This is a genomic window from Variovorax sp. M-6, assembly GCF_052114385.1.
Taxonomy (GTDB): Bacteria; Pseudomonadota; Gammaproteobacteria; order Burkholderiales; family Burkholderiaceae_C; genus Variovorax.
Genome location: NZ_JBFREQ010000004.1, coordinates 1 through 56017, shown reverse-complemented (window position 1 = coordinate 56017; position 56017 = coordinate 1). Strand labels below are relative to the sequence as shown.

The following is a 56017-nucleotide window of genomic DNA, read 5'->3' as shown; positions in this document are numbered from 1 at the left end:
GGCACGGCGACCCGCGCCGACAAGTGGCTGGCCCAGACGCCCCAGATGTTCCGCATCGGCATGCTGCTCGACGCGCTGGAGCGCAGCGGCGATGCGGTGACCGACGAGGCCAGCGCGATCGAGGCCATCGGCCTGGCCCCGCTGCTGGTGCCGGGCAGCGCGCAGAACTTCAAGCTCACCTTTGCGGAGGACTTCGCGCTGGCGGAGTCGATCCTGCGCAGCCGCCGGAGCAAGCCATGAACGGTTCCGACATCCGCATCGGCGAAGGCTGGGACATCCACCAGCTGGTGGCCGGCCGCAAGCTGATACTCGGCGGTGTCGAGGTGCCCCACGGCACCGGTCTGCTGGGGCATTCGGACGCCGACGTGTTGCTGCACGCGATCACCGATGCGCTGCTCGGCGCCGCCGGCCTCGGCGACATCGGCCGCCATTTCCCCGACACCGATCCCCAGTTCCGCGGCGCGGATTCATCGGTGCTGCTCGCTGAGGCGGCGCGCCGGGTACGCGCCGCCGGCTGGCAGATCGGCAACGTCGACAGCACCGTCATCGCGCAGGCGCCGAAGCTGGCGCCGCACATCCCGGCGATGTGCCAGCGCATCGCCGCGGCGCTCGGCATCGTGGTCGAGCAGGTGAACGTCAAGGCCAAGACCGCCGAGAAGATGGGCCCCGTGGGCGAGGGCAGGGCGATGGAAGCGCGCGCCGTTGTCCTGCTGTTCCGCTAGCCCCCACGCTCCGCACTTCGTGTCGTCGCTGCCCCCCGAGGGGGCCGCAGGCCGCCTTGGGGCCGCCCGGCGCCGGCCAGGCTAGGCCTTGGCGGCCGCCCCCGGCGCCTGCTTGTCCTTGGCCGCCGCATCGCCCTTGACCGAGGCCGCGCGCGGCATCCGGATGTGCGCCGCCAGCCCGCGCCCCGGCGTGCTGGTGAGCGCGAAGGTGCCGCCCATGCGCTCGATGTTCTTGGTCACGATCGACAGACCCAGTCCGGCGCCGGCCGCCGAGGTGCGCGCCACGTCGCCGCGGAAGAAGGGCTTGCTCAACTGCGACAGCATCGCGGGCGCGACGCCGGCGCCGTGGTCGCGCACCTTGATCAGCACCGCATCGTTGTGCGCCTGGGCCTGGATCGTGATGTCGGCGACGCCGGTGGAAGGCGTCTTGCCGTAGCGGCGTGCGTTCTCGACCAGGTTGGAGATCACCCGCTGCAGCTCGACCTCGTCGGCCATCACCCGGAGGTCGGCCGGCACGTCGACCGTGATCTTGATGTCCTCGTGGTCCTGCACGGCGTAGGTGCAGGCGTCGATCACGTCGCGCAGCAGCACCGGCCGGAAGTCGACGTGGTCGGGTCGCGCGTAGTCGAGGAACTTGTCGATGATCGCGTCGAGCTGCGCGATGTCGGCCGCCATGTGGTCGCGTGCGTCCTCGTCGGCCACGCTCATCTCGGTCTCCAGTCGCAGCCGCGCCAGCGGCGTGCGCAGGTCGTGCGAGATGCCGGCCAGCATCACGGCGCGGTCCTGCTCGATCTTGGCGAGCTGGTCGGCCATCCGGTTGAAGCCGACATTGACCGCCCGGATCTCGTTGGTGCGGGCCCGCTCGTCGAGCCGGTGCGCCTCGTACTCGCCCTCGCGCACCTGCAGCGTGGCCTGCGACAGCTGCTTCAGCGGCCGGTTGATCAGCCGCGTGATCAGCGCCGCGCCGGCCAGCGAGAGCGCCATCGTGGTCGCCAGCCAGATCATCCAGGTGCGGCGGTCGAGGCGGCTGAAGCGCGTCGGGTCGACCAGCAGCCAGTAGGTGTCGCTCTCGATCGTGAAGCCGATCCACAGGCCCGGCTCCTCGTTGACGCGGCTGGCGACGGTGGTGCCTTCGCCGAGCCGCGCGATCAGCTCCTCGGTCACCCGTTGGTCGAGCGCTCCGCTGGTGTAGGGCATGAAACGGTCGCCGGGCTCGCGCGGCAGGATCCGCACGCCTTCCTGGTCGGCCAGGGTCTTGATCAGCGACACGCGCGTGATGGCGTCGGAGTACACCAGCGCCGCTCGCGTCAGGTTCACCAGCGAGGCGATCTGGTGGGCGGTCTGGATCGCGCGCGGCTCGTACTCCAGCGCGCGGAAGGTTTGCAGCCAGGCCACTGTGCAGCCCACCAGCAGCAGCACCAGCAGGAAGAAGGTGCGCCAGAAGAGGCTGAGCCCCAGGTGCAGCCGCTTCCTGCGACGGCGCGCGCCGATGCTGCCCAGAGGGCTCGGCAGCGTGCCCTGGGTGCTGTCCTCGAGCGGGCTGGGCTGGGTGGTCTGGGGGCCGATGCCTGCGGCCATCCGTCAGCGCTTCAGGTCGTGCCGTCCGGCACGAACACGTAGCCGACGCCCCAGACCGTCTGGATGTAGCGCGGCGCCGCGGCGTCGGATTCGACCAGCTTGCGCAGGCGCGAGATCTGCACGTCCAGGCTGCGGTCGAAGGGCTCGAATTCGCGCCCGCGCGCCAACTGCGCCAGTTTCTCGCGCGACAGCGGCTGCCGGGGGTGGCGCACCAGCGCCTTCAGCATCGCGAACTCGCCGGTGGTCAGCGAGAGTTCCTCGCCGTCCTTCTTGAGGGTGCGCGAACCGAGGTCGAAGCTGAAGGGGCCGAAGTTCACGGTCTCGTTGTCGGTCGACGGGGCGCCGGGCGCCTCCAGCGGCGGGCGCCGCCGCAGCACCGCATGCACCCGGGCCAGCAGTTCGCGCGGATTGAACGGTTTGCCGAGGTAGTCGTCGGCGCCGACTTCGAGCCCGACGATGCGGTCGACGTCCTCGCCTTTGGCGGTCAGCATGATGATGGGCGTGCGGTCGTTGGCGGCACGCAAGCGGCGGCAGACCGAGAGGCCGTCTTCGCCGGGCATCATGAGATCGAGCACGATCAGGTCGACCGTGTCGCGCAGCAGGATGCGGTTGAGAGCCTTGCCGTCTTCCGCCACGATGACCTCGAAACCTTCCTGGGTCAGGTAGCGGCGCAGCAGGTCGCGGATGCGTGCGTCGTCGTCGACGATCACGATCTTGTCTGTGCGAGCGGGAGCTTGATTCATTTTCACAACGCCGAATTTGTAACAACGCCAATTCTGAAGCCGTTAAGGGTCCATTGGCCGGCTTTGGGGTAGGTGTTGACACTAAGTTACAAAACTTGCGGACGCTAGCGGTCGGGACGTCTGCGCCTTGCAAGGCGATGGCACAGTGACCCGTCGTCACTTCTTGCCGCCATGAAATCCAACCTCCTCATGCTGTCATTGCTGCTTGCCTCCTGGGGCTTGCCGACCTGGGCCGGCCCCGCCGGAATGCTGGGCGCGGGCAACGCCCCCCGCATGGAGGCGCGAGATGGCGGCGCCGGGCGGCGCCTGTCGCCTGCCGAACTGGCCCAGCTTCGCCAGCAGGTGCGCCAGCAGTGGGCGCCGGCGCCGGAAGGCGTGCGGTCGGCAGAATCGCAGCCGGCTGAGCGCATGATGCCGGACGCGCCATCCAAGGGCGCGTCGACCACCCCGCGCAGCCAGCGGCCCTGAGCCGCGGCAGGTCGGGGCTCTTTTCTTTCATCCGAGGATTTGCTGATTTGAACAATGTCAAATGGATGGCGGCCTGTGCCGTCTTGATGGGCGCTGGTGCCGCCTGGGCCCAGGGCGTGACCCTCCCGCCGCCGCAGAACGTGCTTCAGCTGTCGGCCGATTCGACGGTCGAGGTCCAGCAGGACCTGCTGAGCATGACGCTCAACACCACCCGCGAGGCGGCGGATGCGGCCACGGTGCAGACGCAGTTGCGCACCGCGCTCGACGCTGCCTTGACCGAGGCGCGCAAGAACGCCCAGCCGGGCCAGCTCGACGTGCGCACCGGCAATTTCAATCTGGCGCCGCGCTACAGCCGCGATGGCAAGATGACCGGCTGGCGCGGCACGGCTTCGCTGGTGCTCGAGGGCCGGGACTTCCCGCGCATCACGCAGACCGCAGCCCGGATCAGCACCCTGACGATCGCCAACATCGGCTTCGGCCTGAGCCGCGAGCAGCAGGCCAAGACCCAGACCGAGGCGCAGGGCGTCGCGATCGACAACTTCAAGCAGCGCGCCGACGAACTCGCCAAGCGCTTCGGCTTCAGCGGCTACACGCTGCGTGAAGTGGCGGTCAACGCCCATCTCGGCGGCCCCGTGCAGCCGCGCATGATGTCGATGGACGCCATGGCGAAGTCGAGCGGCGACGCCCCGGTGCCGATCGAGGCCGGCAAGGCCAACGTGGTGGTCAATGTCTCGGGCTCGGTGCAGCTGAAGTAGCCCGGGGCCGCCGGGCAGGGCAGGCCTACTGGGCGGTCCAGCCGCCGTCCACCTGCCAGGCGACGCCGCGCACCTGGTCGGCCGCCGGCGAGCACAGGAACACCGCCAGCCCGGCCAATTGCTCCACGGTGGTGAACTGCAGCGAAGGCTGCTTCTCGCCCAGCAGCTCGTTCTGCGCCTGCGCCAGCGAAATGCCCTCGCGCGCCGAGCGGTCGTCGATCTGCTTCTGCACCAGCGCGGTCAACACCCATCCGGGGCAGATCGCGTTGCTGGTGACGCCGGTGGTGGCGGTCTCGAGCGCCACCGACTTGGTGAAGCCGACGATCCCGTGCTTGGCCGCGACGTAGGCCGATTTCTGCGCCGAGGCCACCAGGCCATGCGCGGAGGCGATGTTGATGATGCGGCCCCAGTTGGCTTCACGCATCGCCGGCACGGCCAGCCGCGTGGTGTGGAACGCGCTCGTGAGATTGATCGCGATCACCGCGTCCCAGCGCTCCACCGGAAAGTCCTCGACCTTCGCGACATGCTGGATGCCGGCGTTGTTCACGAGCACGTCGATGCGGCCGAAGCGGCTGGCGGCGAACTTCATCATGTCCTCGATGTCGGCGGCGCGGCTCATGTCGGCGCCGTGGTGCTCGACCTTCACGCCCAGCGCGGCGATCTCGGCCTTCGGTCCTTCCGTATCGCCGAAGCCGTTGAGCACGATGTTCGCGCCTTGGCCGGCGAGCGCTTTCGCGATGCCGAGCCCGATGCCACTGGTGGACCCCGTGACAAGCGCGGTTTTGCCTTTGAGCATGATGACTATCTCCGAATGAATTAGGATGCAACGAGCCCATTATCTTCATCGAGATTCCGCCCTTTTCATGATCGAGCCCGCCCTTTCTCACGTTCCTCGTGAAGCTCGCGGGCTCGCCGGGCGACAGTCGCTTTCCTGGTGGTCGAACCCGTGAAGCGCGAACAATCCAACCTCCACGTGCCCGCGCCGTCCGACTCGCTGGTGGTCGACTATCCGTTGTCCGCGGCGACCGCCGAGCGCACGCCAGTGATGGAGAACATGCTGGCCCGCGCCCGCGCCTTCGCCGAGCCCCTGATTGCCGATGAAACGCTGGACACCGGCGAGAACACGCTCGCGCACGCCGATGCGGTGGCGGCGATCGTTCGTGCGATGGGCGGCTCCGAGGCCATGCAGGCCGCCAGCTACCTGGTCTATTCGTGCCAGCACCTGAACCGTCCGCAGGAGGTGATCGCCAAGGTGTTCGGCGACAACTTCGCGGCGCTCGCGGTCGAGACCACCAAGCTCGTGCACGTGCAGAAGCAGGCCCGCACGGCCACCGCCAACGCCCACTTGGCCGACAGTGCCGGCACCCAGACCGAGAACGTGCGTAAGATGCTGCTGGCGTTCTCGCGCGACCTGCGCGTAGTGATGCTGAGGCTGGCTTCGCGGCTGCAGACCCTGCGATACGCAGCGGCCAGCAAGCAGCCGCTGCCCGAGAACGTGGCGCGCGAATCGCTGCAGGTGTTCGCGCCGCTGGCGAACCGGCTGGGCATCTGGCAGGTCAAGTGGGAAATCGAAGATCTGTCCTTCCGATTCCTCGAACCCGAGACCTACAAGCTGATCGCGCGCCTGCTCGACGAGAAGCGCATCGAGCGCGAAGGCTATGTCGAGCAGTTGCGTGTCCGCCTCGAGCGCGACCTGGCCGCCGAGGGCATCCAGGCCAAGGTGCAGGGGCGGCCGAAGAACATCTACAGCATCGTCAAGAAGATGCGCGGCAAGTCGCTCGACTTCGCGCAGGTGTTCGACATCATGGCGCTGCGCGTCGTGGTGGCCGATGTCAAGGACTGCTATGCGGCGCTGGCCTGGGTGCACTCGCACTTCCAGCCGATCGACGAGGAGTTCGACGACTACATCGCGCGCCCGAAGCCCAACGGCTACCAGTCGCTGCACACGGTGGTGCGCGACGTGGTCGACGGTCATGTCGGCAAGCCGATCGAGATCCAGATCCGCACCGAGCAGATGCACGACCATGCCGAGCACGGCGTGGCTGCCCACTGGGCCTACAAGGAGGCCGGCCACAAGGGTTATGCGGGTGTCTGGGCCAGCGGCGAATACGACGCCAAGATCGCGGTGCTGCGGCAGCTGCTGGCCTGGGAGCGGGACCTCTCGGGCGGCCAGCGCGGCCAGGGCCTGTTCGACGACCGCATCTACGTGCTCACGCCCGACGCCGCGATCGTCGAGCTGCCGCAGGGCGCGACCGCGGTCGACTTCGCCTACACGGTGCACACCAGCCTCGGCCATCGCTGCCGCGGCGCGCGCGTCGACGGTGCGATGGTGCCGCTCAACACGCCTCTGCAGAACGGCCAGACGGTCGAGATCATCGCTGCCAAGGAGGGTGGCCCGTCGCGCGACTGGCTGAACGCCGATCTGGGTTATCTGGCCAGCCATCGGGCGCGCGCCAAGGTGCGCGCCTGGTTCAACGCGCAGATCACGCACGAGACGGTGGCGCGCGGCCGCGAGGCGGTCGAGAAGCTGCTGCAGCGCGAAGGCAAGACCGCGCTGAAGCTCGACGACCTCGCCTCGCAGCTGGGGTTCAAGTCGGCCGACAACCTGTTCGAGGTGGTGGGCAAGGACGAGTTCTCGCTGCGCAACATCGAGATGCTGCTGCGCCCGCCGGAGCCCGCGCCGGGGCCGGACGACGGCGTCATCATCAAGAAGTCGCGCGGCAGCGAGCAGGCGGGCCGCGGCGGCGTGCTGGTGGTCGGCGTCTCGTCGCTCATGACGCAGCTCGCCAAGTGCTGCAAGCCGGCGCCGCCGGACACCATCCGCGGCTTCGTGACCAAGGGCCATGGTGTCAGCGTGCACCGCTCGGACTGCAGCAACTTCCGCACGATGGCGGCACAGAACGGCGAGCGCGTGATCGATGTGGAGTGGGGTGCGCCGAAGGGCGATGCGGGTTCCGTCTACGCCGTCGACATCGCGGTGGAGGCCGCCGACAGGCAGGGCCTGCTGCGCGACATCTCGGACGTGCTCGCGCGCGAGAAGATGAACGTGATCGGCGTGCAGACTCAATCGGTGAAGGGCACCGCATGGATGACTTTCACGATCGAGATCGCCGACGTCACGCGGCTCAAGCAGGTGCTCGGCGTGGTCGCCGCGGTGGCCGGTGTGCGTTCTGCACGACGCCGCTGAAAAGCGCCCAAATAGCCTGCTATACTTCGGCCTCTCGAATACAACCTCAGGCGCGTAGCTCAGCTGGTTAGAGCACCACCTTGACATGGTGGGGGTCGTTGGTTCGAGTCCAATCGCGCCTACCAAATTTCTCCCTCTGAAAGTGACCAGCTTTCAGGCCCTGCGGGAGATTGATGGGAGATTCCGGTCCCCAGCGGACGGAATCTTTTTCTTCCTCGACATCACGGTGTCTTGCACGCCGACGCCAACGTCTGCCGTTGGCCGCCGAGGCGGACTTCATCGGCTCGAGCCCCTTCTCGACGTCCTCCCCTGAGTTGCCTGGCCATGGCCGTCGGGCTTGCTCTGCGTCAACGGGTCGCGCCATTGCGCGTTGAATCGGCTCGCCCCTTCCATCAATCTCCACCAAGGAACTGCCATGAGCAAGATAGTCGCCATCACGATCGCCGGCCTCTTCGCTGCCGGTGCCTATGCCCAGAACCCTCCGGGCACGACGTCCCAGGAGCAGGTGATCACCAACAGCAAGCAGCAGGACAAAGCTCAGGCCAGGGTCGATGCACGGCCGCAGGGCAAGTTGAAGACGCAAGGCGGCGACACGGCGATGTCGGCCCAGAACGATGCGATCGGCACCGGCAAGGCGGCAGCAGCGGGCGAGGCGCGCGTCGATACCCGCGATGCCCGCCATCCGACGCGGAAGCCGTCCAAGCAGGGCGGCACGCCTGACATGCCGGGCGCCAAGTAGGCAGGCAACTCGAGCCCCGCCCGGGGCGCGATCTAGGAAGAGGCGCCCGTGCGCACGATGAAGTGCGCCGGACTCAGACCACGCCCTGTGCCAGCATCGCGTCCGCCACCTTGACGAAGCCGGCGACGTTGGCGCCATCGACGTAGCTGACCGTGCCGTCCTCCCGGCGGCCGTGGCGCATGCAGTCCTCGTGGATGTTGCGCATGATCGAGCGCAGCCGCGCATCGACCTCCTCGCGCGGCCAGGAAATGCGCATGGCGTTCTGGCTCATCTCCAGGCCGGAGGTCGCCACGCCGCCGGCATTGCTGGCCTTGCCGGGCGCGAAGAGGACGCCGCTGTGTTCGAACGTCTCGATGGCGGCCATCGTGGATGGCATGTTCGCGCCCTCCGCGACGCAGAGCACGCCGTTCTTCACGAGCGTGGCGGCGTCGTCCTTGTCCAGTTCGTTCTGCGTTGCGCAGGGCAGCGCCACGTCGACCGGCACGTGCCAGGGGCTGCGTCCCGGGAGGAACTGGGCGCCCACCTGTTCGGCGTAGTCGCCGACGCGCCCGTACAGGTGGTTCTTCACCTCCATCAGCTGCGCCAGTTTTGCCGGCGTGAATCCGGCTTCGTCGAAGACGGTGCCGCTCGAGTCGGAGACGGTCACCACCTTGGCGCCCAATGCCATGGCCTTTTCCACCGCGTACTGGGCCACATTGCCGGAGCCGGAAACGCTGACGCGCAGGCCCTCGAAGCCGAGGCCCTTCTGCCGCAGCATCTCTTCGGCGAAGTACACCGTGCCGTAGCCCGTGGCTTCCGGGCGCATCAGCGAACCGCCGTAGCTCAGGCCCTTGCCGGTGAAGACGCAGTCGGCGCCGTTGCTGAGCTTCTTCACCATGCCTGCCATGAACCCGATCTCCCGGGCGCCGACGCCGATGTCCCCGGCCGGAACGTCCCGGTCGGCCCCGATGTGGCGGAACAGTTCGGTCACGAAGGCCTGGCAGAAACGCATGATCTCGCCCGGACTGCGGCCCTTGGGGTCGAAGTCGGAGCCGCCCTTGCCGCCGCCCATGGGCAGGGTCGTCAGGGCGTTCTTCAGGGTTTGCTCGAAGGCGAGGAACTTCAGGATCGAGAGATTGACCGACGGGTGAAACCGCAGCCCGCCCTTGTACGGACCGATCGCCGAACTGTGCTGGACGCGGTAGCCTCGATGGACCTGGACCTGGCCGCTGTCGTCGACCCACGAGACCCTGAAGATGACGATCCGCTCGGGTTCGATCAACCGGTCCAGCAAGCCATGCTCGGCGTAGCCGGGGTGCTTGTCGATGTGCGGCCACAAGCTTTTCATCACTTCGGCGATGGCCTGCAGATACTCGGGCTGGGCGGGATTGCGCGCTTGCGCGCGGTTCAGGAAATCTTCGAGTGACTTGTATTTCATCTTTTGGCGTAGTCCGGTCACGGCCTGGTGGAGGGAAAGAGACGGCGAAGTGTGAACGATGCGTCCGTCTGAACGAGGGAAATGCCCCACAGCGGGGTCGGGTGCCGAGAGGGCCTATGGCATTCGGCGACTGCAAGGCCGACTTCAGTTGTGGTAACTTGATTGTCCGTCACCTCCGCAGTATCCGACCCACCGATGAACACGCCCGTGGCCGAGTTCGATTCTTCGCTCGAAGAGCTCCGCATTGCAGCACTGGTGCGCCAGGCGCCGCTCGAATTCGCGCGGGTGGTCTACGGGCTCAACGACCGCGCCAATGGCCGCGCCGGCACCATGGCAGCCGAAGATGTCGCCCGCACGGTGCGCCAGGGCATGCCCGTCACGCGCGAGCGGGCCGAGCAGCGGGCCCGCGCCTACCTGCCGCTGGCGGGGCAGGAGCATTGCCCGCGCTGCTGGGTCTTCAACGGCATCAAGAGTCCGCTGCAGTACCGCGACGCGACCAGCGATCGCCCCGAGTCCGGCGGCTGCAAGGTCTGCGGCGCGGAATACGCGACCACGCTCGATTGACCAGCTCCCGCCGCGGACCGTCTTGAGGCGGCCCGGCGCCGGCCTGAGGGCCGCGGGCATTCACTGACTCCCCGGTCAGGGTAAACCTTGGCGCGGTGCAGCAAAGCCGCTCCCTAGAATTGCTCGCGCGCCATGGCGCTCAACCTGAAGGAGTTCCTAGTGCAGAGCAAGAAGTCCGGCGCCAAGCCGGTCCAGCGGGTGATCAAGAAGTATCCGAACCGAAGGCTCTACGACACGGAAACGTCCAGCTACATCACGCTCGCCGAGGTCAAGCGGCTGGTGATGGACAAGGCCTCGTTCGTGGTGCGCGATGCCAAGAGCGGCGACGACCTGACGCGCAGCATCCTGCTGCAGGTCATCCTCGAGGAAGAGGCCGGCGGGGCGCCGATGTTCACCGAGCAGGTGCTGGCCAGCATCATCCGTTTCTATGGCCAGACGATGCAAAGCTACATGGGCCCCTACCTCGAGAAAAACATCCAGGCGATGTCCGAAGTGCAGGCGCAACTGAGCGAGAAGGCCGAAGGCCTGACGCCCGAGATGTGGTCCAGGTTCATGGCGATGCAGTCGCCGATGCTGCAGGGCCTGATGGGCAACTACGTCGAGCAGTCGAAGAACGTCTTCCTCCAGATGCAGGAGCAGATGCAGAAGAACACCGAGCAGGTTCTGGGCGCTTTCGGGCTCAAGCGACCCTGATTCGGCCCCGGCGGCCGATAGCTGGGACAATAGGGGATATGAGCGAAGTTGCCTCCCCTGAACGAATTGCCGCGCCTGCGGCCCCCAAAGTCGGCTTCGTGAGCCTGGGCTGCCCCAAGGCCCTGACCGATTCCGAGCTGATCCTGACGCAATTGAGTGCCGAGGGTTACCAGACCTCCAAGACCTTCGAGGGCGCCGACCTGGTGATCGTCAACACCTGCGGCTTCATCGACGATGCCGTCAAGGAGAGCCTCGACACGATCGGCGAAGCCTTGGCCGAGAACGGCCGCGTGATCGTCACCGGCTGCCTGGGCGCGAAGACCGGGGAGCAGGGCGGCAACCTGGTGCGCCAGATGCACCCGAGCGTGCTGGCGGTCACCGGACCGCATGCGACGCAGGAGGTGATGGACGCGGTGCACGCCAACCTGCCGAAGCCGCACGACCCCTTCATCGACCTGGTGCCGCAGGCATTCGGCATCGCCGGGCTCAAGCTCACGCCGCGCCACTACGCCTACCTGAAGATCAGCGAGGGCTGCAACCACCGCTGCACCTTCTGCATCATTCCATCGATGCGCGGCGACCTCGTGTCGCGGCCGGTCGGCGACGTGCTGTCGGAGGCCAAGGCGCTGTTCGAAGGCGGCGTCAGGGAGCTGCTGGTGATCAGCCAGGACACCTCGGCCTACGGCGTCGACGTCAAGTACCGCACCGGCTTCTGGGACGGCAAGCCGGTCAAGACGCGCATGCTCGAACTGGTGCGCACGCTGGGCGAGATCGCGGAGCCCTACGGCGCCTGGGTGCGCCTGCACTACGTCTACCCCTACCCGAGCGTCGACGAGGTCATTCCCCTGATGGCGAGCGGCCAGGTGCTGCCGTACCTCGACGTGCCGCTGCAGCACAGCCATCCGGATGTGCTGCGGCGCATGAAGCGTCCGGCCAGCGGCGAGAAGAATCTGGAGCGCATCGCACGCTGGCGCGAGGTCTGTCCCGAGCTGGTGATCCGCAGCACCTTCATCGCCGGCTTCCCGGGCGAAACCGAAGAAGAATTCGAGCACCTGCTGGACTTCATCCGGGAAGCCGGGATCGACCGGGCCGGCTGCTTTGCCTACAGCCCGGTGCAGGGCGCCGCCGCGAACGACATCCTGGGCATGCTGCCCGAGGCCGAGCGCGAGGCCCGCCGTGCGCGCTTCATGGAGGTGGCGGAGGCGGTCTCGATCGCCAAGCTGCGCCAGCGCATCGGTGCCACGATGCAGGTGCTGGTGGATTCGGCGCCGGGCCTGGGGCGCAAGGGTGGCGTCGGCCGGACCTACGCCGATGCGCCCGAGATCGACGGCATCGTGCGGCTGCTTCCGCCAGAGAAGATCAGCAAGACGCTCAAGGTGGGCGAGTTCACCCGGGCCCGCATCGTCGGCGCCGAGGGGCACGACCTGATCGCGCTGCCCGTCTGACAGCCATCTCGCTGTCGGTCTGCGACCGCCAGCGAAAACGTTCAGGACTTTCCGGCCTTGAGCTTGCGCAGTTGAGCCTCGGCGCGTTCGAGTTCGATGCGCAACTGCTGGATTTCCTGCTCCTGCCGCTTGATCTGCGTCGCCGGATCCTTGGCGGCCATCATGGCCTCGCAATGGGCCTGCAGCGCAGCCAGGGAGTCGGTGAGCTGGCGGCGCCTGAGCATCTGGCCCCGGGCGCGGGCCTGAGCGATGTCCTGATCCAGCGAGGCCTCCTCGGCTTTGCAGCTGGCGGCATCCGTCGGCTCCGCGGCCTGGGCGAATGAGGGGCTTGCGGAGGCAAGCAGAACGATGGCCAAGAGGCCCATTTTCAAGCGCATGGGAAGACTGCCCTGACAGAAGAAGGATTGAGGCTGCCGATTCTGCACCGGCCGGAGGGCGCGCGGCCAGGCCCTATCGGATATCGACGCCGGTGCCGTCAGCCACATCGATGCCGGAACGGAGGATGCCGCTCTGGCAGCGGTAGGCCAGGATGCCGCGCCCGCGTGCATCCGCATTGACGCCGAAGGCCGCCGAGCGGGCGCCATGCGCGAGCGCGAACGGGCTTCCCTCCACCGGGCGCGTGCCGCCGGTGAGCGTGTCGAAGACATGGACCAGCTGGGCATGGCCGGTGAGATTGGCGACAGTGACTTTGAGTTGCGGCATCCGGAGGCAGGGTTGGGGATCTCGTGCGATTCTGCCCGAGGCCGATCGCGTTCACGCCTGGCGCAGCGTCCGCCATTCCGGCGCAGCGCCATCCTGCGCTAGACTGCGCCTGATCCCTTGGCTGTTGTGTCAACGGCTAGACCAAGCGCCCTTCGGCCAGCGGGTCMTTGCACCACTTCATTCGCCGCAAACTGTTCCACCTCTCTGAATCCGCCTTGCCGGCAACGGCGTCGAGCTTCGTCTCGAACCGTTCGCCGTTCGCGTTGCCGCCGGCCCGGGCCGGGCTCCGCGTTGCAGGCGCAGGCATCTTCGCGACGCGCGCATTTCTCGCATTGGCCCTGGCCATGGCGTGGGTGGGCGCAATCTRCATGCTGTCGTGGGGGAGGCGCACAATAGGGCGCGTGGATTCGCCCGAGGGCTCGATGGAGGCCGTGCAAGTGCAGGAAGTGCAAGTTTTGCAGGCAACAAAAAACCCCGGCAAATCAGTGATCTGCCGGGGTTTGCTTGTATCAGTTATGGTGCCCAGAAGAGGACTCGAACCTCCACGATGTTACTCGCTAGTACCTGAAACTAGTGCGTCTACCAATTCCGCCATCTGGGCCCACATGCTGCTTGGAATGAATCCTTGCAGCAGGTTTTGAATTTCAGGAACGAAGGAGATCATATCAAAAATATTGGCCATCCCAGCGGCTTGCTGGATGAAATTGAAGGTTCGGTGCAAGGACACCGCGATGGACACGGTTTCGTACTGCGTGATGACGGCGAAGCCGACATCTATCTACCCCCCAACGAAATGCGCGCGGTGCTGCACAAGGACCGCGTCAAGGCGCGTGTCGTGCGCCAGGATCGGCGCGGCCGTCCCGAGGGCCGCGTGGTCGAGATCATCGAGCGACCCGAGCAGCCGATCATCGGCCGCCTGCTGCATGAAGGCGGCGTCTGGCTGGTCGCACCCGAGGACAAGCGCTACGGGCAGGATGTCCTGATTCCGAAGGGCGCGACCGGCACAGCGAAGGTCGGGCAGGTGGTGGTGGTGCAGCTCACCGAGCCGCCCGCGCTGTTCGGCCAGCCGGTCGGCCGCGTGAAGGAAGTGCTCGGCGAGATCGACGACCCCGGCATGGAGATCGAGATCGCGGTGCGCAAGTACGGCGTGCCGCACGAGTTCTCCGAGGCCTGCATCGCCGAAGCGAAGGCGATTCCCGACAAGGTGCGCCCCACCGACAAGCAGGGCCGCGTCGATCTCACCGATGTGCCTCTGGTCACGATCGACGGCGAGGACGCGCGCGACTTCGACGACGCCGTGTACTGCGAGCCCGCGAAGGTCGGGCGCGGCAAGGGCTGGCGCCTGCTGGTCGCGATCGCCGACGTCAGCGCCTATGTGCAGACCGGCTCGGCGATCGACATCGATGCCTACGACCGCGCGACCAGCGTGTACTTCCCGCGCCGCGTGATTCCGATGCTGCCCGAGAAGCTGTCGAACGGCCTGTGCTCGCTCAACCCCGAGGTCGAGCGCCTGTGCATGGTGTGCGACATGCTGGTGGCGGCCGACGGCGAGATCTACGCCTACCAGTTCTACCCGGCGGTGATGTGGAGCCATGCGCGCTTCACCTACACCGAGGTGGCCGCGATCCTCGGCAACACGCGCGGCCCCGAGGCGCTGAAGCGCAAGGAGCGCGTGAAGGACCTGCTGAACCTGCACGACGTCTATCGCGCGCTCTTGAAGCAGCGCGGCAAGCGCGGGGCGGTCGACTTCGAGACCACCGAGACGCAGATCATCTGCGACGACGCCGGCCGGATCGAGAAGATCGTGCCGCGCACGCGCAACGAGGCGCATCGCCTGATCGAGGAAGCGATGCTCGCGGCCAACGTCTGCAGCGCCGACTTCATCGCCGAAGGCAAGCACCCCGGTCTCTACCGCGTGCATGAAGGACCGACGCCCGAGAAGAAGGAGATCCTGCGCGGCTACCTGAAGGCCATGGGTGTCGGGCTGTCGATCACCGACGACCCGAAGCCGGGCGAGTTCCAGGCCATCGCCGACGCGACCAAGGAGCGTCCGGATGCGCAGCAGATCCACACCATGCTGCTGCGCTCGATGCAGCAGGCGATCTACACGCCGATCAACAGCGGCCACTTCGGCCTCGCCTACGAGGCCTACACGCACTTCACGAGCCCGATCCGGCGCTATCCGGACCTGCTGGTGCACCGCGTGATCAAGGCCATCCTCGGCAAGACCAAGTACCAGTTGCCGATGCTGCCGACGCCCGGCGAGGCGCACGCCAAGCTGGCGAAGCGGCTGGCCTCCCGCGTCAAGGCGCCGACGAGCAAGCCTCAGAAGGCGATCGTCGCGCCAAGCAAGGAGACGCTGGCCTGGGAGGCCGCGGGCCTGCACTGCAGCGCCAATGAGCGGCGCGCCGACGAGGCCAGCCGCGACGTCGAGGCCTGGCTCAAGTGCAAGTACATGCGAGAGCACCTGGGCGAGGAGTACGGCGGCGTGGTCACGGCCGCGACCACCTTCGGCATCTTCGTCACGCTCGATGCGATGTACGTCGAGGGCCTGGTCCACATCACCGAACTCGGCGGCGAGTACTTCAAGTTCGACGAGCATCGCCAGGAACTGCGCGGCGAGCGCACCGGCATCCGCTATGCGATCGGCACCCGCGTGCGGGTGCAGGTGAGCCGCGTCGACCTGGACGGCCGGAAGATCGATTTCCGCCTGGTGCGCGAAGGCGAGGAACTGTCGACGCGGGCCACGAAGGACAAGGGCGCGACCGCCGCCGGCGTGCCCGCCAAGGCCTCGGCCAAGCGCTCGCGCAGCAAGGCCGAGGCGCCGGTCGAGCGCCCGGCGCGTCCGGATCGCTCCGAACGCACCGAGCGCCCCGAGAGGGCGGCTGCGGCCGCGGCGCCACAATCCGCCATGCAGGCGTTCAGGACCGCCGTCAAGAAGGCGGCCAACAAGATGAAGGGGCGCAAGCCGCGCCGTTGAGAAGATTGAAAAGAGGGACACAGGAATGAATGAGAAGACAAGCCGCATCGCGGTCGTCACGGGCGCCGGCAGCGGCATCGGCCGGGCGGCCGCCCTGGCCTTGCTGGCCGATGGCTGGCGCGTGGTGCTCGCGGGCCGTCGGCAGGAGCCGCTGGCGCAGGTCGCCAAGGAGTCGGGCGCCGAGGCGCGGGCACTCGCGGTGCCCACCGACGTGGCCGACCCGGAATCGGTGAAGGCGCTGTTCGCGGCCGCGGTCGAGCGTTTCGGCCGGGTCGATCTGCTGTTCAACAACGCCGGTGTGGGCAACCCCCCGGGCCCGTTCGAGGACTGGACGCCCGAGCAGTGGAAGGGCGTGGTCGACATCAACCTGACCGGCATGTTCTATTGCATCCAGCAGGCCTTCCGCACCATGAAGGCGCAGTCGCCGCGCGGCGGCCGCATCATCAACAACGGGTCGATCTCGGCCACCACGCCGCGGCCGAACTCGATCGCCTACACCGCGACCAAGCATGCGGTGAAGGGGCTGACCAAGACCGCTTCGCTGGACGGCCGCAAGTACGACATTGCGGTCGGCCAGGTCGATGTCGGCAATGCGATGACCGAACTCGCCGCGCGGATGACCCAGGGCGTTCCGCAAGCCAGTGGGGAGATCGCGATCGAGCCGGTGATCGATGTGGCCATCGTCGGCCAGTCGGTGCTCTACATGGCCAACCTGCCGCTGGAAGCCAACGTGCTGTTCCACACGATCATGGCCACCAAGATGCCCTTCGTCGGGCGGGGCTAGCTTTCTTCAGCCGGCGGCCGAGGGCAGGCTGCCGCGCGCCAGCGCACCTGCGGTGAGCGGGACGCCGGCCGGCCAGCGGTCGGCCCGATCGCCATGCGTCCAGACCGCCTCGCAGGCGGCCGCCTGCGCCGGCCGGCCGGCGGCCAGGGCGGCGCCGACCATGCCGGCGAGCACGTCGCCGGTACCGGCGGTGGCCAGTCGCGCGTTGCCGCTGGGGTTGATCACCGTCAGCTCGCCCACGGCGGCAATGACCGAGCCCGAGCCCTTGAGGATCGCCACCGCGCCGAAGCGCGCCGCGAGCCGCGCGGCCGAGCCCAGCCGGTCGGCCTGCACCTCGTGGGTGGTCGTCGTCAGCAGCCGGGCCGCTTCGAGGGGATGCGGCGTCAGCACCGTCGCGCGGCCTGCATGCCGGCGCGCCAGCAGCAGCGTCTGCAGGCCGGCGTCGCAGGCGATGGCGTTGAGCGCGTCCGCATCGAGCACCAGCGCACCGGCTTGCGCCAGCACGCGGGGCAGCATGTCGGCGATGGCCGTGCCGCCCCCGCAGCCGCAGACCACGGTCATCGCGGCCAGGTCCAGCGTGTCGGGGCGGCGAAACATCAGCTCGGGCTGCAACAGGTCGAGCGGCGCGACGCCGGTATCCAGCGGGGCGACGAAGACGCGTCCCGCGCCGGCGGCGAGGGCAGAGGAGGCGGCCAGCAGGGCGGCGCCCGCCATGCCGGGGGCGCCCCCGATCACCGCGACATCGCCGTAGCTGCCCTTGTGCGAGGACTGCCGTCGGCTCGGGGCAGCCGGCGCACCGGGCAGGCGCGCCACCGGCCATTCGGCGCCGGGGCCGATGCCCAGGTCGTCGAACCACACTTCGCCGGCGGCATCGCGGCCTTGTGCGGTGAAGAGGCCGGGCTTGAGGGTCAGCAGGCTCAGGCAGAGCCGGCGGGCCGTCGACGCAGCCGCCGTCGCAGGCAGCAGATCCGGAGCCAAGGTGCCCGTGTCGGGGTTCAGGCCCGAGGGCGTGTCCACGCTCAGCAGCGGCGCGAGGCCGGCGTGCATGTGCCGCAGCCATTCGAGCATCCGCCCTTCGGGCACTCGCGTAGCGCCGATGCCCAGCAGGGCGTCGATCGCCAGATCGAACTGCGCCGGTGGCGCGTCCTCGAAGCACACGCCGGCGTCGCGCGCACGCGTCAGCGACGCGCGTGCGTCGGCCGGCAGGCGGCCCTCATCGCCGATGCACGTGACGACCGGCCTGAAGCCGCGCTGCTGCAACTGCGCCGCCGCTTCGAAGCCGTCGCCGCCGTTGTTGCCGGGTCCGCAGGCGATCCAGACCGTGCGCGCCTGCGGCGCGACGGCCATCGCGAGACGGGCGACCGCGAGACCGGCGCGCTGCATCAGCGTGTGCGGTGGCAGCGCGGACGCGGCGGCCCGTTCGATCCGCCGCGTCGCCGCGACGTCGAACAGATCTGCGGCGGTGGCGGTGGTGACGCGTTGCATGGCGGCGCGGAGGCATCAGTGCTGGAGCAGGCGCTCGATGCCGAGCCCCTCGAGGTCGATGCCGGCGTCCCGGCCGGCAATGAGGTCGGCCACGACCCGGGCGCTGCCGCAGGACAGCGCCCAGCCGCTCGAGCCGTGGCCGAGGTTGAGCCAGACGCCAGGCACGCCGCTCGCGCCGATGATCGGTGGGCCGTCCGGCAGCATCGGGCGCGCGCCCTTCCATTGCTGCACGCCGGAGCGCAGCGTCGCGGCGCCCGGGAACCAGTCGTGCAGCACCTTGTAGAGCGTCTGCAGCGATGCCGGGTTGATGATGGTCTGGGAGCCGCCGAGCTCGGCGCTTCCGGCCACCCGCACGCGCAGGCCAAGCCGCGAGATCGCCACCTTGTAGCGCTCGTCCATCACGGCGCTGCGCGGTGCGTTGAGCGGTTCCCGGATATTGGCGCTGACCGAGTGGCCGTAGACCGGCGCCAGCGGAATGCGCAGACCCAGCGGTTTCAGCAATCTGGCCGAGTCGACCCCGGCGCAGACCACCACCGCGTCGAAGCGGTGTGCCTCGGAGCCGGCGGCCAGCGACAGGGCGGTCGGCGCCGACCGGCTCATCGGCGCCAGGTCGCAGTTGAAGTGGAACTGGGCGCCCAGTGCCTCGGCCTCCCACTTCAGCAGCAGCGCGAACTGCCGGCAGTTGGCCACCTCGTCGTCCGGCAGATGGATGGCGCCGGCCAGCGCGGTGTCGGTGCTCAGGGCTGGTTCGATCTTGCGGGCCTCGTCGGCATCGATCTCGCGAAAGCTGCTGCCGGCGGCGCGCAGCAATTCGAGCCCGGCCTGAACCAGCTTCCTCTCGCGCTTGGAACGCAGCAGCACGAGGTAGCCGTCGCTGCGCTCGTACTCGAGCTCGCAGGCTTGCGTGACGGCATGCAGCCGGTTGCGGCTGTAGAAGGCGAGCCGCTGCATGCGGGAGCGGTTGGCCAGGTAGGTCTCGAGCTTGCAGGCGCGCTGCCAGCGCGCCATGAAGCCCAGGTCCCGGGACGACAGCGGCCAGCGCAGCTTGACGGCGCCATGCGTCGACAGCAGCGAGCGCAGCACCTTGCCGCGCATGCCGGGGCCAGCCCAGGGAGTGACGTAGCCGGGGGCGACCACACCGGCGTTGGCGAAGCTCGACTCCTCGGCGGCGGCGCCGCGGCGCTCGAAGACCACCACCTCGTGGCCGTCCGAGGCCAGCTCCCATGCAGTGGTGACGCCGATGATCCCGGCTCCCACGATCGCGATTTTCATTCGTTTCTTTTGCGGTGAAATGTGTGAGTCGGCGGCCCCGGAAGGCGCAGCGACCCTGTGGACTTTATAGTTATAGCGCCCGCTCGGCCTGCAGTGCGACGGCCAGAACCGCGTCGTCGTGCAGGGCGGCATGCCAGAGCATCAGGCCGACCGGCAACTCGCCCGCCGCATGGCAGGGCAGCGACAGCGCGCAGCCGTCGAGCATGTTGACCACCGCGGGATTGCGAAGCAGCAGGCCGTTGATGCGGAAGAAGGCCTCGTCGCGCGCCTCGCCGGGCGCCACGCTGGCGATGGTCGGCGCGGTGATCGGCACGGTCGGCGACAGCACGGCGTCGAACGGCTCGATCGCCTGCTCCATGCGCCGAATCCAGCTGCGGCGGGCGTTGATCAGGTCGATGTACTCGTGCGCCTTCATGGTCGCGCCCTTGAGGATGCGCTGCGCCACGCGCGGGTCGTAGCCCGCGCCGCTGCGCTCCAGCAGCAGGCGGTGCCAGGCGTAGGCTTCGGCGGCCGAAAACCCGCCGGTGGCGTTGATGGCGGGCAGGTCGGCCAGCGCCGGCAGGTCGATCTCCTCGATCCGGGCGCCGGCTTCGCCAAGCCTGCTCAGGGTCCGCTCGAAAGCCTTCGCGACCACGGGATCGAGGTCGTCCAGAAACAGGTTCCGGGCGACGGCCAGGCGGTAGGCCGACAGTGGCGCAGCGCCGGGCGTGACCCGCCGTGCGGCGAGGATTTCGTGCGCCGTGACCGCATCGCGGACCGAGCGCGTCATGGCGCAGACGGTGTCCAGGGTGGTCGACAGGGGCAGGGCGCCATCCGCCGGCACCAGCCGTGCGGTGCTCTTGAAGCCGACGATGCCGTTGAGCGCGGCCGGGATGCGGATCGAGCCGCCCGTGTCGGAGCCCAGGCCGATGAAGGCCGCGCCGCTGGCCACCGAAATCGCGGCGCCGGAGGACGAGCCGCCCGGAATGCGCGGCGTGCCGGGATCGCCGAAATTGGCTGGCGTGCCGTGGTGCGGGTTGACGCCGACCCCGGAAAAGGCGAATTCGGTCATGTTGGTGCGTCCCAGCAGGGCGCCGCCGGCCGCCCGCAGGCGCGCCACCGCGACCGCATCGGCCCGGGCCGCCGGTGCGTGGGCCAGCACCACCGAGCCGGCAGGCGTGGGCTGGCCGGCGACGTCGAACAGGTCCTTGACCGAAAACGCCAGCCCGGCGAGGCGCTGACCGGGCGCGGCGGCGGCGGCTTCCCGTCGCGCCTCGTCGAACAGGGTGCGGGTGAACGTGTGCTCGCAGGCCGGCGAGGCTGCGGTCGCGATGCTGTGCTCCATTTCGGTGCGCGCGTCGGAGGAGGTCGCCAGCAGGGCGAGGCGGGTGGCGTGCAGGTCTGGGCGCATGGTGAGAGTGGCGGGTGGGGGAGGGGATGCCAGGGGCGGTGCGTGCTATACTCCTTGGGTTTCGCCCAGCGGCAAAAGCCGAGCAAAAGCCAGGCCGTCGTTCGAGCGAGACGCATCCGCAAACCAGCCCATTCAAGGTGTTGTGCGCCTTTTCTTTCAATGGAAAAGTACACAAAACGGGCTGGATTTTAGACCCAACCTTTGGAGTTATTTCTATGTCGACCACCATGCGCGAAATGCTGGAAGCCGGTGTCCATTTCGGCCACCAAACCCGCTTCTGGAACCCCAAGATGGCCCCGTTCATCTTCGGCCATCGCAACAAGATCCACATCATCAACCTGGAAAAGTCGCTTCCGATGTTCCAGGATGCGATGAAGTACGCCAAGCAGCTCACCGCCAACCGCGGCACCATCCTGATGGTCGGCACCAAGCGCCAGGCCCGCGAGATCGTGGCTGCCGAAGCCCGCCGCGCCGGCGTGCCTTTCGTCGACACCCGCTGGCTCGGCGGCATGCTGACCAACTTCAAGACCGTCAAGACCTCGATCAAGCGTCTGAAGGACATGAAGGCCCAGCAGGAAGCCGGCCTCGACAGCCTGAGCAAGAAGGAGCAGCTGACCTTCTCGCGCGAAATCGCGAAGCTCGAAAAGGACATCGGCGGCATCCAGGACATGACCGCGCTGCCCGATGCCATCTTCGTGATCGACGTGGGCTTCCACAAGATCGCCGTGGCCGAAGCCAAGAAGCTCGGGATCCCGCTGATCGGCGTGGTCGACTCGAACCACTCGCCTGAAGGCATCGACTACGTGATCCCGGGCAACGACGACTCGTCGAAGGCCGTCACGCTGTACGCCCGCGGCATTGCCGACGCGATCATCGAAGGCCGCTCCAGCGCCGTCAACGACGTGGTCAAGGCCGTGGCCGAAGGCAATTCCGACGAGTTCGTCGAAGTCGAAGAGGGCGCTTCGGCCTGATTCGCGCTCGCAAGAGCCTGAAGAAGGGGCTTCGTTGCCCCTTTTTTTTAATCTGATTTTCGCGGGCGCCGGTGCGGCGACCGCCACTGACAAACCGAACGGAGTACACGAGATGGCAACAATCACCGCAAGCATGGTCGGCGAGCTGCGCGCAAAGACCGACGCCCCGATGATGGAGTGCAAGAAGGCCCTGACCGAAGCCGAAGGCAACATGGACAAGGCCGAAGAGCTGCTGCGCATCAAGCTCGGCAACAAGGCCGGCAAGGCGTCCGGGCGCGTCACGGCCGAAGGCGTGGTCACCGCTTTCGTCGACGGCGATGCCGGCGCGATGATCGAGATCAACTGCGAAACCGACTTCGTCACCAAGAACGACAGCTTCCTCGCCATGGCCAACGCCGCCGCGATGCTGGTCGCCAAGAACAATCCKGCCGACCTCGCCGCGCTGGGTGCGCTGGCCTACGAGCAGGACGGTTTCGGCCCGACGCTGGAAGACGTGCGCAAGGGCCTGATCGGCAAGATCGGCGAGAACATGAGCTTCCGCCGCTTCAAGCGCTTCGCCGGCAACGGCAAGCTGGCCTCCTACCTGCACGGCACCCGCATCGGCGTGATGGTCGAGTTCGAGGGTGACGACGCTTCGGCCAAGGACGTCGCGATGCACATCGCCGCCATGAAGCCGGTGGCGATCTCCAGCGCCGACGTGCCTGCCGACCTGATCGAGAAAGAGCGCGCGGTTGCCGCCGGCAAGGCCGAGGAAGACCGCAAGGTCGCCGAAGCCGCGGGCAAGCAGCCGCAGCCGGCCGACATCGTCGCCAAGCGCATCGAAGGCGGCGTGCAGAAGTACCTCAAGGAAGTCTCGCTGCACAACCAGGCTTTCGTGAAGAACGACAAGCAGACCGTAGAGCAGATGCTCAAGGCCGCCAACACGTCCATCAAGGGCTTCACGCTCTACGTGGTCGGCGAAGGCATCGAGAAGAAGGTCGACGACTTCGCGGCCGAAGTGGCGGCGCAGGTCGCGGCCGCCAAGGCTGCGGCCTGAGTCACGCCGCAGGGCGGCAGCGCACGTGACGCGCTGCCGCTTTTTCACAGTCACGTTTTACACTCGCCCCCGCTCACCCCAAAGGAACCATCCATGCCTGAAGCCCGCCCAGCCCACAAGCGAATCTTGTTGAAGCTGTCGGGCGAGGCGTTGATGGGCGACGACGCCTTCGGCATCAACCGCGCCACCATCGTCCGCATGGTCGGCGAGGTGGCCGAGGTCGTGAACATGGGGGTCGAGGTGGCGGTCGTGATCGGCGGCGGCAATATCTTCCGCGGTGTCGCGGGAGGCTCCGTCGGCATGGACCGTGCCACCGCCGACTACATGGGCATGCTGGCCACGGTGATGAATGCGCTGGCGCTGGCCGACGCGATGAACAAGCAGGGCCTGATCGCCCGCGTGATGTCGGCGATCGCGATCGAGCAGGTGGTCGAGCCCTACGTGCGGCCGAAGGCCTTGCAGTACCTCGAGGAAGGCAAGGTCGTGATCTTCGCGGCCGGTACCGGAAACCCCTTTTTCACGACCGACACCGCCGCCGCGCTGCGCGGTGCCGAGATCGGCGCCGAACTGGTGCTCAAGGCCACCAAGGTCGACGGTGTCTACACCGCCGACCCCAAGAAGGACCCGAGCGCCACACGCTACACCAACCTGAGCTTCGACGAAGCCATTGCACAGAACCTCGGCATCATGGACGCTACGGCCTTCGCGCTGTGCCGCGACCAGAACCTGCCGATCAAGGTGTTCTCGATCTTCAAGAACGGCGCGCTCAAGCGCGTCGTGATGGGCGAGGACGAAGGCACCCTCGTGCACGCTTGAGGAGAATGAACCCATGACCACCACCATTGCAGAAATCCGCAGCGCGACCGACGTCAAGATGAACCAGTCGCTCGCCGCCTTCCAGAACAACCTGACCAAGATCCGCACCGGCCGCGCCAACCCCGCGCTGCTGGATTCGATCCATGTCGACTACTACGGCTCGACCGTGCCGCTGTCGCAGGTGGCCAACGTGTCGCTGCTCGATTCGCGCACCATCAGTGTCCAGCCCTGGGAAAAGGGCATGGGCGCCAAGATCGAGAAGGCCATCCGCGAGAGCGACCTGGGCCTGAACCCGGCCTCGATGGGCGACTTGATCCGCGTGCCGCTGCCGGCGATGAGCGAGGAGCGCCGCAAGGAGATGACCAAGCTGGTGCGCAACGAAGGCGAGAGCGCCAAGATCGCGACCCGCAACCTGCGCCGCGACGCCAACGACGCCATCAAGAAGCTGGTCAAGGACAAGCTGGCCTCGGAAGACGACCAGAAGCGCGCCGAAGCCGAGATCCAGAAGGTCACCGACCGCCACATCGGCGAGATCGATCGCCTGGTGACCGCCAAGGAAGCCGAGATCATGGCGGTCTGACATGAAGCAGAGCGCGCCGCCGGTTCCCCATCACATTGCCATCGTCATGGATGGCAACGGCCGCTGGGCGACGCGCCGCTTCCTGCCCCGCGTCGCGGGGCACAAGCAGGGTGTGGAGTCGCTGCGGCGCTGTGTCAAGGCCTGCGTGGCCCGCAACATCGCGGTGCTGACCGTGTTCGCTTTCTCGTCGGAGAACTGGAATCGTCCGGTCGAGGAAGTTTCCGGCCTGATGGACCTGATGGTCGGCGCGCTGGGCCGCGAGGTGCCGAGGCTGAGCCAGGACGGGGTGCGGCTGCACTTCATCGGCGAGCGCGGCGGACTGTCCGAGAAGATGATCGCGGGCCTGGTCCAGGCCGAGGCGGCGACGGCCCACAACAGCCGGCTGGTGCTCAATGTCTGTTTCAACTACGGCGGCCGCTGGGACATCGCCCGTGCCGCGGCCCAGCTGGCCGCGCGCGGCGAGCCGCTGACCGAGGCCAACCTCGACGCCGCCATGGCGCTGGCGCACGTGCCCGACCCCGACCTGTTCATCCGCACCGGCGGCGAGCAGCGGCTTTCGAACTTCCTGCTCTGGCAGAGCGCCTACGCCGAGCTGTTCTTCAGCGATCGCCTGTGGCCCGAATTCGACGAGGCCGCCCTCGACGATGCGATCGCCGCCTTCCAGCGCCGCGAGCGCCGCTACGGCCAGACTTCCGCGCAGGTCGTCGAGACCGGCAAGTCTCCCGATCAGCGAGTCGCCTGAGCGCATGCTCAAACAACGCATCATCACTGCGATCGTCCTGCTGGCGATCCTGCTGCCCGCGCTCTTCTATCCCTCGCATGTGCCCTTTGCCTGCGTGATGCTGGCGCTGATCGGCGCTGCTGCCTGGGAGTGGGGCCGCCTCAACGACTACGGCCCGCGCATGTCGCTGTTTCTCGGCGCCGAGATGGTGTTGCTGTGCGCGCTGTCCTGGTGGCTGGGCCTGCTGCAAGGCTCGCTGCTGGGGGTCTGGATCGCGGCCAGCGCAGCCTGGGTGCTCGGCGGCGCCGCGCTGCTGCGCGTCGCGGTGCCGGGCTGGCCGCGCGTGCCCAAAGGGCTGCGCCTGGTGGGCGGTCTGCTGGCGCTGTGGGTCGCCTGGCTGGCGGCCGTGCAGGCGCGAATGGTCGGCATCAATTTCCTGCTGTCGATCCTGGTGCTGGTCTGGGTCGCCGACGTGTTCGCGTATTTCACCGGCCGAGCCTTCGGTCTCAAGTTCACCCGCAGCAAGCTCGCACCGACCATCAGCCCAGGCAAGAGCTGGGAAGGTGTCTGGGGTGGCATGGCCGGCGTGCTGGTGCTGGCGCTGGCCTGGGTCTGGGGCGATGCAGCGGCTCAGTCCAGGGTCGCCAGCCTGTACAGCCTGCTGGCCGAGCGCGGCTGGTGGCTGCTCCTGCTCGGGGTGGTGTTCCTGGCGGCGATGAGCGTGGTCGGCGACCTGGTCGAGTCGTTGATCAAGCGCAGCGCGGGCGCCAAGGACAGCAGCGCCCTGTTGCCCGGCCATGGCGGCGTGCTCGACCGGATCGACGCGCTGCTGCCGACGCTGCCGATCGCCATGATGCTGGCCTTCCTATGAATTCAGTCAGACAACGTGTCACGGTGCTCGGCTCGACCGGCTCCGTCGGCGTCAGCACGCTCGATGTGATCGCGCGTCATCCCGGGCGCTTCGAGGTCTTCGCCCTGTCGGCGGCGACCAAGGTCGACGACATGCTCGCCCAATGCGCGCGCTTCTTGCCGAAGTTCGCGGTGATGGCGAGCGCGCCGCACGCCGCGATGCTGGCCGACAAGCTGGCGCAGAACGGCTTGCCAACGCGGGTCCTGAGTGGCGACGGTGCGCTCGACGACATCGCCTCGCACGAGGAAACCGATGCCGTGATGGCGGCCATCGTCGGCGCGGCCGGGCTCGGCCCCTGCCTCGCGGCGGCCCGCGCCGGCAAGCGCCTGATGCTGGCCAACAAGGAGGCGCTGGTGGTCGGTGCCGAGCTGTTCATGCGCACGGTGCACGAGGGCGGGGCGACGCTGCTGCCGATCGACAGCGAGCATTCGGCGATCTTCCAATGCCTGCCGGAGGACCGGAGCACCTGGGCCGAGCGGGTCGATCATGTGCTGCTGACCGCGTCGGGCGGGCCGTTCCGTCTGCGCGATCCGCGGACGTTGGCCGAAATCACGCCCGATCAGGCCTGCGCGCATCCGAATTTTTCCATGGGGCGCAAGATCTCGGTCGATTCGGCCACCATGATGAACAAGGCACTCGAGGTCATCGAGGCCCGGTGGCTGTTCGACCTGACGCCCGATCAGGTCAAGGTGGTGATCCATCCGCAGCAGATCATCCATTCGATGGTGCAGTTCCGGGACTCGTCGGTGATCGCGCAGCTGGGCACGCCGGACATGCGGGTCCCGATCGCCTCCGGGCTCGCCTGGCCGGAACGCATCGAGAGCGGGGCCGGCAGACTGGATTTCGCTTCGCTGGCGGCGCTCACCTTCGAAGCCGCCGACGAAGTGCGTTTTCCGGGCCTGCATCTCGCGTGGCAAGCCCTTCGCGCGGCGCCCGGCACCACCGCGGTCCTGAATGCCGCCAATGAAGTGGCGGTCGAGGCCTTTCTCGAGCGTCGGCTGCGCTTCGATCGCATTCATGCGGTGAATCTGGAAACTTTGGCGAAGGTCAGGCCCTCCAAGCCTTCATCGCTCGCGGATCTGCTGGCGCTGGATGCCAGCGCCCGTGCCGCGGCCCGTGCCGCCGCGCTTCGTTTCGCGGTCTGACCTTCTCAATCCCCGGGGAAACCGATGCTCACAGTCGTTGCCTTCGTCGTCGCACTCGGCCTGCTGATCGCGGTGCACGAATACGGCCACTACCGGGTCGCGGTCGCCTGCGGGGTCAAGGTGCTGCGCTTCTCGGTCGGCTTCGGCAAGACGCTCTATCGCTGGCAGCCCAAACGCCAGCATCCGGGCCAGAACACCGAGTTCGTGATCGGTGCCTTCCCGCTGGGCGGCTACGTGAAGATGCTCGACGAGCGCGAAGCTCCGGTGCCGCCCGAAGATCGCCACCGCGCCTTCAACACCCAGCCATTGCGCTCGCGCGCCGCGATCGTCGCGGCCGGGCCGATCGCCAACCTGCTGCTGGCTGTCGTGCTCTACACGCTGGTCAACTGGATCGGCGTCCAGGAACCTACTGCGACGCTGGCCCGGCCGGTGGCCGCATCGCTCGCCGAGCGCGCGGGGCTGCAGGGCGGCGAACGCGTCACGCGAGCCGGCTTCGACGGCGAACTCGAAGCCGTGCAGTCCTTCGAGGATCTGCGCTGGCGCATGACGCGCGGTGCGCTCGATGGCCGCGACCTCACGCTGGAGATCGCGGGCGAGGGCGGCCGGCCGGCGCGCGAACTGGTGCTGCCGCTGAGCCGCGTCGAAGCCAAGGACGCGGATGCGCAGATGTTCCGCAAGATCGGTGTCGTCACGCCGATGACCCGTCCCGAGATCGGCGAAGTGATGCCGGGCGGCGCCGCCGAGCGCGCCGGCCTGCGCAACGGCGACCTGGTGCGCGCCGTCGGCACGACGCCGATCGTCGATGGCCAGCAGCTGCGCGAGACGATCCGCGCCTCGATCGATGGCGACCAGCCGCGCACGCAGGCCTGGCGGGTCGAACGGGGCGAACAGACGCTGCGGATCGAGGTCACGCCCGAGGTCCGCGAGGAAGCGGCCGGCAAGGTGGGCCGCATCGGTGCCTACGTCGGCGCGCCGCCCGAGATGGTGCTGGTGCGCCAGGGCGTGGTCGACGGTCTCTGGCGCGGTGTGGTCCGCACTTGGGAGGTGTCGGCACTCACGGTGCGCATGATGGGCAAGATGCTGATCGGCGAGGCCTCGCTCAAGAACCTCAGCGGACCCCTCACGATCGCCGACTACGCAGGCAAATCCGCCAGCCTCGGCCTGACCCAGTACCTGGTGTTCCTGGCGCTGATCAGCGTCAGTCTGGGCGTGCTGAACCTCATGCCGCTGCCGGTCCTCGATGGGGGACACCTGATGTATTATCTTTGGGAGGGCCTGACCGGCAAGAGCGTTTCCGACGCCTGGATGGAAAGGTTTCAGCGCGGCGGTGTCGCGCTGCTGCTGGTCATGATGTCGATCGCACTCTTCAACGACGTCACGCGGCTCTTTGGTTAACTTATCCGCCAGCCCTTTCCGGCTCTGGCTCAATTCACAGATGAACACAACATTCAGTCGCTTTCGCCTGCGCAGCGTTGCCGCGGTAGTGGCCAGTGCGCTGGCGGCCACGGCAGCCTGGGCGGTCGAGCCTTTCACCGTTCGCGACATCAGGGTCGAAGGTCTGCAGCGCGTCGAGCCGGGGACGATCTTCGCCTCGATGCCATTGCGCGTGGGCGACACCTACAACGACGAGCGTGGGTCGGCGGCGATCCGGGCGCTGTTCGATCTGGGCCTGTTCAAGGACGTGCGCATCGACGTCAACGGCAACGTGCTGGTGGTGATCGTCGAGGAGCGGCCGACCATCGCCGACGTCGATTTCGTCGGCGCCAAGGAATTCGAGAAGGCTGCCTTGCAGAAGGCGCTGCGCGAGGTCGGCCTGGCCGACGGACGCCCCTACGACAAAGCGCTGGCCGATCGCGCCGAGCAGGAGCTCAAGCGCCAGTACGTCAGCCGCAGCCTCTACAACGCCCAAGTGGTGACCACGGTCACGCCGATCGAGCGCAACCGTGTCAACCTGACGTTCACCGTGACCGAAGGCGAGCCGGCTCGCATTCGCGAAGTGCACATCGCCGGCAACAAGGACTTCAGCGAGTCGACCCTTCTGAGCCTGTTCGACCAGGACAGCGGCGGCTGGCTCAGCTGGTACACCAAGTCCAACCAATACTCGCGGGCCAAGCTCAACGCCGACCTCGAGACGCTGCGCTCCTACTACCTCACGCGTGGCTACCTCGAGTTCCGCATCGACTCGACGCAGGTCGCGATCTCGCCGGACCGGCAGGATCTGTCGGTCACGGTCAACATCAGCGAAGGCGACAAGTTCGTGGTCTCCGGCGTGAAGCTGGACGGCAACTACCTCGGCCGCGAGGAAGAGTTCAAGACGCTCGTCGAGATCAAGCCCGGCGAGCCCTACAACGCCGAGCAGGTCACCCAGACGACCAAGGCCTTCTCCGATTATTTCGGCTCCTTCGGCTATGCCTTCGCGCGCGTGCAGGCCACGCCCGAGATCGACCGCACCACCAACCGGGTGGCGCTGACGCTGAACGCCGAGCCCGAGCGCCGCGTCTATGTGCGGCGCGTCGCCATCGGCGGCAACAACCGCACGCGCGACGAAGTGATCCGGCGCGAATTCCGCCAGTACGAGGCTTCCTGGTACGACGGCGACAAGATCAAGTTGTCGCGCGACCGCGTCGACCGTCTGGGCTTCTTCACCGAAGTCACGGTCGATACGCAGGAAGTGCCGGGCGTGCCCGACCAGGTCGACCTGACGATCGCGGTGACCGAGAAGCCGACCGGCTCGCTGCAGCTGGGCGCCGGCTTCTCAAGCGCGGAAAAGGTCAGCCTGACCTTCGGTATCTCGCAGGAAAACGTGTTCGGCTCGGGCAACTATCTGGGCGTGCAGGTCAACACCAGCAAGTACAACCGCACGCTGTCGCTGGTCACCACGGATCCCTACTTCACCAAGGAAGGGATCTCGCGCAGCTTCAGCATCTACACGACCACGACCCAGCCGTACTTCAGCAACATCGACGGCAACTACAGGCTGAGCAACGAAGGCGCGACCATCCGATTCGGCGTGCCCTTCAGCGAACGCGATACGGTCTTCTTCGGCGCCGGACTGGAACGCTACCGCTTCGACCCGGGCTCCTCGCTCGCGGGCTATACGCCCAGTTCCTACCAGCGCTACTTCGGTTGCGTCACGAGCAGCGGCGGGGTCCTCCTGTACTGCGGCAATCCCTCGGTCTGGGGCATTCCGCTGACCGTCGGGTGGGCCCGCGACAACCGCGACAGCGCGCTGGTCCCGACCAGCGGTGTCCTGCAGCGCGCCAACCTCGAGGTCGGCGTCGGCGGGGACATGAAGTACTACAAGACCAGCTACCAGTACCAGCAGTTCTTCCCGCTCAACAAGCAGTACACCTTCGCGATCAACGGCGATGTGGGCTATGCCAAGGCCTACGGCGGCCAGGAATACCCCATCTTCAAGAACTTCTACGCCGGTGGCCTGGGCTCGGTTCGCGGCTTCGAGCAGAACTCGCTCGGCCCGCGCGACATCCCGCTGATCGGCCAGACCGAAGGCGCCGCACTCGGCGGTACCAAGAAGGCGATCTTCAACGCCGAACTGAACACGCCGTTCCCGGGTGCCGGCAATGACCGCACGCTGCGCCTCTACACCTTCCTCGACGTCGGCAACGTGTTCGGCGACCGCACGCCATGGTCGACCGATGCGCAATGGGATTCGATCAAGAAGCTGCGCGCATCCGTCGGCCTGGGCATCAGCTGGATCTCGCCGCTGGGCCCGCTGCGGCTGGCCTACGCCTTCCCGGTCGTGTATCAGAAGGAAGATATCAGCCAGCAAATCCCGGAGGATAGAATCCAACGCCTGCAATTCCAGATCGGAACCACCTTCTAATGACTCCACTGTTCCGTGCCGCCGGTGCGCTGCTCGTTCCCGTTTTCATGGCCGCGGCGATGCCCGTCCATGCGCAGGAAAGCTTCCGCATCGGTTTTGTCAATCCGGACCGGGTGCTGCGCGAAGCGCAGCCGGCGAAAGCTGCCCAGGCCAAGCTGGAGGCCGAGTTCCTCAAGCGGGAAAAGGATCTGACGGCACAGGGCGCGGCGCTCAAGGCGGCCTCCGAGCAGTTCGAGCGCGAGGCGCCGACGCTGTCCGAAAGCCAGCGCGCGACGCGCCAGCGGGCATTGGTCGACCAGGATCGCGACTTCCAGCGTCGCCGTCGCGAATTCCAGGAAGATCTGAACGCGCGCAAGAACGAGGAACTGCAGCAGGTCTACGAGCGCGCCAACCGCGTGGTCAAGCAGGTGGCCGAGGCTGAAAAGTACGACGCGATCCTCCAGGAGGCGATCTACATCAACCCCAAGCACGACATCACCGAGAAGGTGATCAAGGCGCTCAACGCGTCGACCTCGGCCGGCGGCAAGTAGCGCCGTCTATCGGCGTGGCACTGCGGTTAGGCGCAATCGTTGAAGCCCTCGGAGGTGAACTCCAGGGCGATTCCGGGCTTTCGATCGAGCGGCTGGCGCCGCTGGCGACGGCGCAGGCCGACGCGATCGCGTTCCTGAGCAATCCCCGGTACCAGAAGGAACTGGCTGCGTCCCGCGCCGGCTGCGTGATCGTTGCACCGTCCATGCGCGAAGCGGCGGCCGCACGCGGGGCCTTCATCGAGACGCCCGATCCCTACCTTTACTTCGCGCGGCTCACCCAGCTCTGGAAGAAGTCCCACGCCAGGCCCGAGGCGCAGCGCATCCACCCGAGCGCCGTGATCGATCCGGAAGCATCGGTCGACCCCAGCGCCCGCATCGGCGCGCTGTGCGTGATCGAGCGCGGCGTCCGCATCGGCGCCGACACCGTGCTCAAGTCGAACGTGACCGTCAGCGAGAACTGCGTGATCGGCGCGCGCTGCCTGCTGCATCCGGGGGTGGTCATCGGTGCCGACGGCTTCGGCCTGGCGCCGCACGAGGGCGCCTGGGTGAAGATCGAGCAGCTCGGGGCGGTGCGCATCGGCGACGACGTCGAGATCGGCGCCAACACCTGCATCGATCGCGGGGCGCTCGATGACACGGTGATCGAAGACGGCGTCAAGCTCGACAACCTGATCCAGATCGGCCACAACGTGCGCATCGGCAAGCACACCGCCATGGCGGGCTGCGTTGCGGTCGCCGGCAGCGCCACCATCGGGGCCTACTGCACCTTCGGCGGCCGGGCCGGCGTGCTGGGCCATCTCACGATCGCCGACCACGTGCACATCTCGTCGACCTCGCTGGTGACGCGATCCATTCTCAAGCCCGGCCAGTACACAGGCGTGTTTCCCATCGACGACAATGCCGCCTGGGAAAAGAACGCCGCCACTCTCAAGCAATTGCACAGTCTGCGGGACCGGCTGAAGGCCCTGGAAAAAATGACGAAGCAGGACCCCAAACAATGACGACGACGATCGATATTCACGAAATCCTCAAGCTGCTTCCGCACCGATACCCGTTCCTGCTGGTGGACCGCGTGCTCGACATGGAGAAGGGCAAGCGCATCACGGCACTCAAGAACGTGACCATGAACGAGCCGTTCTTCAACGGCCACTTTCCGCATCGCCCGGTCATGCCGGGGGTGTTGATGCTGGAGGCGATGGCGCAGGCCGCGGCCCTGCTGTCGTTCCGCTCGCTCGACATCGTTCCCGACGACAACACCATCTACTACTTCGCGGCGATCGACGGTGCGCGCTTCAAGCGGCCGGTCGAGCCCGGCGACCAGCTCATCCTCGAAGTCGAGATCGAGCGCATGAAGGCCGGTATCTCCAAGTTCAAGGGCCGCGCGATGGTCGGCACCGAATTGGCCTGCGAAGCCACCTTGATGTGCGCCATGCGCCAAATCAGCTGAATCCGCGCTCGGCATGACCCTGATTCATTCGACTGCGATCGTCGACCCTCGGGCCGAACTCGACCCGACGGTCAGTGTCGGCCCCTATGCCGTGATCGGCCCGCACGTTCGGATCGGCGCCGGCACCACGATCGGCGCGCACTGCGTGATCGAGGGCCGGACCACCATCGGCCGCGACAACCGGATCTTCCAGTTCGCATCGCTGGGCGCGGAGCCGCAAGACAAGAAATACGCCGGCGAGCCCACCGCACTGATCATCGGCGATCGCAACACGATCCGCGAGTTCTGCACCTTCAATATCGGCGTGCCCGGGGCGGGCGGCGTGACGCGGGTGGGCCACGACAACTGGATCATGGCCTACACGCACATCGCGCATGACTGCCGCGTCGATGACCACACCACGCTCTCCAACAACACGACGCTGGCCGGCCACGTGCACCTGGCGGACTGGGTGACAGTGGGCGGACTGACCGGCATCCACCAGTTCGTGTCGGTCGGCGCCCATTCGATGCTCGGTTTTGCCAGTGCGGTCACGCAGGACGTGCCGCCCTTCATGCTGGTGGACGGCAATCCTCTCGCCGTGCGCGGGTTCAACGTGATCGGCTTGCGCCGCCGGGAGTTTTCGCCGGCCCGGATCGCGGCGGTGAAGCAGATGCACCGGCTCCTGTACCGCCAGGGCAAGACGCTGGATGAGGCGCGCACCGCGATCGAGGCACTCGCTGTCGAGATGCCTGAATCGGCGCCCGACGTCGCGATGATGAGTGAATTTCTCGCCGGCGCCACGCGCGGCATCGCGCGCTAAGTCGTCGCATGCCTGAAACGCAGCGGCAGTTTTCGCTGGTCGCCGGCGAGGCCTCGGGCGACCTGCTGGCCGGCCTGATGCTCGACGGCCTGCAGGCCCGCTGGCCGGCGATGAAGGCGGTCGGCATCGGCGGCCCGCAGATGCTGGCGCGGGGCTTCGAAACCTGGTGGCCCCAGGAGAAGCTGGCGGTCAGCGGCTATGTCGAAGTGCTGCGGCACTATGCCGAGATCGCCGGCATCCGACGCCAGTTGCGCGCCCGGCTGCTGCGCGAGTCGCCAGAAATCTTCATCGGCGTCGATGCGCCGGATTTCAACCTCGACCTGGAAGCCGGCCTGCGCGCGCGCGGCCTCAAGACGGCGCATTTCGTCTGCCCCTCGATCTGGGCCTGGCGGCCGGAGCGGGTCGTGAAGCTGCGCGCAGCCGCCGACCACGTACTGTGCATCTTCCCGTTCGAGCCTGCCTTGCTCGAGAAACACGGCATTGCCGCGAGCTACGTCGGCCATCCGCTGGCCAAGGTGATCCCGATGGCGCCCGACCGTGAGGCTGCACGCGCGGCGCTCGGGCTGGACCCTCAGGCCCAGGTGGTCGCCATCCTGCCCGGCAGCCGGCGCTCGGAGCTGCGTCACTTGGCGGCCTTGTTCTTCGAAGCCGCGGCCCTGATGCTGAAATCACGGCCCGGGCTGCGCTTCATCTGCCCGGTGCTGCCGAACCTCCGGGCCGAGATGGAACAAGTGCTGCAGGCCAGCGGCCTGGCGGGCCGGGTGACGCTGCTCGACGGCCGCTCCCACACTGCGCTGGCGGCTTGCGACGTCACGCTGATCGCCAGCGGAACCGCCACGCTGGAGGCGGCGCTCTTCAAGCGGCCGATGGTGATCTCCTACCGCGTGAACCCGCTGACCTGGCGATTGGTGATGCGGCGCAAGCAGTTGCAGCCCTGGGTCGGTCTGCCCAATATCCTCAGCGGCGAGTTCGTGGTGCCCGAGGTGCTGCAGGATGCCGCAACGCCCCAGGCGCTGGCCGAGGCCACGCTGGCTTGGCTCGCTTCGCCGGACAGGGTTCACGCCTTGCAACAACGTTTTTGCGCGATGCACGCAGAATTGCTGCGCGATACGCCGACACTGTGCGCCGATGCGATCCAGAAAGTTCTTGAAGGCTGAGCAGGCCCGGTTGGTCTGGGACGGCCCCGGGCTGCTGGCCGGCGTCGACGAAGCGGGCCGCGGTCCGTTGGCCGGTCCGGTGGTGGCCGCGGCCGTGATCCTCGACGACCAGCGGCCGATCCGCGGCCTGGCCGACTCGAAGACGCTCACCGCGCTGCAGCGCGAGCGCCTCCACGACCAGATCCTGGCCAAGGCCCTGTGCTGCTCGGTCGCGCAGGCCAGCGTCGAGGAGATCGACACCCACAACATCCTGCAGGCGACCATGCTGGCGATGCGGCGCGCGGTCGAGGGCCTGCGGCTGAAGCCGGTCAAGGTACTGGTCGACGGCAACCGGTTGCCCACGCTCAGCGTGCTGGCCGAGGCGATCGTCAAGGGCGACGCGCGGGTCAAAGCGATCTCGGCCGCCTCGATCCTGGCCAAGGTGCACCGCGACCGGCTCTGCGCGGACCTGCACGCCGAGTTCCCGCAGTACGGTTTTGCCGGCCACAAGGGCTACGGCACGCCCGAGCATCTCGAGGCGCTGCTGCGCCACGGTGCCTGCGTGCACCATCGCCGCTCCTTCAGCCCGGTCGCCGCGGCGCTGGCGCGGGCGGCCGATCCGGCGTCCGGCCTTGGCGGGAGCAGCGCATGAGCGCCGCGCCGGGCCGCCCCAAGCAAGCTCGCACCGCAGTGCGAAGCACGGAGGTTCGTCAATGCGCCGCGCCGGGCCGCCCCAAGCAAGCTCGCACCGCCGTGCGAAGCACGAAGGTATCCCGATGAGCGTCGACGACGTCAGCCACGTCACTTCCAGGGACAACCCGCTGCTCAAGGAACTGCGCAAGCTCGCCCATGACCCGGGTGCCTACCGCAAGAGCGGACGCGTCTGGGTCGAAGGCGACCACCTGTGCCGCGCCGCCCGCGAGCGCGGCGTGCGGCCGGCGGTCGCGGTGTTCGCCGAATCGCTCTGGCCGGCGGCGCGCCACGAATGGGCCGGCGCGGCCGCCAAGACCGTGGTGCTGGCCGACGCGCTGCTGGCAGGCGTCAGCGGGCTCGAATCGCCGGCACCGATGGGCTTCGTGCTCGACCTGCCGGCCCGGCCCGCGGTCGAGCCGACGGCGCCGACCGTGGTGCTCGACCGCCTGCAGGACGCCGGCAACGTCGGCTCGATCCTGCGCAGTGCCGCGGCCTTCGGTTTCACCCAGGTGGTGGCGCTCAAGGGCACGGCGGCGCTGTGGGCGCCCAAGGTGCTGCGTGCCGGCATGGGGGCCCACTTCGGCCTGCGGCTGATCGAAGGCGTGGAAATCGACGCCCTGGACGCCCTCGCGGTGCCCTGGATTGCCACCAGCTCGCACCGCGGCGACTGGCTGCATCGCACCCGGCTGCCGTTTCCCTGCGCCTGGCTGATGGGGCACGAAGGGCAGGGGGTCTCGGCCGCCCTGGAGGCCAAGGCATCCCGCCACGTGCGCATCGCGCAGCCGGGCGGCGAGGAGTCGCTGAACGTCGCCGCCGCCGCCGCGATCTGCTTGTATGCAAGTGCTGCCGGGGCGGATTCGTAGGCCGCTCACGGTTATAATCAAGGGCTTTCCCGCTCACACCCCGCCCTCAGCGCACGCAAGCCAACTCCTCGACGAAAGTCGCAGCCCACGGTCACATTTCTTGACGACTTGGGTTCGCTTTGGGCGTCATCCATCCGGAGATCCCAGTGCTTTTGTCTCTCAAGGGAAAATTCCCGCCCGCCATCCTGGCGCTTGCAGACGGCACGGTCTTTCTCGGCAACTCGATCGGCGCCACCGGCGTCACGACCGGCGAAGTGGTGTTCAACACCGCCATGACCGGTTACCAGGAAATCCTGACCGACCCGAGCTATTGCCAGCAGATCGTGACCCTCACGTACCCGCACATCGGCAACTATGGCGTCAACGAGGAAGACATCGAGGCCGACAAGATCCACGCCGCCGGCCTGATCATCAAGGACCTGCCGCTGGTCGCGTCCAACTTCCGCAAGACCGCCACGCTGACCGAATACCTGGTGGGCGGCAACACGGTCGCCATTGCCGACATCGACACCCGCAAGCTGACGCGCCACCTGCGTACCAACGGCGCCCAGAACGGCTGCATCCTCGGCCTGGCCGAAGGTGAAACCGTCACCCAGGCGCTGATCGACAAGGCCGTGGCTGCCGCCAAGGCCGCGCCCAGCATGGCCGGCCTCGACCTCGCCCGCGTGGTGTCGGTCAAGGAAACCTACGAGTGGACGCAGACCGAGTGGAAGCTGGGTTCGGGCTACGGCGTGCAGATCACGCCCAAGTTCCATGTCGTGGCCTTCGACTACGGCGTCAAGAAGAACATCTTGCGGATGATCGCCCAGCGCGGCGCGCGCATCACGGTGGTGCCGGCGCAGACGCCGGCGGCCGATGTGCTCAAGCTGCGCCCGGACGGCATCTTCCTGGCCAACGGCCCGGGCGACCCGGAGCCTTGCGACTATGCGATCTCGGCGGTGAAGGAGCTGATCGAAACCGGCATCCCGACCTTCGGCATCTGCCTGGGCCACCAGATCATGGCGCTGGCCTCGGGCGCCAAGACCTTCAAGATGAAGTTCGGCCACCACGGCGCCAACCATCCCGTGAAGGACCTGGACAACGGCCGCGTCAGCATCACGAGCCAGAACCACGGCTTCGCGGTGGACGAGAAGACCTTGCCCGCCAACCTGCGGCCCACCCACATCAGCCTGTTCGACAACACGCTGCAGGGTCTGGCGCGCACCGACAAACCGGCTTTCTGCTTCCAGGGCCACCCCGAGGCCTCGCCCGGGCCGCACGACATCGGCTACCTGTTCGATCGCTTCACGGCACTCATGCAAAGTCACAAAGAAGGACAGAAGAATGCCTAAGCGCACAGATCTGAAGAGCATCCTCATCATCGGCGCCGGCCCGATCATCATCGGCCAGGCCTGCGAGTTCGACTACTCCGGCGTGCAGGCCTGCAAGGCGCTGCGCGAGGAGGGCTACAAGGTCATCCTGATCAACAGCAATCCGGCGACGATCATGACCGACCCGGCCACGGCCGACGTCATCTACATCGAGCCGATCACCTGGCAGACGGTCGAGAAGATCATCGCCAAGGAGCGCCCGGACGCGATCCTGCCGACCATGGGCGGCCAGACCGCGCTCAACTGTGCGCTCGACCTCTGGCGCAACGGCGTGCTCGACAAGTACAAGGTCGAGCTGATCGGCGCCACGCCCGAAGCCATCGACAAGGCCGAGGACCGCCTGAAGTTCAAGGATGCGATGACCAAGATCGGCCTCGGTTCGGCGCGTTCGGGCATCGCCCATTCGCTCGACGAGGCCTGGGCCGTGCAGAAGACGGTCGGCTTCCCCGTCGTGATCCGCCCGAGCTTCACGCTCGGCGGCACCGGCGGCGGCATCGCCTACAACCCGGAAGAATTCGAGACCATCTGCAAGCGCGGCCTCGAAGCCTCGCCGACCAACGAGCTGCTGATCGAAGAATCGCTGCTCGGCTGGAAAGAGTACGAGATGGAAGTCGTGCGCGACAAGGCCGACAACTGCATCATCGTCTGCTCGATCGAGAACCTCGACCCGATGGGCGTGCACACCGGCGACTCGATCACGGTGGCGCCGGCCCAGACCCTTTCCGACAAGGAGTACCAGATCCTGCGCAATGCCTCGCTGGCCGTGCTGCGCGAGATCGGCGTCGACACCGGTGGCTCGAACGTCCAGTTCTCGATCAACCCGAAGGACGGCCGGATGGTCGTGATCGAGATGAACCCGCGCGTGTCGCGTTCTTCGGCGCTGGCGTCGAAGGCGACCGGCTTCCCGATCGCCAAAGTCGCGGCCAAGCTCGCCGTCGGCTACACGCTCGACGAACTGCGCAACGAGATCACGGGCGGCGCCACGCCCGCGAGCTTCGAGCCCAGCATCGACTACGTGGTCACCAAGATCCCGCGCTTCGCTTTCGAGAAATTCCCGCAGGCCGACTCGCGCCTGACCACGCAGATGAAGTCGGTCGGCGAGGTGATGGCCATGGGCCGCACTTTCCAGGAGTCGTTCCAGAAGGCGCTGCGCGGGCTCGAAGTCGGCGTCGACGGCCTCAACGAGAAGACCCAGGATCGCGAGGTGCTCGAGAAGGAGCTCGGCGAGCCCGGCCCCGACCGCATCTGGTACGTCGGCGATGCCTTCGCGATGGGCCTGAGCGTCGACGAGGTCTTCGCGCTGACCAAGATCGATCCGTGGTTCCTGGTGCAGATCGAGGAAATCGTGAAGATCGAGCTCGAGCTGGAAACCAAGTCGCTCGACGAGATCGACAAGGACACCCTGCTTGCGCTGAAGAAGAAGGGCTTCTCCGATCGCCGCCTGGCGCGCCAGCTGAAGACCACCGACACCGCGATCCGCGAGAAGCGCCGCGCGCTGGGCGTGCGTCCGGTCTACAAGCGGGTCGACACCTGTGCGGCCGAGTTCGCGACCAACACCGCCTACATGTACTCGACCTACGAGGACGAGTGCGAATCCGCGCCGACGACCAACAAGAAGATCATGGTGCTCGGCGGCGGCCCGAACCGCATCGGCCAGGGCATCGAGTTCGACTACTGCTGCGTGCATGCCGCGCTCGCGATGCGCGAGGACGGCTACGAGACCATCATGGTCAATTGCAACCCCGAGACCGTCTCGACCGACTACGACACCAGCGACCGCCTGTACTTCGAGCCGCTGACGCTCGAGGACGTGCTCGAGATCGTCGACAAGGAAAAGCCGACCGGCGTGATCGTGCAGTACGGCGGCCAGACGCCGCTCAAGCTCGCGCTCGACCTGGAAGCCAACGGCGTGCCGATCATCGGCACCAGCCCGGACATGATCGACGCCGCCGAAGACCGCGAGCGCTTCCAGAAGCTGCTGCACGAACTCGGCCTGCGCCAGCCGCCGAACGCCACCGCGCGCACCGAACCCGAGGCCCTCGAGAAGGCGGCCGCGCTGGGCTACCCGCTGGTGGTGCGCCCGAGCTACGTGCTCGGCGGCCGCGCGATGGAGATCGTCCACGAGCAGCGCGACCTCGAGCGCTACATGCGCGAGGCGGTCAAGGTCAGCAACGATTCGCCGGTGCTGCTCGACCGCTTCCTCAACGACGCGGTCGAATGCGACGTCGACTGCCTGCGCGATGCCGAGGGCACGACGCTGATCGGCGGCGTGATGGAACACATCGAGCAGGCCGGCGTGCACTCGGGCGACTCGGCTTGTTCGCTGCCGCCCTACAGTCTGAAGGCCGAGACGATCACCGAACTCAAGCGCCAGAGCGCCGCCATGGCCAAGGCACTGAACGTGGTCGGCCTCATGAACGTGCAGTTCGCGATCCAGGAGAGGGACGGCCAGGACGTGATCTACGTGCTCGAAGTGAACCCGCGTGCGTCGCGCACCGTGCCCTTCGTGAGCAAGGCGACCGGCATCCAGCTGGCCAAGGTCGCGGCCCGCTGCATGGCCGGCCAGTCGCTGAAGTCGCAGGGCGTGACGAAGGAAGTCACGCCGCCGTACTTCAGCGTCAAGGAAGCCGTGTTCCCGTTCGTCAAGTTCCCGGGCGTGGACACCATCCTCGGCCCCGAGATGAAGTCCACCGGCGAGGTGATGGGCGTGGGCAAGACCTTCGGCGAAGCCTTCGTGAAGTCGCAGATCGGCGCCGGCACCATCCTGCCCAAGTCGGGCCGTGTGTTCATCTCGGTCAAGAACAACGACAAGGCGCGCGCGGTCGAAGTCGCGCGCGGGCTCGCGAAGCTGGGCTTCGTGCTGATCGCGACCAAGGGCACGGCCGCGGCGATCGGTGCCGCGGGCATCGCCTGCGCGGTGGTCAACAAGGTGACCGAGGGCCGTCCGCACATCGTCGACATGATCAAGAACAACGAGATCGCGCTGGTCATCAACACGGTGGAGGAGCGCCGCAACGCGATCGCCGACTCGCGCCAGATCCGCACCTCGGCGCTGCTGGCCCGCGTGACCACGTTCACGACCATTTTTGGCGCCGAAGCGGCGGTCGAAGGCATGCAGCACATGGACGAGCTCGGCGTGATCTCGATCCAGGAAATGCATGAACAGTTGCTTGAGCACTGAGCTCGCTCCCAGGTGGCCCGTACTTCGTGTCGGGCGCCCATCCCCTGCCGGCGGCGACGCCAGCGGGCCGGCAATGCCGGTTCGCTGCGCTCGCCCTTGATCGAGCGCAGGGCCTTGCGGGCCGGGTGAGCACAGAATCGCATCAAAGGAGACTTTGCATGGACACGCAGCTCGTAGAGCTTGACCTTCACGACTGGAGCGCGGCCACGCCGAACGAGGCGTGGATCGCTGCGCTCGAGGCCGGCAAGGTGCTGTACTTCCCGCGGCTGGGTTTCGACCTGCTGCCCGAAGAGCAGGCCCTGCTGACGCCCACGGTGCTGTCTCCCGACGTGCGCAACATCAGTCTCGATGCCAATGGGCGCATCAAGGGCGTGGCGGGCGACGAGGCCCGGCAGCGCGCGGTGGCGGCGATGGTCGGGCGCTTCCGCACCCAGGCGCAGCAGCTGATCCACGGGCTGCTGCCGCACTACGTGCCGGCGCTGCGGCTGGCGCCGACCAGCTACCGGCCGGCCCAGGTCGAGACACGGGTCCAGTCGTGGCGCGCCGACGACCGCCGGCTGCATGTCGATTCCTTCCCCTCGCGTCCCAACTACGGCGAGCGCATCCTGCGCGTGTTCACCAATGTCAATCCGCAGGGCGCCCCGCGCGTCTGGCGGGTCGGCGAGCCCTTCGAGACGGTCGCGAAGCGCTTCCTGCCGCGCGCCAAGCCCTATTCGCGCTGGCAGGCCAGGATGCTTCGCACGCTGCGCGTGACCAAGTCGCTGCGCAGCGAGTACGACCACCTGATGCTGCAGCTGCACGACGGCATGAAGTCCGACCTGGACTACCAGGAAAAGTGCGAGCAGCAGACCGTGCCGTTTCCGGCCGGATCGGTATGGGTCTGCTTCTCGGACCAGACCTCGCACGCCGTGATGTCGGGCCAGTACATGCTCGAGCAGACCCTGCATCTGCCCGCCGCGAGGCAATACAATCCCGATTCGAGCCCGCTCGCGATCCTGAGCCGGCTGACCGGACGCACGCTCGTCTGAACTTTTTTTCTCCCTTCGACCGCCGAACGGCAGCGTTCGGCGGTTTCGCTTTCTGGAGCAACGAAATGGCAACCATCCCCATCACCAAGCGCGGCGCAGAGAAGTTGCGCGAAGAACTGCAACGGCTCAAGACGGTGGACCGCCCGTGGGTCATCAACTCGATCGCCGAGGCGCGCGCCCAGGGCGACCTCAGCGAGAACGCCGAGTACGAGGCGGCCAAGGACCGCCAGGGCTTCATCGAAGGCCGCATCCAGGACATCGAAGGCAAGCTGTCGGCGGCCCAGGTCATCGATCCGACCGCGCTCGATGCGGGCGGCAAGGTCGTGTTCGGCTCGACGGTCGAGCTCGAGGAAGAGAAGACCGGCGAAGCCGTGAAGTACCAGATCGTCGGCGAGGACGAGGCCGACCTCAAGCTCGGCCTCATCAACGTCTCCAGCCCCATCGCGCGCGCGCTGATCGGCAAGGAAGAGGGCGACACGGCCGAGGTGCAGGCGCCCGGCGGCGTGAAGCGCTACGAGATCGTCGGCGTCAGCTACCTCTGAGCGGGGCTGCGCGACGCATGAAGGACCGCATCGCACTGCTCGTCGCCGCGTTCTGGTGGGGCAGTCTCTCGACCATCGGCTTCCTGGTCGTGCCGATGCTGTTCGCGCGGCTCGGCAATCCGGCCGTGGCGGGCAACTTCGCCGGCCAGCTGTTCGCGGCCCAGACCTGGGTCGCGCTGGCCTGCGGGCTGTTGCTGCTCGTGCATTTCCGCGCGCAGGCCGGCGAGCGCATCGAAGGGCCGGCGCGCACCGCGATCGGGCTCGTCATCACCGCGCTGCTGCTCGCGCTGCTGCAACAGTACGCGGTCGCGCCCCGCATCCTGGCGCGCGAGAACCTCAAGCTGTGGCACTCGCTGGGCAGTGCGATGTACCTGGGCCAGTGGCTCTGCGCCGGCGTCCTGCTGTGGCGCATGGGACGCCGATCGGCCTGATCAGGCCTTCCAGAAGCTCGTGATCCAGCGCGCCGGCCGGATGAACCGGAAGCGCCGGTTGCGCCGTCCGGCCAGGGCGTCGGGCGGGTTGCACTCCCCGTGAAAGACCATGATCCTCGCGCCTTCCGGCACGAAGGGTTCGCGCCAGTAGTTGGTCGGCCAGGTCGGGATCCCGTGGTACTTGAAGCTCGGGCACCAGGCCTCGGGCCAGTAGGCGAGCTTGCCCTTGCGATGCATGAAATCCGACAGGTAGGCCTGCTCGTTGCGGTGTTCGGCCTGTACCGCATCCATGTTCTGGCGGAAGTGCGCCAGGACATCGGGGTGCGCGCCGATCTCGAAGCGGTACACCGAGGAATTCCCGGTGATGCGCCGGCGCCGCCAGGGGCGCTCGTAGTCGTGGATGATGAGGAATTCGCCCGGCTGCTCGAAGAAGGCGTCCAGGCTGCCGACCACCACCACGTCGAGGTCGACGAACAGCGCGGTACCGCGCAGTCCGTACAGGTCGGCCTCGAAGGTGGTCAGCTTCTTCCAGGCCCGGTCCGGCTGGCCCGGCGCCAGTTCCAGGTCCAGCGGCGGGATCGGGAAGCACTGGACCTCGCTGCGGATGCCCTGGGGGTCATCGGTCAGGCAGACGAAGCTGAAGTCGCCCTTCAGGTGGCGCCGCACCATCGCGTAGAGGCGGTTGACGTAGTCGGGCCCGTACTTGGTGCCCCATTTCATGCACAGGATGTGCCGCCGCGGCTGGCTCGCTGTCTCGCTCGGCATCCTCAGTCTGCCTGGTTCCGCTTCTTCGCCGAGAGCGGCCGCTTGGCCTTGGCGCGCTTGATGGTGCCGCCGGGGGTCAGCCGCTGGTTGCCGAGCACGCGCAGGGTCTTGATCTCGGGCCGCTGGCCGGCGCGCTTGCTGTATTTGACGACCTTGACGTCGCGCGGGCCGGGCATCCGGTCCTCGTCGATGGCGCGCTCTTTCTCGGGGATCGGCCGCCAGAGCACCAGCAGCTTGCCGATGTGCTGGATCGGCGCCGCGTCGAGCTCGTCGGACAGGGTCTGGAGCATCGCTTCGCGTGCGGCGCGGTCGTCGGAGAAGACGCGCACCTTGATCAGGCCGTGGGCCTTGAGCGCGGCGTCGGCTTCCTTCTTGACGGCCGGCGTCAGCCCGTCGCCGCCGATCATGACGATCGGGTCCAGATGGTGCGCTTCGGAGCGGTGCACCTTGCGCTGAGCAGGGGTAAGTTGAATGGCGGGCATCCCCGTATTATCGAGCGTCAATGAATCCAAAACCAAAAGCCAAGAAGCTCAACAAGGCGTGGCTGCACGATCACCTCAACGATCCCTACGTCAAACTGGCCAACCGCGAGGGCTATCGCGCCCGGGCCGCCTACAAACTCAAGGAGATCGACGAGACGCTGGGACTGATCCGTCCCGGCCACCTGGTGGTCGACCTGGGCTCCACGCCCGGCGCCTGGAGCCAGTACGTGCGGCGGCGGATGTCGCCCACCGGGGCGGCTTCGGGCGAACTGGCCGGCACCATCATCGCGCTCGACATCCTGCCGATGGAGCCGATCGAGGGGGTCACCTTCCTGCAGGGCGACTTCCGCGAGGCCGAGGTGCTGGAGCGGCTCGCCATCGCCATGGATGGCCGGCTGGCCGACGTCGTGGTCTCGGACATGGCGCCCAACCTGTCGGGGATCGCTTCGGCGGACACGGCGCGCATCGCCCACCTGATCGAGCTGGCGATCGACTTCGCCCGCCACCACATGAAACCCGAAGGCGCACTGGTCGCGAAGCTGTTCCACGGCAGCGGCTATGCGGAGCTCACCCGGCTCTTCAAGGACAACTTCCGCACCGTGAAGCCTATCAAACCCAAGGCTTCGCGCGACAAATCGTCCGAAACCTTCATGGTGGGCATCGGCCTCAAGAGCCTGGATACCAATTGATACGTATCAAAAACCGCTCGTGCCCCATGGCTGCTCTAGGGAATTCACGGGTTTTCGCAGGTTGAAAAGCCTAAAATAGGCGCCAATTGCCGCCCACAGCGCGCTTTTTTGATTCTTATTTTTTGCGCGCCCCCGACTGGAGCTTCGTTTGAACAATCAGTGGTTTTCCAAAGTTGCCGTTTGGCTCGTCATCGCGATGGTGTTGTTCACTGTGTTCAAGCAGTTCGACACCCGCGGTGTGGCCGGAGCCGGCAACATCGGCTACAGCGACTTCCTCGAGGAAGTTCGCGGCAACCGCATCAAGAGCGCGACGATCCAGGAAGGCCAGGGTGGCAGCGAGATCGTCGCGATCACCAATGACGACCGGAAGATCCGCACCACCGCCACCTACCTCGACCGCGGCCTGGTCGGCGACCTGATCGCCAACAACGTCAAGTTCGACGTCAAGCCGCGCGAAGAGGGTTCGCTCCTCATGACGCTGCTGGTCAGCTGGGGCCCGATGCTGCTGCTGATCGGCGTCTGGGTCTATTTCATGCGCCAGATGCAGGGCGGCGGCAAGGGCGGCGCCTTCAGCTTCGGCAAGAGCAAGGCGCGCATGCTCGACGAGAACAGCAACCAGGTCACCTTCGCCGACGTCGCAGGCTGCGACGAGGCCAAGGAAGAGGTCAAGGAAGTGGTCGACTTCCTCAAGGACCCGGCCAAGTTCCAGAAGCTCGGCGGCCGTATTCCGCGCGGCCTGCTGCTGGTCGGCCCTCCGGGCACCGGCAAGACCCTGCTGGCCAAGAGCATCGCGGGCGAGGCCAAGGTGCCGTTCTTCTCGATCTCGGGCTCCGATTTCGTCGAGATGTTCGTCGGCGTGGGCGCGGCCCGCGTGCGCGACATGTTCGAGAACGCCAAGAAGAACGCCCCTTGCATCATCTTCATCGATGAAATCGACGCCGTGGGCCGCCAGCGCGGTGCCGGCCTGGGCGGCGGCAACGACGAGCGCGAACAGACCCTGAACCAGATGCTGGTCGAGATGGACGGCTTCGAGACCAACCTCGGCGTGATCGTGGTGGCCGCGACCAACCGTCCCGACATCCTCGACGCCGCCCTGTTGCGTCCGGGTCGCTTCGACCGCCAGGTCTATGTCACGCTGCCCGACATCCGCGGCCGCGAGCAGATCCTCAATGTCCACATGCGCAAGGTGCCGCTGGGCCAGGACGTGAACCCCAGCGTCATCGCGCGCGGCACGCCCGGCATGTCGGGCGCCGACCTGGCCAATCTCTGCAACGAGGCCGCATTGATGGCTGCCCGCCGCAATGCGCGCGTGGTCGAGATGCAGGACTTCGAGAAGGCCAAGGACAAGATCTTCATGGGCCCCGAGCGCAAGAGCATGGTGATGCCCGAGGAAGAACGCCGCAACACGGCCTACCACGAGTCCGGCCACGCCCTCATCGGCAAGCTGCTGCCCAAGTGCGATCCGGTGCACAAGGTGACGATCATCCCGCGCGGCCGTGCGCTGGGCGTGACCATGAGCCTGCCGGCGCAGGACCGCTACAGCTACGACCGCGAGTACATGCTGAACCAGATCAGCATGCTGTTCGGCGGCCGCATCGCCGAAGAGGTGTTCATGCACCAGATGACCACCGGCGCCAGCAACGATTTCGAGCGTGCGACCCAGATCGCCCGCGACATGGTGATGCGCTACGGCATGACCGAATCGCTGGGCCCGATGGTCTACGCCGAAAACGAGGGCGAGGTCTTCCTCGGCCGCTCGGTCACCAAGACCACCAACATGAGCGAGTCGACCATGCAGAAGGTCGACGCCGAAGTGCGCCGCATCATCGACGAGCAGTACGCCCTGGCGCGCCGCCTGATCGAGGAGAACAGCGACAAGATGCACTCGATGGCCAAGGCCCTGCTCGAGTGGGAGACCATCGATTCCGAACAGCTCGACGACATCATGGCCGGTCGCGCACCGCGTCCGCCCAAGGACTGGACGCCGCGCATTCCGCCTTCGGGCAATGGCGGCAGCGGCGGCACGCCGGCGGTGAACCCCGACCCGGCGCCGACCGCCGCCTGAGCATGGCGCTCTGGCAAACGACGGGGCCTCTGGCCCCGTTTTTCTTGGGCGGGTGCAGGGCATGAGCGCAGCGCCGGGCCGCTCCCAGGCAAGCGCGTTGCGCAGTGGGCAGCACGATGGTCCCCCAACGAGCCGAGGCATCTGGCGCACCTCGCGCTTCGCCATCGATCTGGCGCGGCCGCAGGTGATGGGCATCGTCAACGTCACGCCCGATTCCTTCTCCGACGGCGGCGCGCACGCATCGACCGAGGCCGCGGTCGCGCACTGCGTTCGACTGGTCGAGGAGGGCGCCGACATCCTGGACATCGGGGGCGAGTCGACCCGGCCCGGCAGTCCCGCGGTGCCGCTCGACGCCGAGCTGGCGCGGGTGCTGCCGGTGGTGCGCGAAGCGGTGGCGCTGCGGGTGCCGGTCTCGGTCGACACCTACAAGCCCGAAGTGATGCGCGCGGTGTTGGCGCTGGGCGCCGACATCGTCAACGACGTCTGGGCGCTGCGGCAGCCTGGCGCGTTGCAGGCGGTGGCGGCGCATCCCGCCTGCGGGATCTGCCTGATGCACATGCACCGCGATCCGCAGACGATGCAAGCGGCGCCGATGGAGGGCGACGTGGTCCCCGTGGTCCGCGCCTTTCTCGAGCAGCGGGCCGAGGCCTTGCTGGCGCTGAAGGTCGACGCATCGCGCATCGTGCTCGACCCCGGCATCGGCTTCGGCAAGACCGTCGAACAGAATTTCGCCCTGCTGGAGCGCCAGCGGGAGCTGCTCGTCGCGGGCTGGCCCCTGCTGGCCGGCTGGTCGCGCAAGTCATCGCTCGGCACCGCCACCGGCATCGCGTCGGCGGGCGAGCGCATGGTGCCGAGCGTGGTGGCGGCCGTAATGGCGGTCGAGCGGGGCGCCGCGATCGTGCGCGTTCACGATGTGCGCGAGACCGTCTCCGCGCTGGCCGTGTGGCGGGCGATGAAGCAGCAACAACGAAAAGAGGATCGAGAGCAATGACAAGAAAATACTTCGGTACCGATGGCATTCGCGGTACGGTGGGGCAACCGCCGATCACGCCGGACTTCGTGCTGCGGCTCGCGCATGCGGTCGGCCGCGTGCTCAAGAAGACCGAGGCGCGGCCGACCGTGCTGATCGGCAAGGACACGCGCATCTCGGGCTACATGCTGGAGTCGGCGCTCGAATCGGGCTTCAACTCGGCCGGTGTCGACGTGGTGTTGCTCGGACCCTTGCCCACGCCCGGCGTCGCCTACCTGACGCGCGCGCAGCGCGCCAGCCTGGGCGTGGTGATCAGCGCCAGCCACAACGCCTTTCCCGACAATGGCATCAAGTTCTTCAGCGCCCAGGGCACCAAGCTCAGCGACGAGTGGGAACTGGCGGTCGAGGCGGCGCTCGAGGAAACGCCCGCCTGGGCCGATTCGGCCCAGCTCGGCAAGGCGCGCCGGCTCAACGACGCGCCCGGGCGCTACACCGAGTTCTGCAAGAGCACCTTCGCCAACGATCTCACGCTGCGCGGCATGAAGCTGGTGGTCGACGGCGCCCACGGCGCGGCCTACCAGGTGGCACCGCAGGTGTTCCATGAACTGGGCGCCGACGTGGTCAGCATCGGCTGCTCGCCCGATGGGCTCAACATCAACAAGGGCTTCGGCGCCACCCATCCTCAGGCACTGATCGATACGGTGCGGGCCCAGGGTGCGCACTACGGCATCGCGCTCGACGGCGATGCCGACCGGCTGCAACTGGTGGATGCCAGCGGGCGCCTCTTCAACGGCGACGAGCTGCTCTACCTGATGGTGATGGAGCGCATCGCGCGCGGCGAGAAACCTGCGGGCGTGGTCGGCACGCTGATGACCAACAAGGCCGTCGAAGTGGCGCTCAAGGCGCAGGGCATCGAGTTCGTGCGGGCCAAGGTGGGCGACCGCTATGTGCTCGAAGCGCTCGAGAAGCGCGGCTGGCTGCTCGGTGGCGAGGGCTCGGGCCACCTGCTCGCGCTCGACCGCCACACGACCGGCGACGGCATCGTGAGCGCGCTCCAGGTGCTGCAGGCCTGCGTGCGCAGCGGCCGGCGCGTCGATGAACTGCTGGCCGGCGTCAGCCTGTTTCCACAGACTCTCATCAACGTCCGTCTGGCCGATGGGCAGGACTGGAAAGCCAATGCCGCGCTGGCCGCAGAAAGCGAACGCGTGGAGGCCGAGCTCGGCGACGGCGGGCGCGTGCTGATCCGCGCCAGCGGCACCGAGCCGCTGCTGCGCGTGATGGTCGAGGCGCGCGATGCGGCCCAGGCCGAGGCCTGCGCGCGCCGCATCGCCGCCACGTTGAAGCCGGCCTAAGGGCAGGGCATGGACAAGAGCCTGAGCGTGGACGCGCCCGCCATCGACCTCGTACTGGCCGACTACCGCGACCCGGCGCATGCGCACGCGGTGGTGTCCCTGCTGGACGCCTATGCGCGCGACCCGGCCGGCGGTGGCGAGGCTCTGGCGCCGGAGGTTCTGGCCGGCCTGCCCGAGGCGCTGGCGGCCCGGCCCCAGGCCTTCAGCGTGCTGGCCTACGACGGCAAGCAGCCGGTCGGTCTGGTCAACTGCATCGAGGGCTTCTCGACCTTCGCCTGCCGTCCGCTGGTCAATGTGCACGACGTTGTCGTGCTGGCCAGCCATCGCGGCCAAAGGGTGGCGCAGCGCATGCTGGCGCGCGTCGAGGCCGAGGCCCGCGCACGCGGCGCCTGCAAGCTCACGCTCGAGGTGCTGTCGGGCAACCACAGCGCGCTGCGGGCCTACGAGCGCGAGGGTTTCGCCAGCTACCAGTTGGACCCTGCCTTCGGCTCGGCGATGTTCCTGCAGAAAAAGCTGTAAAAAAAGCCGCCGACACCCGTGAGTGCGGCGGCTCGATTCAGTGCAGCCCGATCAGAATCGCGTCACGGGCATCGCTTCGTCGCCGGCCTTGGCCGGCGCGTACTTGCCCAGCTCCCACTTGGCGATCGCGTTGCGGTGCACTTCGTCCGGGCCGTCGGCGAAGCGCAGCGTGCGGGCGCCGGCGTAGGCGTAGGCGAGCGGGAAGTCGTCGCACATGCCGCCGCCGCCATGCACCTGCATCGCCCAGTCGATCACCTGGCAGGCCATGTTCGGTGCCACCACCTTGATCATCGCGATCTCGGTCTTGGCGACCTTGTTGCCCGCCACGTCCATCAGCCAGGCGGCCTTGAGCGTGAGCAGGCGCGCCATGTCGATCTTGCAGCGCGCTTCGGCGATGCGCTCCTGCGTCACGGTCTGCGAGGCGACGGTCTTGCCGAAGGCCACGCGCGAGGAGGCGCGCTTGCACATCAGTTCGAGCGCACGCTCGGCCAGGCCGATCAGGCGCATGCAGTGATGGATGCGTCCCGGGCCGAGGCGGCCCTGGGCGATCTCGAAGCCGCGGCCCTCGCCGAGCAGGATGTTGCCGACCGGCACCCGCACGTTCTCGAACAGCATCTCGACGTGGCCGTGCGGTGCGTCGTCATAGCCCATCACGTTGAGCGGGCGCAAGATTGTGATGCCCTTGGCGTCGGCCGGCACGATCACCATGCTCTGCTGCGAATGGCGCGGCGCGTCGGGCTCCGACTTGCCCATGGTGATGAAGACCTTGCAGCGCGGATCGGCCGCGCCCGAGATCCACCACTTGCGGCCGTTGATGACGTACTCGTCGCCCTGGCGCTCGATACGGGTCGAGATGTTGGTGGCGTCGCTGGATGCCACATCGGGCTCGGTCATCGCGAAGGCCGAGCGGATCTGGCCTTCGAGCAGGGGCTTGAGCCAGCGGGCCTTGATTTCCTCGGAGCCGTAGCGCGCGATGGTCTCCATGTTGCCGGTGTCCGGCGCCGAGCAGTTGAAGGCCTCGCTGGCCCATGGCACGCGCCCCATGATCTCGGCCAGCGGCGCGTATTCCTGGTTGGTCAGGCCGGCGCCCTCGTAGCCCGAGGCGGCGGCGCTGTCGACCGGCAGGAACAGGTTCCACAGTCCCTGGGCCTTGGCCTTGGCCTTGACCTTCTCGACCGTTTCAAGCGCGGTCCAGCGCTTGCCGGCCGCGGTGTTGGCCGCCAGTTCGGCCGAGTACGCGGCCTCCGCGGGGTAGATGTGGTCGTCCATGAAAGCGCTGACGCGCTTTTGAAGCTCTTTGGTTTTGGCCGAGTATTCGAAGTCCATGTCGTCTCCAGGTGGGTAATTGGGTTCAGGTGCCGGCGCGCCGGTCACGCCTTCTGGGCGAACTGCCAGGCCATCTCGGCCATCGGCCGTGCACCGCGGCCCGAGGCCACGGCTTGTTCGCTCGATGCGGTACCGGCCTCCACCCGCTTGGCGATGCCCTGCAGGATCGCCGCGATGCGGAACAGGTTGTAGGCCAGGTAGAAATTCCAGTCGGGCGCCAGCGCCTCGGGCGTCGTCAGGCCCGTGCGGTCGCAGTAGCGGCGGATGTACTCGCTCTCGCTCGGGATGCCGAGGCTCTTCAGGTCGAGGCCGCCGATGCCGCGGAAGGTGCCCTGCGGGATGTGCCACGACATGCAGTGGTAGCTGAAGTCGGCCAGCGGATGGCCCAGCGTCGACAGCTCCCAGTCCAGCACCGCGATGGCGCGCGGCTCGGTGGCATGGAACATCAGGTTGTCGAGGCGGAAGTCGCCGTGCACGATCGAACTCATGGATTCGTCGCGGGCGCTGGCCGGAATGTGCGCCGGCAGCCATTCCATGAGCCGGTCCATCTCGGGGATCGGCTGCGTGACCGAGGCCACGTACTGCTTGCTCCAGCGGCCGATCTGGCGCTCGAAATAGTTCCCGGGCTTGCCGTAGTCGGCCAGGCCGCGCTCGGCGAACTTCACGCTGTGCAGCGCCGCGATGACGCGGTTCATCTCGTCGTAGATGGCCGAACGGGTGGCGTTGTCCATGCCGGGCAGGGACTGGTCCCAGAGCACGCGGCCGGCCATGAATTCCATCACGTAGAAGGCGCGGCCGATGATGCTCTCGTCCTCGCACAGGCAGTACATCCGCGGCACCGGCACGTCGGTGCCGGCCAGGCCGCGCATGACCTTGAACTCGCGCTCGACTGCATGCGCCGAAGGCAGCAGCTTCGCGACCGGGCCCGGCTTGGCGCGCATCACGTAGCTCTGCGAAGGCGTGACGAGCTTGTAGGTCGGGTTGGACTGGCCGCCCTTGAACATCTCGACCGTGAGCGGACCCTTGAAGCCGTCCAGGTTCTTCTCGAGCCAGGCGGTCAGCGCCTCGATGTCGACGAGGTGTTGTTGCGAGACGGCACGCGTGCCGACGAAGTTGTCGAAGTCCTGGGTCATGTGTCGATTTCTATTGTTCGTCGGCTTCGGAAATGCGCATCAGCGCGACCCGGTCCAGCACCACCAGTCCGCCCGGTTCGATGCGGATCGCTTCCTCGCGCTCCATGGCCTTGAGTTCCTGGTTCACGCGCTGGCGCGAGGCGCCCAGCAGCTGCGCAAGTTCCTCCTGCGCCAGATGCAGGCCGATGCGCATCTGGCTGCCGTCCGCCAGGTTCGGCACGCCGTAGCTGCGTACCAGGTGGATCAGCTGCTTGGCCAGCCGCGCACGCAGGGGCAGGGTGTTGAGGTCCTCGACCAGGCCGAACAACTGCCGGATGCGGCGCGCCTGCAGCCGCATCAGCGCTTCGTAGAGCTCGACGTGGTTCGACAGGATCTTCTGGAAATCGGCGCGCGCCACGCACAGGATCGTGGTTTCGCCATGCGCGTACGCATCGTGGGTACGCCGGTCGCCGTCGAACATCGCCACGTCGCCGAACCAGATGCCTGGTTCCACGTAGGTCAGCGTCACCTGCTTGCCCGAGACCGCGGTCGAGCTCACGCGCACCGCGCCCTTCGCGCAGGCGATCCACTGTTCGGGCGGATCGCCGCGAGCGGCGATCAGCTCGCCGTCCTTGAAGCGTTTGACGAATGCACATCGGAGGATGTCGTGGCGCAGTGAGGGTGAGAGGGAAGAAAACCAGCGACCACCGTTGATCGCTTCACGTTCTTCGATGGTAAGAATGGGGTCGTCCATGGGCTGTCCTGTCGGTGACTGAAAGGCGAGGGGGTGTCACGAGAGCGACGCGGGCTCATTCGTAGCGCGGCGTCTCCTTGGCAAGGAAGGCGGCGATGCCGATGCCGGCGTTGGCGTGGTGGAGGTTGCGCACGAAGTGGTCGCGTTCCAGGGACAGCTGGGACACCAGCGTCGCGCCGCGCGCGTCGCTCAGCAGTTCCTTGATGCTGGCCAGCGCGTTCGGGGCCCGCGCGTTGAGCTTCGCCGCCAGCGCCAGCGCGGCGGCCAGGGCCTGGCCGTTCTCGGTGAGCTGGTTGACCAGCCCCAGCGCATGCAGGCGCGCCGGCTCCAGCCGCTCGCCCTGCATCAGCCATTCGCTCGCGAGCTGCCGCGGCAGGGCCCGCGCCAGGTGCCAGCTCAGTCCGCCGTCCGGCGAGAGCCCCACGTTGCTGTAGGAGGCGGCGAACACCGCATCACGTGCGGACACCACGAAGTCGCAGGCCAGCGCCAGCGAAAAACCGGCGCCGGCGGCAGCGCCTTCGACCGCCGCGATGACCGGCTTCGGAAAGGTCCGGATCGAGTCGATCCAGGCGTGCAGCGCCTCGATGCTCTCGGCCTGCACCGAGGGTTCGCGATCGCGGTTTGCCGACAGCCGCTGCAGCGAGCCGCCGGCACAGAACCACTTGCCTTCGCCGACGATGACGACGCTCTTGATCTCCTGGCTGCTCTCGGCGCCGTTGAGCGCCTCGATGCCGGCGGCGTACATCTCGGGGCCCAGCGCATTGCGCTGCGAGGGATTGGAGAGCGTGAGCACCATGGTGCCCCCTTCGCTGGTGCTTTTCAGTTCTGCGGTCATGGTGTGCTTACTCTTCTTGGTGGGTGAGGCTCAGGCCGAGGGCGCCGCGGCGGCGCAGCCATGGGCTGGGGCGATAGCGCGGATCGCCGTAGACGGTTTGCAGGTTGAACAGGACCTCCAGCATGTTGGTCGGGCCGTACAGGTCGCCCATGGCCAGCGGACCCTGCGGGTAACCGAGGCCGAGCCGGACCGCGAGTTCGAGGTCGGCCGGCGAGCAGACGCCCTGCTGGCACATGTCGGCGGCGATGTTCACGATCGTCGCCACCACGCGCTGGGTGACGAAGCCGCCGCTGTCGCGGATCACGCTGACCGCCTTGCCGTCGCTGGCGAAGAGGGCGTGCGCCGCGTCGCGCATGTCGCGCCGGGTGGCCGGGTTGGTGGCCAGCACGCGGCGCTTGGTGGCTGCGTCGTCCACCATCAGGTCGATGCCGACCGTGCGGGTGGCGTCGAGCCGTTCGACCGCGGCCACGGTGGTGACGTCGAAGCCGAGCGGCGCGACCAGGATCAACGCTGCGTCCGAGGGCGTGGCGCCGCTCTCGAGTTGCGCGCCCAGCGCGTGCACCAGCCGAAGCAGTTCGGGGCGCCGGGCCGCGCGCGGCGAGACCCAGACCGGCGGCATCGCACCGACCACCGGCACCGGCGGCTCGGGCGGCTTCTGCATCTCGCCATCGGGATAGCGATAGAAGCCTTCGCCGGACTTGCGCCCCAGTGCGCCCGCGGCCAGCCGCTGCGCCGTGATGACGCTGGGTCGGAAGCGCGGCTCCTCGTAGTACTGGCGGTAGATCGATTCCATCACCGGATGCGAGACGTCGAGCGCGGTCAGGTCCAGCAGCTCGAAGGGGCCGAGCCGAAATCCGGCCTGGTCGCGCAGGATGCGGTCGATGGTCGCGAAGTCGGCCACGCCTTCGCCGGCGATGCGCAGCGCCTCGGTGCCATAGCCGCGTCCCGCGTGGTTGACGATGAATCCGGGCGTGTCCCTGGCCTGCACCGCGCTGTGGCCCATCTGCGCGGCATAGCCGGCCAGTTGCCGGCAGACCTCGGGCTCGGTCTTGAAGCCGGCCACCACCTCGACCACCTTCATCAGCGGCACCGGATTGAAGAAGTGAAAACCGGCCATCCGCCCCGGCAGCTTCAGGGCTGTCGCGATCGCGGTGACCGACAGCGAGGAGGTGTTGGTGGCCAGCGTCGCCGCGGGCGAGACCACGGCTTCGAGTTCGCGGAACAGCTGGCGCTTGACTTCCAGGTCCTCGACCACGGCTTCGACGACCAGGTCGCAGGCAGCGAGCGCCTGCACCGAGTCGACTGCCTGCACACGGGCGGCGAGCGTGTCGCGGCTGGCGGCATCGAGCTTGCCTTTCTCGTGCTGCTTTTGCCACTGGGCGAGGATGGCGTCGCGCCCGCGCACCGCGGCGCCTTCGAAGCTGTCGAGCAGCAGAACCTGGCTTCCGGCCTGCGCAGCGATCTGGGCGATGCCTCGGCCCATGGCGCCGGCGCCGATGACGCCGACATTGGAATAGTTCACAGTCATTTGATAATTGTCCCTTGATGAATGATCCGCCCTGACCCTCGTGTCAGAATGTGTCAACTTTCGATTGCTATTCGCGACCCATTTTGCAATTCCCACGCCTTGCGGCGAGCCTGCTCATTTTCGGCCTCGCTCTTGAATCCTCCGCCTTGACGATCGGTCGGCCTCAAGGGGCCGTCTGGATCGGCAAGCCGATGGACGTGGTGATCCCGCTTTCGCTCGATGCCGCGGAAGCCAGCGGCTCCCTGTGTCTCGAGGCCGAGGTACTGCAAGGCGACGCCGCGATCCCGGATCGCCGTGTGACTGTATCGCTCGAGCCGGGCTCTGCCGCCGGCGGCTCCCGCATGCGTATTCGCTCCACCGTTCCGATCGAGGAACCCGTGGTCACGGTGAACGTGCGCGCCGGCTGCGACACGAAGTCCACGCGCAACTACGTGCTGCTGGCCGATGTGCCGGTCGACGCCGCAACCCCGGCGGTGGGTTCGCCCGGTCCGCGGAGCTTTTCCGATGCGGCGCCCGCGCTGCCGCAGCCGGCGCCGCGCGCCCTCGCTCGCCGTGCGGCGGGGGATGGCGGGTCGTCGGGACCTGACGGCGTCGGAGCGCCTGCCGCGCGGCGCACCGGCCCCTCGGCGCCGCGCGCGCAGCCGCGCAGC

The 56017-nt window shown here is 67.5% G+C and carries 53 protein-coding genes, 2 tRNA genes and 1 pseudogene (1 of these 56 cut by a window edge); 39 read left to right on the top strand and 17 right to left on the bottom strand.

Translation table 11 applies throughout. From position 1 onward, the window contains the following. Both ispD and ispF read left to right on the top strand, forming a co-directional pair. Nucleotides 1–240 carry the end of a 2-C-methyl-D-erythritol 4-phosphate cytidylyltransferase gene (ispD, locus tag AB4Z46_RS06140; protein WP_442282593.1) on the top strand. Its footprint begins 471 nt before the window's first position, so only the last 240 of its 711 coding nucleotides appear in the window; the start codon falls outside the window, past its left edge; it ends in the stop codon at nt 238–240. Continuing rightward, nucleotides 237–722: a 2-C-methyl-D-erythritol 2,4-cyclodiphosphate synthase gene (gene ispF, locus AB4Z46_RS06135; RefSeq protein WP_442282592.1), complete on the top strand. Its 486-nt coding sequence runs from the start codon at nt 237–239 to the stop codon at nt 720–722. The genes ispD and ispF overlap by 4 nt, the downstream gene beginning before the upstream one ends. An 81-nt stretch (nt 723–803) precedes the next feature. Here the strand turns inward: ispF and AB4Z46_RS06130 are convergent, their stop codons facing one another. Next, nucleotides 804–2300 (bottom strand): ATP-binding protein, encoded by a 1497-nt coding sequence (locus tag AB4Z46_RS06130; protein WP_442282591.1) that lies wholly within the window; start codon nt 2298–2300, stop codon nt 804–806. 11 nt (nt 2301–2311) lie between these two features. Then, nucleotides 2312–3043, bottom strand: coding sequence for an osmolarity response regulator transcription factor OmpR (ompR, locus tag AB4Z46_RS06125; RefSeq protein WP_028250078.1), 732 nt, complete (start codon nt 3041–3043; stop codon nt 2312–2314). Nucleotides 3044–3214: 171 nt separating this feature from the next. On the opposite strand from ompR, the gene AB4Z46_RS06120 reads away from it, so the two are divergent. Both AB4Z46_RS06120 and AB4Z46_RS06115 read left to right on the top strand, forming a co-directional pair. Then, nucleotides 3215–3511, top strand: coding sequence for a hypothetical protein (locus AB4Z46_RS06120; RefSeq protein WP_442282590.1), 297 nt, complete (start codon nt 3215–3217; stop codon nt 3509–3511). Between the two features lie 65 nt (nt 3512–3576). Beyond that, nucleotides 3577–4266: an SIMPL domain-containing protein gene (locus AB4Z46_RS06115; RefSeq protein WP_442282818.1), complete on the top strand. Its 690-nt coding sequence runs from the start codon at nt 3577–3579 to the stop codon at nt 4264–4266. A 25-nt stretch (nt 4267–4291) separates the two neighbouring features. Here AB4Z46_RS06115 and AB4Z46_RS06110 read toward each other — a convergent pair whose 3' ends face one another. After that, entirely contained in the window at nt 4292–5062 is a 771-nt protein-coding gene (locus AB4Z46_RS06110; RefSeq protein ID WP_442282589.1) for a 3-hydroxybutyrate dehydrogenase, read from the bottom strand. A gap of 249 nt (nt 5063–5311) precedes the next feature. On the opposite strand from AB4Z46_RS06110, the gene AB4Z46_RS06105 reads away from it, so the two are divergent. The 3 genes from AB4Z46_RS06105 (at nt 5312) to AB4Z46_RS06095 (ending at nt 8192) form a co-directional block, all read left to right on the top strand. Then, on the top strand, nt 5312–7453 hold the full coding sequence (locus tag AB4Z46_RS06105) for a RelA/SpoT family protein (protein ID WP_442282817.1): 2142 nt from the start codon (nt 5312–5314) through the stop codon (nt 7451–7453). Between the two features lie 48 nt (nt 7454–7501). Beyond that, nucleotides 7502–7578 (top strand) — tRNA-Val (locus tag AB4Z46_RS06100). Between the two features lie 290 nt (nt 7579–7868). Next, nucleotides 7869–8192 carry a cell envelope biogenesis protein TolA gene (locus tag AB4Z46_RS06095; RefSeq protein WP_442282588.1) on the top strand — a complete coding sequence of 108 codons (324 nt, stop codon included), beginning with the start codon at nt 7869–7871 and terminating at the stop codon, nt 8190–8192. Between the two features lie 73 nt (nt 8193–8265). Here the strand turns inward: AB4Z46_RS06095 and gdhA are convergent, their stop codons facing one another. Next, a complete protein-coding gene (gene gdhA / locus AB4Z46_RS06090) occupies nt 8266–9609 on the bottom strand; it encodes an NADP-specific glutamate dehydrogenase (RefSeq protein ID WP_442282587.1) in 1344 nt (447 codons plus the stop codon). A gap of 195 nt (nt 9610–9804) precedes the next feature. Here gdhA and AB4Z46_RS06085 point away from each other — a divergent pair, with 195 nt between their 5' ends. The 3 genes from AB4Z46_RS06085 to rimO all read left to right on the top strand — a co-directional run bounded on the left by AB4Z46_RS06085 (nt 9805) and on the right by rimO (nt 12311). Next, entirely contained in the window at nt 9805–10173 is a 369-nt protein-coding gene (locus AB4Z46_RS06085) for a hypothetical protein (RefSeq protein WP_442282586.1), read from the top strand. A gap of 132 nt (nt 10174–10305) precedes the next feature. Then, complete coding sequence (gene phaR / locus AB4Z46_RS06080) at nt 10306–10866, top strand: polyhydroxyalkanoate synthesis repressor PhaR (RefSeq protein WP_442282585.1); 561 nt, start codon at nt 10306–10308, stop codon at nt 10864–10866. Between the two features lie 38 nt (nt 10867–10904). Continuing rightward, a complete protein-coding gene (gene rimO / locus AB4Z46_RS06075) occupies nt 10905–12311 on the top strand; it encodes a 30S ribosomal protein S12 methylthiotransferase RimO (RefSeq protein ID WP_442282584.1) in 1407 nt (468 codons plus the stop codon). Nucleotides 12312–12352: 41 nt separating this feature from the next. Here rimO and AB4Z46_RS06070 read toward each other — a convergent pair whose 3' ends face one another. The 3 genes from AB4Z46_RS06070 to AB4Z46_RS06060 form a co-directional block, all read right to left on the bottom strand. After that, nucleotides 12353–12796, bottom strand: coding sequence for a DUF1090 family protein (locus AB4Z46_RS06070; protein ID WP_442282583.1), 444 nt, complete (start codon nt 12794–12796; stop codon nt 12353–12355). Further along, entirely contained in the window at nt 12762–13013 is a 252-nt protein-coding gene (locus AB4Z46_RS06065; protein ID WP_442282582.1) for a hypothetical protein, read from the bottom strand. The genes AB4Z46_RS06070 and AB4Z46_RS06065 overlap by 35 nt, the downstream gene beginning before the upstream one ends. Before the next feature lie 516 nt (nt 13014–13529). Beyond that, nucleotides 13530–13614 (bottom strand) — tRNA-Leu (locus AB4Z46_RS06060). A 90-nt stretch (nt 13615–13704) separates the two neighbouring features. Here AB4Z46_RS06060 and rnr point away from each other — a divergent pair. Then, nucleotides 13705–15993 carry a ribonuclease R gene (gene rnr, locus AB4Z46_RS06055; RefSeq protein ID WP_442282581.1) on the top strand — a complete coding sequence of 763 codons (2289 nt, stop codon included), beginning with the start codon at nt 13705–13707 and terminating at the stop codon, nt 15991–15993. 25 nt (nt 15994–16018) lie between these two features. Continuing rightward, on the top strand, nt 16019–16777 hold the full coding sequence (locus AB4Z46_RS06050; protein WP_442282580.1) for an SDR family oxidoreductase: 759 nt from the start codon (nt 16019–16021) through the stop codon (nt 16775–16777). Nucleotides 16778–16783: 6 nt separating this feature from the next. Here the strand turns inward: AB4Z46_RS06050 and AB4Z46_RS06045 are convergent, their stop codons facing one another. The 3 genes from AB4Z46_RS06045 to AB4Z46_RS06035 form a co-directional block, all read right to left on the bottom strand. Beyond that, nucleotides 16784–18262 carry an NAD(P)H-hydrate dehydratase gene (locus tag AB4Z46_RS06045; protein WP_442282579.1) on the bottom strand — a complete coding sequence of 493 codons (1479 nt, stop codon included), beginning with the start codon at nt 18260–18262 and terminating at the stop codon, nt 16784–16786. Nucleotides 18263–18277: 15 nt separating this feature from the next. Beyond that, nucleotides 18278–19534 carry a D-amino acid dehydrogenase gene (locus tag AB4Z46_RS06040; protein ID WP_442282578.1) on the bottom strand — a complete coding sequence of 419 codons (1257 nt, stop codon included), beginning with the start codon at nt 19532–19534 and terminating at the stop codon, nt 18278–18280. A 70-nt stretch (nt 19535–19604) separates the two neighbouring features. Further along, complete coding sequence (locus AB4Z46_RS06035) at nt 19605–20924, bottom strand: amidase (RefSeq protein ID WP_442282577.1); 1320 nt, start codon at nt 20922–20924, stop codon at nt 19605–19607. Nucleotides 20925–21139: 215 nt separating this feature from the next. Here AB4Z46_RS06035 and rpsB point away from each other — a divergent pair, with 215 nt between their 5' ends. The 21 genes from rpsB to AB4Z46_RS05930 all read left to right on the top strand — a co-directional run bounded on the left by rpsB (nt 21140) and on the right by AB4Z46_RS05930 (nt 42970). After that, the gene (gene rpsB / locus AB4Z46_RS06030; RefSeq protein ID WP_442282576.1) at nt 21140–21895 is read left to right on the top strand and encodes a 30S ribosomal protein S2; all 756 of its coding nucleotides are present in this window, start codon (nt 21140–21142) and stop codon (nt 21893–21895) included. 112 nt (nt 21896–22007) lie between these two features. Beyond that, on the top strand, nt 22008–22931 hold the full coding sequence (tsf, locus tag AB4Z46_RS06025; RefSeq protein ID WP_442282575.1) for a translation elongation factor Ts: 924 nt from the start codon (nt 22008–22010) through the stop codon (nt 22929–22931). Between the two features lie 93 nt (nt 22932–23024). Next, nucleotides 23025–23747 carry a UMP kinase gene (pyrH, locus tag AB4Z46_RS06020; RefSeq protein WP_286367605.1) on the top strand — a complete coding sequence of 241 codons (723 nt, stop codon included), beginning with the start codon at nt 23025–23027 and terminating at the stop codon, nt 23745–23747. Between the two features lie 13 nt (nt 23748–23760). Continuing rightward, nucleotides 23761–24327 (top strand): ribosome recycling factor, encoded by a 567-nt coding sequence (frr, locus tag AB4Z46_RS06015; RefSeq protein ID WP_442282574.1) that lies wholly within the window; start codon nt 23761–23763, stop codon nt 24325–24327. A gap of 1 nt (nt 24328) precedes the next feature. After that, nucleotides 24329–25069, top strand: coding sequence for a polyprenyl diphosphate synthase (gene uppS / locus AB4Z46_RS06010; RefSeq protein WP_442282573.1), 741 nt, complete (start codon nt 24329–24331; stop codon nt 25067–25069). Between the two features lie 4 nt (nt 25070–25073). Continuing rightward, complete coding sequence (locus tag AB4Z46_RS06005) at nt 25074–25919, top strand: phosphatidate cytidylyltransferase (RefSeq protein ID WP_442282572.1); 846 nt, start codon at nt 25074–25076, stop codon at nt 25917–25919. Then, nucleotides 25916–27103: a 1-deoxy-D-xylulose-5-phosphate reductoisomerase gene (ispC, locus tag AB4Z46_RS06000; RefSeq protein ID WP_442282571.1), complete on the top strand. Its 1188-nt coding sequence runs from the start codon at nt 25916–25918 to the stop codon at nt 27101–27103. The genes AB4Z46_RS06005 and ispC overlap by 4 nt, the downstream gene beginning before the upstream one ends. A gap of 24 nt (nt 27104–27127) precedes the next feature. Further along, nucleotides 27128–28498, top strand: a complete 1371-nt coding sequence (gene rseP, locus AB4Z46_RS05995; RefSeq protein WP_442282570.1) for an RIP metalloprotease RseP — start codon at nt 27128–27130, stop codon at nt 28496–28498. A 40-nt stretch (nt 28499–28538) separates the two neighbouring features. Next, complete coding sequence (gene bamA, locus AB4Z46_RS05990; RefSeq protein WP_442282569.1) at nt 28539–30947, top strand: outer membrane protein assembly factor BamA; 2409 nt, start codon at nt 28539–28541, stop codon at nt 30945–30947. Continuing rightward, nucleotides 30947–31477 carry an OmpH family outer membrane protein gene (locus AB4Z46_RS05985; protein ID WP_442282568.1) on the top strand — a complete coding sequence of 177 codons (531 nt, stop codon included), beginning with the start codon at nt 30947–30949 and terminating at the stop codon, nt 31475–31477. The genes bamA and AB4Z46_RS05985 overlap by 1 nt, the downstream gene beginning before the upstream one ends. 14 nt (nt 31478–31491) lie before the next feature. After that, entirely contained in the window at nt 31492–32478 is a 987-nt protein-coding gene (lpxD, locus tag AB4Z46_RS05980) for a UDP-3-O-(3-hydroxymyristoyl)glucosamine N-acyltransferase (protein WP_442282567.1), read from the top strand. Next, on the top strand, nt 32475–32924 hold the full coding sequence (gene fabZ / locus AB4Z46_RS05975) for a 3-hydroxyacyl-ACP dehydratase FabZ (protein WP_442282566.1): 450 nt from the start codon (nt 32475–32477) through the stop codon (nt 32922–32924). Before lpxD ends, fabZ begins: the two co-directional genes overlap by 4 nt. Nucleotides 32925–32937: 13 nt before the next feature. Next, nucleotides 32938–33726 carry an acyl-ACP--UDP-N-acetylglucosamine O-acyltransferase gene (lpxA, locus tag AB4Z46_RS05970; protein WP_442282565.1) on the top strand — a complete coding sequence of 263 codons (789 nt, stop codon included), beginning with the start codon at nt 32938–32940 and terminating at the stop codon, nt 33724–33726. Between the two features lie 8 nt (nt 33727–33734). After that, the gene (gene lpxB / locus AB4Z46_RS05965) at nt 33735–34883 is read left to right on the top strand and encodes a lipid-A-disaccharide synthase (protein WP_442282564.1); all 1149 of its coding nucleotides are present in this window, start codon (nt 33735–33737) and stop codon (nt 34881–34883) included. Continuing rightward, on the top strand, nt 34855–35514 hold the full coding sequence (gene rnhB / locus AB4Z46_RS05960; protein ID WP_442282563.1) for a ribonuclease HII: 660 nt from the start codon (nt 34855–34857) through the stop codon (nt 35512–35514). Before lpxB ends, rnhB begins: the two co-directional genes overlap by 29 nt. A 124-nt stretch (nt 35515–35638) precedes the next feature. Continuing rightward, the gene (locus AB4Z46_RS05955) at nt 35639–36418 is read left to right on the top strand and encodes a TrmH family RNA methyltransferase (protein ID WP_442282562.1); all 780 of its coding nucleotides are present in this window, start codon (nt 35639–35641) and stop codon (nt 36416–36418) included. 146 nt (nt 36419–36564) lie between these two features. After that, nucleotides 36565–37749 (top strand): glutamine-hydrolyzing carbamoyl-phosphate synthase small subunit, encoded by a 1185-nt coding sequence (gene carA / locus AB4Z46_RS05950; RefSeq protein WP_442282561.1) that lies wholly within the window; start codon nt 36565–36567, stop codon nt 37747–37749. Continuing rightward, nucleotides 37742–40969 carry a carbamoyl-phosphate synthase large subunit gene (gene carB / locus AB4Z46_RS05945; protein ID WP_442282560.1) on the top strand — a complete coding sequence of 1076 codons (3228 nt, stop codon included), beginning with the start codon at nt 37742–37744 and terminating at the stop codon, nt 40967–40969. Before carA ends, carB begins: the two co-directional genes overlap by 8 nt. Before the next feature lie 158 nt (nt 40970–41127). Beyond that, the gene (locus AB4Z46_RS05940; protein ID WP_442282559.1) at nt 41128–41997 is read left to right on the top strand and encodes a Kdo hydroxylase family protein; all 870 of its coding nucleotides are present in this window, start codon (nt 41128–41130) and stop codon (nt 41995–41997) included. Nucleotides 41998–42062: 65 nt separating this feature from the next. Further along, on the top strand, nt 42063–42539 hold the full coding sequence (gene greA, locus AB4Z46_RS05935; protein ID WP_442282558.1) for a transcription elongation factor GreA: 477 nt from the start codon (nt 42063–42065) through the stop codon (nt 42537–42539). 17 nt (nt 42540–42556) lie between these two features. Continuing rightward, nucleotides 42557–42970 (top strand): DUF4149 domain-containing protein, encoded by a 414-nt coding sequence (locus tag AB4Z46_RS05930; protein ID WP_442282557.1) that lies wholly within the window; start codon nt 42557–42559, stop codon nt 42968–42970. On the opposite strand, the gene AB4Z46_RS05925 is transcribed toward AB4Z46_RS05930, so the two are convergent. Both AB4Z46_RS05925 and AB4Z46_RS05920 read right to left on the bottom strand, forming a co-directional pair. Continuing rightward, complete coding sequence (locus AB4Z46_RS05925) at nt 42971–43735, bottom strand: glycosyltransferase (protein ID WP_442282556.1); 765 nt, start codon at nt 43733–43735, stop codon at nt 42971–42973. It abuts the gene before it with no gap. Nucleotides 43736–43737: 2 nt separating this feature from the next. Then, on the bottom strand, nt 43738–44217 hold the full coding sequence (locus AB4Z46_RS05920; RefSeq protein WP_442282555.1) for a YhbY family RNA-binding protein: 480 nt from the start codon (nt 44215–44217) through the stop codon (nt 43738–43740). Between the two features lie 20 nt (nt 44218–44237). Here AB4Z46_RS05920 and AB4Z46_RS05915 point away from each other — a divergent pair, with 20 nt between their 5' ends. The 5 genes from AB4Z46_RS05915 to AB4Z46_RS05895 all read left to right on the top strand — a co-directional run bounded on the left by AB4Z46_RS05915 (nt 44238) and on the right by AB4Z46_RS05895 (nt 49812). Then, entirely contained in the window at nt 44238–44906 is a 669-nt protein-coding gene (locus AB4Z46_RS05915; protein ID WP_442282554.1) for an RlmE family RNA methyltransferase, read from the top strand. Nucleotides 44907–45054: 148 nt separating this feature from the next. Then, a complete protein-coding gene (gene ftsH / locus AB4Z46_RS05910; RefSeq protein ID WP_442282553.1) occupies nt 45055–46971 on the top strand; it encodes an ATP-dependent zinc metalloprotease FtsH in 1917 nt (638 codons plus the stop codon). 187 nt (nt 46972–47158) lie between these two features. Further along, nucleotides 47159–47962 carry a dihydropteroate synthase gene (gene folP, locus AB4Z46_RS05905; protein WP_442282816.1) on the top strand — a complete coding sequence of 268 codons (804 nt, stop codon included), beginning with the start codon at nt 47159–47161 and terminating at the stop codon, nt 47960–47962. After that, complete coding sequence (glmM, locus tag AB4Z46_RS05900; protein WP_442282552.1) at nt 47959–49293, top strand: phosphoglucosamine mutase; 1335 nt, start codon at nt 47959–47961, stop codon at nt 49291–49293. The genes folP and glmM overlap by 4 nt, the downstream gene beginning before the upstream one ends. A gap of 9 nt (nt 49294–49302) precedes the next feature. Then, a complete protein-coding gene (locus tag AB4Z46_RS05895) occupies nt 49303–49812 on the top strand; it encodes a GNAT family N-acetyltransferase (protein ID WP_442282551.1) in 510 nt (169 codons plus the stop codon). Nucleotides 49813–49863: 51 nt separating this feature from the next. Here the strand turns inward: AB4Z46_RS05895 and AB4Z46_RS05890 are convergent, their stop codons facing one another. The 5 genes from AB4Z46_RS05890 to AB4Z46_RS05870 are packed head-to-tail and all read right to left on the bottom strand — an operon-like array spanning nt 49864 to nt 55424. Further along, nucleotides 49864–51138 (bottom strand): acyl-CoA dehydrogenase family protein, encoded by a 1275-nt coding sequence (locus tag AB4Z46_RS05890; RefSeq protein ID WP_442282550.1) that lies wholly within the window; start codon nt 51136–51138, stop codon nt 49864–49866. 44 nt (nt 51139–51182) lie between these two features. After that, nucleotides 51183–52271, bottom strand: a complete 1089-nt coding sequence (locus tag AB4Z46_RS05885) for a phosphotransferase (RefSeq protein ID WP_442282549.1) — start codon at nt 52269–52271, stop codon at nt 51183–51185. A 10-nt stretch (nt 52272–52281) separates the two neighbouring features. Then, nucleotides 52282–53004: a Crp/Fnr family transcriptional regulator gene (locus AB4Z46_RS05880; RefSeq protein WP_442282548.1), complete on the bottom strand. Its 723-nt coding sequence runs from the start codon at nt 53002–53004 to the stop codon at nt 52282–52284. Between the two features lie 55 nt (nt 53005–53059). Further along, entirely contained in the window at nt 53060–53839 is a 780-nt protein-coding gene (locus AB4Z46_RS05875; protein WP_442282547.1) for an oxepin-CoA hydrolase, alternative type, read from the bottom strand. 7 nt (nt 53840–53846) lie between these two features. Beyond that, the gene (locus tag AB4Z46_RS05870; RefSeq protein ID WP_442282546.1) at nt 53847–55424 is read right to left on the bottom strand and encodes a 3-hydroxyacyl-CoA dehydrogenase; all 1578 of its coding nucleotides are present in this window, start codon (nt 55422–55424) and stop codon (nt 53847–53849) included. A gap of 89 nt (nt 55425–55513) precedes the next feature. Here AB4Z46_RS05870 and AB4Z46_RS05865 point away from each other — a divergent pair. Next, nucleotides 55514–56017: pseudogene (locus AB4Z46_RS05865) on the top strand (hypothetical protein); the annotation flags it as partial.

Coding starts and splice junctions, on each gene's coding strand:
- lpxA (WP_442282565.1), top strand. CDS start 32,938: ATGACCCTGATTCATTCGACTGCGATCGTCGACCCTCGGGCCGAACTC.
- gdhA (WP_442282587.1), bottom strand. CDS start 9,609: ATGAAATACAAGTCACTCGAAGATTTCCTGAACCGCGCGCAAGCGCGC.
- AB4Z46_RS06050 (WP_442282580.1), top strand. CDS start 16,019: ATGAATGAGAAGACAAGCCGCATCGCGGTCGTCACGGGCGCCGGCAGC.
- rnhB (WP_442282563.1), top strand. CDS start 34,855: ATGCGATCCAGAAAGTTCTTGAAGGCTGAGCAGGCCCGGTTGGTCTGG.
- AB4Z46_RS06040 (WP_442282578.1), bottom strand. CDS start 19,534: ATGAAAATCGCGATCGTGGGAGCCGGGATCATCGGCGTCACCACTGCA.
- AB4Z46_RS06115 (WP_442282818.1), top strand. CDS start 3,577: ATGGCGGCCTGTGCCGTCTTGATGGGCGCTGGTGCCGCCTGGGCCCAG.
- AB4Z46_RS05885 (WP_442282549.1), bottom strand. CDS start 52,271: ATGACCCAGGACTTCGACAACTTCGTCGGCACGCGTGCCGTCTCGCAA.
- AB4Z46_RS05880 (WP_442282548.1), bottom strand. CDS start 53,004: ATGGACGACCCCATTCTTACCATCGAAGAACGTGAAGCGATCAACGGT.
- AB4Z46_RS05925 (WP_442282556.1), bottom strand. CDS start 43,735: ATGCCGAGCGAGACAGCGAGCCAGCCGCGGCGGCACATCCTGTGCATG.
- uppS (WP_442282573.1), top strand. CDS start 24,329: ATGAAGCAGAGCGCGCCGCCGGTTCCCCATCACATTGCCATCGTCATG.
- carB (WP_442282560.1), top strand. CDS start 37,742: ATGCCTAAGCGCACAGATCTGAAGAGCATCCTCATCATCGGCGCCGGC.
- ispC (WP_442282571.1), top strand. CDS start 25,916: ATGAATTCAGTCAGACAACGTGTCACGGTGCTCGGCTCGACCGGCTCC.
- ompR (WP_028250078.1), bottom strand. CDS start 3,043: ATGAATCAAGCTCCCGCTCGCACAGACAAGATCGTGATCGTCGACGAC.
- glmM (WP_442282552.1), top strand. CDS start 47,959: ATGACAAGAAAATACTTCGGTACCGATGGCATTCGCGGTACGGTGGGG.
- AB4Z46_RS05985 (WP_442282568.1), top strand. CDS start 30,947: ATGACTCCACTGTTCCGTGCCGCCGGTGCGCTGCTCGTTCCCGTTTTC.
- AB4Z46_RS06110 (WP_442282589.1), bottom strand. CDS start 5,062: ATGCTCAAAGGCAAAACCGCGCTTGTCACGGGGTCCACCAGTGGCATC.
- phaR (WP_442282585.1), top strand. CDS start 10,306: ATGGCGCTCAACCTGAAGGAGTTCCTAGTGCAGAGCAAGAAGTCCGGC.
- AB4Z46_RS06070 (WP_442282583.1), bottom strand. CDS start 12,796: ATGTGGCTGACGGCACCGGCGTCGATATCCGATAGGGCCTGGCCGCGC.
- rpsB (WP_442282576.1), top strand. CDS start 21,140: ATGTCGACCACCATGCGCGAAATGCTGGAAGCCGGTGTCCATTTCGGC.
- AB4Z46_RS06085 (WP_442282586.1), top strand. CDS start 9,805: ATGAACACGCCCGTGGCCGAGTTCGATTCTTCGCTCGAAGAGCTCCGC.
- rimO (WP_442282584.1), top strand. CDS start 10,905: ATGAGCGAAGTTGCCTCCCCTGAACGAATTGCCGCGCCTGCGGCCCCC.
- AB4Z46_RS06065 (WP_442282582.1), bottom strand. CDS start 13,013: ATGCCGCAACTCAAAGTCACTGTCGCCAATCTCACCGGCCATGCCCAG.
- AB4Z46_RS06095 (WP_442282588.1), top strand. CDS start 7,869: ATGAGCAAGATAGTCGCCATCACGATCGCCGGCCTCTTCGCTGCCGGT.
- AB4Z46_RS06045 (WP_442282579.1), bottom strand. CDS start 18,262: ATGCAACGCGTCACCACCGCCACCGCCGCAGATCTGTTCGACGTCGCG.
- pyrH (WP_286367605.1), top strand. CDS start 23,025: ATGCCTGAAGCCCGCCCAGCCCACAAGCGAATCTTGTTGAAGCTGTCG.
- rseP (WP_442282570.1), top strand. CDS start 27,128: ATGCTCACAGTCGTTGCCTTCGTCGTCGCACTCGGCCTGCTGATCGCG.
- AB4Z46_RS05955 (WP_442282562.1), top strand. CDS start 35,639: ATGAGCGTCGACGACGTCAGCCACGTCACTTCCAGGGACAACCCGCTG.
- AB4Z46_RS05930 (WP_442282557.1), top strand. CDS start 42,557: ATGAAGGACCGCATCGCACTGCTCGTCGCCGCGTTCTGGTGGGGCAGT.
- AB4Z46_RS06105 (WP_442282817.1), top strand. CDS start 5,312: ATGGAGAACATGCTGGCCCGCGCCCGCGCCTTCGCCGAGCCCCTGATT.
- greA (WP_442282558.1), top strand. CDS start 42,063: ATGGCAACCATCCCCATCACCAAGCGCGGCGCAGAGAAGTTGCGCGAA.
- bamA (WP_442282569.1), top strand. CDS start 28,539: ATGAACACAACATTCAGTCGCTTTCGCCTGCGCAGCGTTGCCGCGGTA.
- AB4Z46_RS05915 (WP_442282554.1), top strand. CDS start 44,238: ATGAATCCAAAACCAAAAGCCAAGAAGCTCAACAAGGCGTGGCTGCAC.
- folP (WP_442282816.1), top strand. CDS start 47,159: ATGGGCATCGTCAACGTCACGCCCGATTCCTTCTCCGACGGCGGCGCG.
- AB4Z46_RS05895 (WP_442282551.1), top strand. CDS start 49,303: ATGGACAAGAGCCTGAGCGTGGACGCGCCCGCCATCGACCTCGTACTG.
- ispF (WP_442282592.1), top strand. CDS start 237: ATGAACGGTTCCGACATCCGCATCGGCGAAGGCTGGGACATCCACCAG.
- frr (WP_442282574.1), top strand. CDS start 23,761: ATGACCACCACCATTGCAGAAATCCGCAGCGCGACCGACGTCAAGATG.
- lpxB (WP_442282564.1), top strand. CDS start 33,735: ATGCCTGAAACGCAGCGGCAGTTTTCGCTGGTCGCCGGCGAGGCCTCG.
- AB4Z46_RS06120 (WP_442282590.1), top strand. CDS start 3,215: ATGAAATCCAACCTCCTCATGCTGTCATTGCTGCTTGCCTCCTGGGGC.
- AB4Z46_RS05875 (WP_442282547.1), bottom strand. CDS start 53,839: ATGACCGCAGAACTGAAAAGCACCAGCGAAGGGGGCACCATGGTGCTC.
- AB4Z46_RS06005 (WP_442282572.1), top strand. CDS start 25,074: ATGCTCAAACAACGCATCATCACTGCGATCGTCCTGCTGGCGATCCTG.
- fabZ (WP_442282566.1), top strand. CDS start 32,475: ATGACGACGACGATCGATATTCACGAAATCCTCAAGCTGCTTCCGCAC.
- AB4Z46_RS05920 (WP_442282555.1), bottom strand. CDS start 44,217: ATGCCCGCCATTCAACTTACCCCTGCTCAGCGCAAGGTGCACCGCTCC.
- AB4Z46_RS05890 (WP_442282550.1), bottom strand. CDS start 51,138: ATGGACTTCGAATACTCGGCCAAAACCAAAGAGCTTCAAAAGCGCGTC.
- AB4Z46_RS06130 (WP_442282591.1), bottom strand. CDS start 2,300: ATGGCCGCAGGCATCGGCCCCCAGACCACCCAGCCCAGCCCGCTCGAG.
- AB4Z46_RS06035 (WP_442282577.1), bottom strand. CDS start 20,924: ATGCGCCCAGACCTGCACGCCACCCGCCTCGCCCTGCTGGCGACCTCC.
- AB4Z46_RS05940 (WP_442282559.1), top strand. CDS start 41,128: ATGGACACGCAGCTCGTAGAGCTTGACCTTCACGACTGGAGCGCGGCC.